The following is a 57671-nucleotide window of genomic DNA, read 5'->3' as shown; positions in this document are numbered from 1 at the left end:
TGTTGAAGGGCACACAGCAGCATTTTTCCCTGTTATAGAGAGCTGATGGTCGGTAGAAATCAGTACAAAGATGGGTGTAAATTACACGCTAGGAGCATCTTTTTTCATAATTTGTGAAAAAAGCCGGTTAAACTGTTACAAGAAATGAGCGGCGGATGTTAGTCTGCAACTAGGGTGGTACCGCGATAAAATTGTCCCTACTGATACATACGGTAGGGGATTTTTTTATTCAGTTATTTATTGGCAGTAGGAAGGCAGAAGAGAAGCCTTGCGTTGAAGAAAGGATAGGTAAAGAAAATTCTTATTTTCAGAAAATTTCAATTTGTGTAAAAAGGAGGAGAAAACATGTCTTCAGAAACGAAGCTGCAGAAGAATTTATTGCCAAGGCATGTTCGTTTAATGGCGTTAGGTGGGGCAATTGGAACAGGTATTTTTAAAGGTACTTCGGAAACTATTTCCGTTGCAGGTCCAGCAGTTATTTTTTCCTATATATTTGCCGGGCTGTTATTACTAGTGGTTATGAGTGCAATCGCCGAAATGGCAATTGCATTACCAGGAATGAATATGAAAGGATTTATCCGAGAAGCCTTTGGAGGCAAGGTTTCTTATGTTATTGGCTGGCTCTATGCGTTAATGTGGCTTATCGTTTGTATAATTGAAGTGATAGCTGCAGGAAGTTTTCTGCAATATTGGTTTCCTTCCATTCCACTCTGGTTGCTAAGTGTAGCTTGTGCTGTTTTTATTATTGGAATTAATACACTCAATGTAAAAAATTACGGCGAGTTCGAGTTTTGGTTTGCAGGGTTAAAGATTGTTATGATTATCGTATTTATCTTTTTAGGTGCAGGTATTTTATTTGGTATTATTCCTAGTCATGAAACTCATTACATGCAAAACTTTACTGCACATCAAGGATTCTTTCCTCATGGATGGTCAGGTATATTTTCAGCACTTATTATTGTTATTTTCTCCTATGGTGGGACGGAGCTTGTAGGTCTTACTGTGACAGAAACAAAGAATGCAGAGCAGGTACTTCCGAAAATAATTAAAGGAGTAATTGGTCGTATCATCTTGTTTTACACATTGCCAATTTTAATTATTTGTGGTTTGATTCCTTGGAATACGATTTCACAGCAGTCGAGCCCATTCGTTCAAGTGTTGGCTACGGCTGGCTTTAATAGCGGGGCCCACGTTATGAATTTTATTTTAATTACTGCTGTTTTATCTGCTGCTAATTCTGGCATTTACGGTTCAACAAGAATGCTGCATTCCTTAGCAACCGAAGGCGAAGCACCGCAAGTGTTCTCCTATGTTTCTAAAAAGGGTGTGCCTGTCTATAGCTTATTGTTTGCTGCTGTAATCCTGATTGGCGGATCGCTCATTGCCTATATCTCTCCGGATCAAATATTTAGTTATCTAATGGCTATTCCAGGATTTACTGTTTCTATATTATGGATTGCAATCTGTTTAGCAGAAATTAAGCTTCGTAAAACGTATGAAAGAAAGCCTAATTTTCTTGTCTGGGGATATCCTTACATTCCGCTGATTACAGCTATTATATTAAGTATAAGCTTTATTGCGTTTATGCTTAGTGCACAAAATCGATTAAGTGCTATTGTTTCAATAGGAATCGTATTCGTACTGACTATTGCTTCTATGTTTCAAAAAAAGCATAGGGAATAGAAATCAATGAGAAAAGCAGAGCTAGATTACAAGCTCTGCTTTTTTGTATTGCAAATTCTTATGTTAAATGAAATACATGCAGTAATCCATACCCGAGTAATGATAGCAGGATGGAACCAATTAACCCAGCTGCAAACGAAGGAAGTCCTAGCTTTCGGAAGGTTCGTAATGAAACATTTAATCCAAGGCCAGCCATTGCCATAGCAAGTAACATATATGCGATGTTTACAAGATCATTTGCAATGGATTGAGGTATAATTCCTAATGAATGGATACAGCTCATGGCTAAGAAACCGATAATAAACCAAGGAATAGGAAATGATTTTAACATCGGGTTGTTGCCATCTTCTGTTTGAGAAGGATTGGTTTTATTCATCCATATACCAATTATAATAGCTACGGGAGTAAGGAGAGCAACTCTCGTTAATTTTACAATAACAGCAATATCTACTGATTGGTTTCCACCAACGGCAGCTGCAGCAATGACGTGAGCAATCTCATGGAGTGTTGATCCTGCAAAAATTCCGTATCCATGCGGTGATAAACCTAGAAAAGGATAGAGAGTAGTATAAAGTAATGTAAAAATAGTTCCGAGAATAGCGACTGTAGCAGCACCTACTGCTGTCTCGTCATCTTTTGCTTGTATTTGCGGTGCAATTGCGACAACAGCTGCTGCCCCGCATATAGCTGTACCGCAGGCTGTTAAGATGGCCAGATTTCTATCTACATGAAATAACCGTGAGAGACTATAAACGACAACAAGTGTAAAAATAAGTTGTATAATGACAAGGAAAAAAACAGCTGAACCAGCATGGTAAATATCGATTAAATTTAGTCTCATCCCAAGTAAAATAATCCCCAAACGCAGAAGCTTTTTACTTGAAAAAGAAGTACCCTCTCTTATTAGAGGAGGAACCTCAACAAACGCGTTAAACAAGATACCTAGAAGAATGGCAATAACAAGTTGCCCCATTATTTTGAAAAAAGGCAGATATGCAATATATTTTGCTGCAATTGCTATGATTAAAGTTAATACCACACCTAGTATAAATTCATAGACTTTTTTATTCCGTTCTATATGCTGCACGATTATCACTCCTATATAAGTTCTATGTTAACTGTAACCGGAAATCAATCATTAATAAAATATATATTTTTTATTGTAGTCATTAAAAAATCGTATAATAAAATATAGAAAAGGAGGGTGTGCAATGAAAGTAGATATTTTAGAAGTATTTGTTACCGTTGTAGAGTTGAAAAACTTTTCTCATGCTGCAGAAAAATTACACGTATCACAGCCAAGTGTTAGTTTAATCATTCGTAATTTAGAAAGTGAATTTGGTACGAAACTTATACATCGTACTCCGAAATACGTGCAAGTCACGGAAGCGGGAAAAATTTTATATCATCATGCAAAACGTATCCTTGACCATTATGAAAATGCAAAGCAAGAAATACATCAGTTGCTGCATGTTGTAACCGGAACATTGCGAATAGGTGTTAGTTTTACAATTGGAGAATATATTCTTCCAAAGGTACTTGCTGATTATGCGAAGCAATACCCTCAGGTAGATATTCAAGTCATTATATCGAATACGAAAGAAGTGATAAAGGGAGTAGAAACAAATCAACATGATATCGGATTAATCGAAGGAAAAACTACTCATACTGATGTCGAAGTAATTCCATTTATGCAAGATGAAATGATAATTGTCGCGCCTATTCATCATCCTTTATCAAACTATCAATCACTACAACCTACTCTATTGCAAGATCAAGTTTGGATTCTAAGAGAAAAAGGATCGGGAACTAGAACATATAGTGATGTATTTATAGAAGAAATGCATCTAAATATGAAGCGTCATTTTATTTTTAGTAGTATTCAAGGAGTAAAAGAAGCTGTAAAGGAAGGCTTAGGAATCGCATTGCTATCAAAATGGACGGTGCGAAAAGAGTTAGAAGCAGGTGAATTACAAGTGTTGTCTCTTCCAAACAAACGGATATATCGGCCGTTTTCATTTGTTCGAAAAAAACAGGATCCACTTACGAAAGCAGCCGAAATATTTATTAAGAAAATGGAACATTTTGCTCTTGCTCATTAGCTTTCGTGTTAAAAAGGAATAAAAGTTGACAAAAAGGATGAAGCATTTTAATATATACCCCATAAGGTATGTAAAAGGTATATGAATAATCACCTATTATGAAAACTCTATAAAGTGAGGTAGAAAAACATGAGTACAAATACAATTATTACTATTGTATTAGTAGTTTTAGCAGTTTGGCTTCTTGCTCAGCGCTTCATACCAGCAAAAGGGATTAAGAACATTACGACAAGTACATTAAAAAATGAGCTTGGAAAACGAGACAAGCAGTATATTGATGTGCGTACACCGGGAGAATTTAAAGGAAATCATATTCATGGGTTTAAGAATATTCCATTAAATCAGCTAGTACAGAAATCGAGTAGCTTAAAAAAAGATCAAGAAGTAATCGTGATTTGTCAAAGCGGCATGAGAAGTAAACAAGCAGCAAAGCTATTAAAAAAACAAGGATTCCAAAATATTACAAATGTTGTTGGTGGTATGAGTGCTTGGAGATAATACATGGAAAAGGGAGTGTATGAAGAATGAAACAAATTTCAGCGAAAGAAGTAGCAACAAAGCTTCAAAATGGAGAGAAATTAAATATTATTGACGTACGTGAAGTATCAGAGGTTGCACAAGGGAAAATTAGCAGCGCAGTTAATATTCCTCTTGGACTATTAGAGTTTCGCTTAAACGAATTAAATAAAAATACAGAATACGTTGTCGTATGTCATTCGGGTGGACGTAGCAGCATGGCAACAAATATGCTTGAAAGCTATGGCTTCAATGCGACAAATATGACAGGCGGTATGCTTGCATGGGAAGGACCTATAGAATAAAGAGAAACTCCCAGTAAGCACTAAGTGAGACAAGACTTATTTTCTATAATAAATAACAAGTCAGGATGCTACTATCTTGGCTTGTTTTGTTATGTAATGAAGGAAACACTTTAAATATTGTTCGATAGGTTTCTTAAGGGAAAATTAAGCCTTTTATTTCATAATGAATCTGTCAAATTTTTTCAAAATTACGACTGGAAAGTAATACTGAATGTAAGTTAAAATGGTTCCAATAGTATCTATTCTATTCTCTACTGTATATGAAAGGAACGATTTGAACAGCGGTTTCAACAGGTTTTTATTCGCTTTCGTACCGTATATACACTTTCACTAGAATTCTTATAAAATAGAGTAAATGTGAAAAAATAAAGATCAGGTTACTAGGTATGTAATAAGAGTTAGTTTCTAATTATGTATATAATTAGAAAGGTGTAATCACTATACTTTTTAACAGGATTATAAGGAGAGAATAGAATGCGTCTATTAGTTGTTGAGGATAATATTGCTTTATTGCAATCGATTGTTGAACTAGTTAGTAACGAATTTGAAACGGATAGTGCATCCAATGGTGAGGATGGATTTTATTTAGCTTGCCAAAATATTTATGACCTCATCTTGTTAGATGTGATGCTGCCAGGTATGAATGGATTTGAAATTATTCAACGTTTACGTAATGAAGATATTCTTACTCCGGTATTGTTTTTAACAGCAAGAGATTCATTAGAGGATCGTGTTAAAGGCTTGGACTTTGGCGCTGACGATTACTTAGTTAAACCATTTCAAGCGCCGGAACTCATGGCACGTATAAGAGCTTTATTAAGACGAAGCGGCAGCCTTACCATGACACAAACTCTTGTTTATAAAGGAATTGAATTATTTAGTAAGGAAAAAAGCGTTGCTGTTAACGGTCAAGAAATTAAATTAACATTTAAACAGTATGAGCTTCTTGAATATTTGATTCAAAACAAAGGAGTCATTTTGACGAAAGAGCAAATATACGATCGTGTATGGGGATTTGACTCGGATACGACGATAGCGATTGTAGAAGTATTTGTCCATCATTTACGAAAAAAATTGGAGCCATTTGGATATCACAATGATATTAAGACGATTCGTGGAGTCGGATATATGTTAAAGGAGTAATCATATGTTTAAACGCACACAAATTAGACTGACTCTTTTAAACTCCCTGATTTTTGTAGTGTTAATTGGAGTATTGGGATTTACGATCTATTCTTACATGCAAAACCGTCTTTATAATGAAGTAGATAATTCTTTACTAATGGTAACAAGTCATCAGAATCAACAACCAACCCACCGTATTGATGAGCATTTGAAGCCAAGTTATCTTGCATTTACACGTGATCCAAGGATAGATATGATGATAAGAGACTCGAATAACCAAATTATTTCTACAAAAGGTGATGTAGGAATTTTAATGCAAAATGAGTCTTCTATCATGCCTAAGCAACTCGATACAATCTATGAAATTAAGGTAGAGAATTATACATTTCGGACACTAGCTGTAAAAGATGACAATACAGGTATTACACTACAGGTGTTTCGCAATGTAGACTCAGAAATTAATTTGTTGAATCGATTATTGCTTATTATGCTGATTGGCTGTGGAGGTGGGGTTCTATTTGCTGTAGCAGCTGGCTACTTTTTGGCAAGACGAGCTCTTGTCCCGATTCAAACAGCTTGGGAAAAGCAGCAGCAATTTGTATCAGATGCCTCGCATGAATTACGGACGCCATTAGCTGTTATTCAATCCAAAACGGATTTATTATTTCGGGCGCCTTCTGCTACCATTCAAGATAAAGCATTTGATATCTCGGTTATTTCAAAAGAGTGTAGACGATTGTCTAAACTTGTATCAAATCTCTTGACACTGGCCCGTTCGGATTCAAACCAAGTTGAAATCGAGCGAAAGGAATTTAATATAAATGAGATGTTAGATGACATTATTCATTCCTATGAAGACCTTGCTTTATATCAAGACAAGAGCTTGCTTTTACAAACGGAGGCAAATATAAAGTTTATAGGAGACAAAGAAAAACTACATCAGCTTCTTGTTATTTTATTGGATAATGCATTGAAATATACGAATCAAGGCGGTACGATTACTCTGTCTTGCTCACAAACTTTGTCTACTATTACACTTCAGGTAAAAGATGATGGAATTGGTATAGCAGAAGAGGATTTATCTAAAATATTCGATCGGTTTTATCAAAGCGATAAAGCAAGAACGTTAGCACAAGGTGCTGGACTTGGACTCTCCATTGCAAAGTGGATTGTCGAAAAGCATCATGGGAAAATAAAAGTACACAGTCAGCTCGGAAAGGGTACAAGCTTTGAAATCATATTGCCAAAAAACAAGAAAAAATAATTAATTTTCGATGATATATGTCAGATTTCTTTTACTTACTTAAATTTCTTGGGAAATATTCGACATTTTTTAGGCTCTTATTAGGTAAACGAAAAACATATGTTTCATGAAATTTGCAAGAACAAGGGTAAATAACTATAGGCACGAACCTATGTATAATAGAAAAAGAAGCTAATCTTTGCTATTTATAGAGGATTAGCTTCTTTTTTGGAATTTTAAAATGACGAAATGATAATTTGATGAATGACTAAAGTAAGAAAATATCATATTATGAATGAGGTATCCGTGTTTAAAATTTTTTTACGTAACGTTCACATACGATTATGGAAAAATTTTAAGTTTCGTTTACAATAGAATAGTCTTACATATTAGCTGATGGAGGAAATCATAAATGCAATTCGATCATCAAACTGTAGTGAAATTTATTGAGGCCATTGTCATAGTAGGTGCACTATTTGCTCTGTGGTCTTCTATTACAAACTTCAGCAGCATTAAACGATTATTAATAGGACGTCCTATGCGTACAGCAGAATTACATGGTCAGCATACGAAATTATACTGGCTTATTGCACTTCCTATTTTGTCTGCTGATTTGTATTCTTCAGTTTCATACGGACCTGAATCAGGTATAACCGAGCTAATTAATTTAGGCCCGGATGCAAGATGGTTTATCATACCGATTACAATAGCTACCGTTGTATTACTTTTTATTTTAATCTTATCTTATATTATGGGGATTTTAGCATACCCAAATGGAGGAGGAGCTTATGCGATAGCGAAAGATAACTTTAAGCATCGATACATATCTTTGATCGCATCAAGTTCCTTACTTATAGATTACATTCTTACGGTAGCCGTATCTGTTTCAGCTGCAGTGGAAGCTGTTGCTTCAGCATATCCTGTTGTTGCTCCTTATGAGACACTAATAGCAGTTGCCTGTGTATTGCTACTAGTAATGGTTAATTTACGTGGAGTTGCTGAATCTGCAAAAGTACTTGCTTGGCCAACATTTGGTTTTATGGCTTGTATGTTTATCCTTATTTTCACCGGATTCTTTAATGAGTTTACACATGGCTTTGTTCAACCACAAACACCATCCTTTGGTACCATACCACAAGGACTAACAACATTGCTTGTTTTGAAAGCATTTAGTGCTGCTTGCTCTGCACTAACAGGAATTGAAACCATTTCTAATGCTGTTCCTATTTTTCGTAAACCTGAGCAGAAAAATGCAATTAAGACATATATCGCTTTAGGTACAGTGACAGGAGTTACATTACTAGGATTTGCTTATCATTTGTATGTACAAGGTATTTCTCCTAATCCGAATAATACGATGCTTTCCCAATTAACAGGCATTTATTTTGGACATGGTTTTCTGTATCAACTTATTATTTGGTCTACATTTATCGTGTTAATATTAGCTGCAAACTCTACGTTTACAGGTTTTTCTCAATTAGCTGCTCTTGTAGCTGCTGATGGATTTCTTCCACGCGGGCTAGCAAATCGTGGCGACCGTCTTGGCTACTCAAATGGTATTATTGCTTTAGCAGCGTTTGCTAGTATTTTAATTATTACATTCCGTGCTAAAACAAATGCCCTTATTCCACTTTATGCAATTGGAGTATTCCTATCATTTACGGTTGCCCAATTTGGATTAATGCGCAGATGGAAGCGAGTGAAGGGTCCAAATTGGCAAATAAAATTAGCAATTAATACATTTGGAGCCTTTATTACCGCGATTGTAGCTGTTATTTTTGCAGTTACAAAATTTACGGGTGGGGCATGGATTGTTCTTGTCGTTCTACCAATTCTCATCTTCTTCTCGTTAGCAATTCGTAATCATTATGATAATATTGCAGAGCAATTGCGGATCGATATAACGAAAACACATCCAACTGCAAATAAGGTAGTTACGCTTGTACTTGTGTCTGGTGTGCATCAGGTTGTGAACAATACGTTATCCTTTGTAAAGGGCTTGGGTGTTGATCCAATAGCCGTGTATGTCGGCTATGATGAAGAATCCACAGAAAAAATGGAGAAAAAATGGAAAGAATGGGACTCTCCTTGTAGGCTAGTCGTCTTACGAAGTAAATATCGTTCTCTTCTTGAACCATTAGTACGTCTTATTCGGGCGCTTGAATCGAACCATGAAGGATCTGTTACCATTCATGTTGTAATTCCGCAATTTATTCCGAGAAAATGGTGGCATAATTTATTGCACAACCAAAGTGCGTTAATGCTTCGACTTTGGCTGATACGTCATAAAGATATCGTGATTACATCCGTTCCATATCATTTACAAAAATAAATGATAGAACCTTTCTTATTTTAAAATAAGATGAGTCAAAAAGGACGCACCTTTCCCTATTGACTCATCTTTTTGTTTTCTTAAGCTAATCTTAAGGAATATTTTGCATATTAGTAGTTGCACGCGTTTACATAATTTTCGGTTTGAAAAATAGTTACTTTATATGAAATCCGAGGAATAAGGCTAAACTAAATATGGATAACTACTGATATGGAACGACATATAAGAACGATATTAAGTGAGTTAAGGAGGAATCGTTTGTGAAGAAAGTTGTGTTGTCTGGGATTTTCGTAACATTGACTGCTGTAACAATAACAAGCATAACGGTTTTAGCTAGTCAAAAAGAAGCGGCACCTAGTGTGAATAATAGGCAAGAAATGAAAATAAATGAAAACTCACAAGAGGTTATAAATAAGGCGAAGGAATTAGGAATTAAAACAGATGGTAAAGATTCGATTTTGCTTGATAAAGAAACGCATAATACAGAAATTACGAATGAAGCCCAAAGTCTAGGTATAGATACGAATGGGAAAACAACGGATGACCTGTATATAGAAATATACGAAACAAAAATGAAAAATGAAGCAAAGAGTCTTGGAATCGCGACTGAAGGTAAAGACGTATCACAATTAATGAAAGAAATAAATGATATCAAAGTTATGCAAGAATCAAAACAGCTGGGTATTGCAACAGATGGTAAAAGTACTTCTACTATCGCAGATGAAATATATGGAACAAAGATGAAAGACGAGGCAAAACAGCTTGGCATTCAAACGGATGGAAAATCATTAGAAGAAATTGTGCAGCTTATAGGTGAGGCAAAGGCAGTTAAAGAGGCGCAAGCACTCGGAATATCTACATATGGAAAAGATATTTTTCAATTAGTATCAGATGTAAGGGATGAAAAGGCGAAACAAGTAGCAAATGAACTTCATATCGACAGCAACGGGAAAAGCACAGATGAACTCGTAAAAGAAATTGCTGCTGTGAATCCAGATAAAGTGAGCACCATTGAGTTTTCACCATGGACATCTACCTCTGAGGAGGAATTGTATTATTATTTGTTACCTGACTAATAGGGTGATGAAAACGACTGGGTTGCGTTAGTATACTGGTCATTATTTGTTGGAAATTAGCATAATCCCACCTAATTGCTCCCTTTGACTGTACGCTTTTCTATATGATAATATAAAGTAATATAGTAAAGTGAGGAGGTGTCTTCATTGGGAACGTGTATCGAATCGGACAGTTGGCTAACCTTACGAAAGTTTCAAAGCGAACCATTGTTTATTATACGAATCTAGTAGCTCGTTCCGATTCCAATTATCGCTATTACGATGAAATAGCACGCAAGAGCTTCAGTTTATTGAACCATGTAAAACGCTTCATATGCCAGTCTTGGAGGCTAAACTGCTGCTTGAACAAAAAACGAAATCCCGTATATGGAGACAGCTCGATCGGGGAAGATAAGGCTTCGTAAGCATATTCATTTATCAAAAAAGTTTATTACCTGCAACTATTCTAGAACGGTTTAGAACATTTTGTCTTGCTATTTAAAGCACTAAATGGCAGGAGAGAAATCAAAGTGGTCAGTAGGGGAATGAAAGGAAATTCTTACTTAAGGGAAGTTTCACTTTATGATAAGAGGAGAAGATATGAATACAGGAGGTGGATACCTTAGTTCATGGAACTAAGGGAATTGTTTGGACATATTTAATTTGGTCATGGTGGCGATTTTAGTCACTTTTACAGGCTTCTTCGTAGCTGCGGAATTTGCAATTGTAAAAGTGCGTAGCAGTCGAATTGATCAACTTGTGGCAGAAGGTAGGCGTAGTGCTAAATCCGCTAAGCAAGTAACATCTAGTTTGGATGAATATTTGTCAGCATGCCAGCTAGGAATTACAGTTACATCACTAGGGATTGGTTGGTTAGGAGAGCCAGCAGTTTATCATTTACTTCAGCCACTCTTGCAACATCTGCAACTTGCTGATGCGGTCGTAAGTACACTTTCGCTTTTTCTTGCATTTTCTTTCATTACATTCTTACATGTAGTAATAGGAGAGCTAGTGCCGAAAACATTTTCAATTCAAAAAGCGGAACAAATAAGCTTACTATTTGCAGGACCTTTAATCCTCTTTTATCGGGTAGCCTATCCTTTTATTTGGCTATTAAATACCTCTGCCCGTGTCGTTACTGGTTTATTTGGATTAAAGCCAGCTTCTGATCATGAGGTTGCTCATTCTGAAGATGAGCTTCGTCTTATCCTTTCTGAAAGCTATGAAAGTGGAGAGATTAACCAAGCAGAATTTAAATATGTAAATAACATATTTGAATTCGATAACCGAATTGCGAAGGAAATAATGGTTCCTCGTACAGAAATAGTTGGGCTATATGTGAATGATCCAGTGGAAGACCATATGGAAATTATTCAAAATGAAAAATATACAAGATATCCTGTATTTGGTGAAGATAAAGATGATACCATCGGTATGGTTAATGTAAAGGATTTTTTTATTTACTATATGAATAAATCTACAGAAGAATTGTCATCAATACGTAACTTTATGCGACCGGTTATAGAAGTTATGGAGACAATTCCAATTCATAATTTATTACTGCAAATGCAAAAGCAACGAATTCCTATAGCTATCCTTTATGATGAATATGGCGGAACCGCTGGACTTGTTACTTTGGAAGATATTTTAGAGGAAATAGTTGGCGAAATACGTGATGAATATGACGAAGATGAAAGTCCACCGATTCAGCATATATCTGATTATCACAAAATAGTTGATGGAAAAGTACTAATTAGCGAAATTAATGATTTATTCGGCCTACACATGGATGAAGAAGTCGTAGATACAATTGGCGGTTGGATTATGATGCAACAGCATGAAATTAAAGAAGGTCAATTTGTAGAAGGCGACGGCTACTTATTTAAAGTGCTAGAGAAAGATTCTCATCAGATCAAACGTGTGGAAATACGTAAAATAGAAATAGAAGAGCAAGCAGCAACCGTTTAAGATTGCTAGCTTGCTCTTTTTTACACGCTTTTAGACATTTCAATAGAAGCTAATTTTGTTTTTCTTTGTTTCTTTGCTTTTCGGAAATGGAAAAGTTCATACATAATTGGTACGATGATGAGTGTTAATAATGTGGAAACAGTTAGCCCTCCAATTACAACAATAGCTAGGTTTTGAGAGACGAGATTTCCGGATTCAGATTGTTTAAAGAGAAGTGGAAGCATGGCCCCGATAGTTGCAACTGCTGTCATTAAAATTGGACGCATTCGCGTAGAAGCAGCCTCTACAATTGCATCACGAATAATCATCGTCTTTTCATTTTGTTTTACTCGGTCAATTAACACGATTGCATTCGTTACGACGATTCCAATTAACATTAATGCTCCGAGTAGAGATGTCACATCGACAGGTATACCACTGATTAATAATCCGAGTACGGCACCAATTGCAGCAAGTGGTAATGAAAATAAAATTGCAATAGGAGCACGCATTGACTTAAATGTGATAACCATGATGAGGAACACGAGACCAATTGAAAGGAGCATCGCATTAAATAGATCTGTAAAGTCATCTGCCTGCTGAGAACTTGCACCACCTACATAAATCTTCATCTTGTCCGGTAATGTAAGTCCCTTTTCTGTCTTGTTACCGAAAATATACGTGTTCAGTTCTTTTGTAATAAGAGAGAGTTTTGCAGGATCTACATCAGCTGTAACTTGAATATAGGTATTTCCGTCCTTATGATAGAGATTTGTCGGCTTTTCTTCCTGTTTTATGTCAGCAATATTTGATACAGTTGTTAAGCCGGTTGGTGTTGCAATTGGAATAGTATTTAAATCTGCTTTTGTTTTTGGATTATTTACAGATTCTAAGACAACGCGAGTATCTTCGTTTCCTACTGGCAGCGTTCCTAATGGTGTTTGGTTTAGCATTACTGCTAATTGACGGCTAATTTGTTGTACACTTGCAAGAGATTGATTAATAACGAAAGAATAGACAGTTTTCTTTTCTTCCTGATTTGTTTCTACCGTTTTTACTCCATCAATTGTTTTGGCCTTGTCCTTAATTTCGTTGGCGGTTTTTTCTAAATCGGCCAATTTATCACCTGTTACATCAATTGTAATAGAGGTAGAACCTCCGCCCATCATTGAAGATGCTTGTACAGATAGTTTAGCATTTGGATAATTGTCTTGTTGGTTTTTGACTGCATTGATAAAAGCATCTTGCTCTTTATCATCTTTCAATATAACTGAGTAGCTAGCTTTGGTAGGTGAAGTTACTTCTCCAAATTTTGCTGCATCAGCTGAGTTTCCTAGTTGCATAATTGACGTCTTTACTTGTTTTTGATCTTGAATAAATGCATCAAGCTTTTCTGCATTCTTTTTCACATCTTCAATTGGTGTATTATTCGGATAGCTTAGTGTTGCCATGATACCATCCGCTTTTGATTTGCTGACCGCTCCTTTTGGCATTGCGATATATGCACCGATTGAACCGACGAATAAAACAAATGCAAGAAGTAAAACAATCCATTTATGATTCAGCGACCATGTTAAGAGCTTAGCGAAACGAAGAGGTGGCTTATGTTCCTTAAGCTTTGAATGTTTTAATAAGGTTGAGCTCAAAAGAGGTACTACTGTCAAGGCAACGAATAGTGATGCAAGCAGCGAATACGTTACCGTTAAAGCGAATGGACGTAAGAAATCTTGAAGACTTCCGCTTACCACAAGCCCAAGTGGTAAGAATACAGCAACTGTCGTTAATGTGGATGAAGTAATTGCACTTCCTACCTCTTTTGTTGCTTCAATAATAAGGGAAGGTGAAAACTTTTCATTCTGCATTTTTCGGTAAATATTTTCAATTACAACAATGCTATCATCTACGAGACGTCCAACTGCAACTGCTACGCCGCCTAGCGTAAGGATATTTAACGTAATACCTGATCTTGATAACAAGAACAACGTAAAGCAAAGTGACATTGGAATCGAAACAATTGTAATGAGTGTAGAGCGAATACTTCGTAAAAATAGCATGATTACGATCGTAGCTAATAATGCTCCAATTAGTACCTCTGTCATCATACTCGTTACAGATTTTTCTACCATGTTACCTGTTGCAATAAAAACGTTTGCTTTTACATTTGAGAATGTATCATTTATCTTCTTTGTTGTGCTTTCCACATCATGACTTACAGTAACAGCATTAGATTGACTATCCTTCATTACGATAAGAAGAAGGCCTTCTTTTCCATCAACACGAGTAATAATATTCTGAGGTGTTTTCATTTCAATGGTAGCAACGTCAGCTAACTTCACATCTGGAGCTACTTGGACTTGTTTGAGGTCTTCGATGTTTTTTACATTTCCGACTACATTTAAATTGCTAGCCTTCCCATCAATTGTCTTCTCACCTAACGCTACGGAAAGATTTTGTCCTTGCAGGGTAGTCATAAGGTTTTCTATGCTAACTTTTTTCTCTTGCATGTTAGTACTATTTAATTGAATGGATATATACTGCTCCGCAGTTCCTATTGTTTGGACATTCGCAACACCTTTAATATCTTTATACATTGGAACAATGTCTTTTTTTGCTTGCTCTAAGTTTGCTGAGTTGATTCCATCATTAAATAGAATAGAAACATCGGCTATTGGAATCATGGATGTGTTCAGCAATACGACATTTGGTTTCATTACATTTTCAGGTAGATTGAGAGAACTTAGTGAATCTTGTACATCTTGCTTTGCATCTTTTAAGTTTGTTTTTGACTGAAAATAGATTTCTACTTTTGTAAACCCATCACCTGTAGTGGAAAAAATGTTTCGTTTTCCTTTTACATTTGTTAATGCTTTCTCAATCGGAGTTGTAACTTGTTTTTCCATTGTGTTAGAGTCAACACCTTGACCAATCACAACGACAGAAACTACTGGTTGATCAGCAGACGGTAAAAACTCCATCGGTAAAGTAGTGTAACTGATAATTCCCATGATCATTATCAACAGTGACATAAGCGTAACAGCTGCTTTGTTACTAAATGACCATTTTGTAAACCAAGACATGTAATCACTCCTTATTTAATGGGAAATTTTTCAATCCCAAGAATTATAACATTCCAATTTAACTGACTACAGATAAAAATTTAAATTTACAAGATTTTAAAAATGTAGAAAGGGAAGCGTATTCTATACATGGTGTTTGTGAATTTTCTACATTTTTTACTATTCTTCATAAATCACCTCCACCTTGTTTATCTTATAAGGTTTTAAATTTTCAAAAAAGTAGAAGATGTCATGATATGAACATGACAATGGTCATGAATTTTTTGATTCCTTTCGCATGATTGACAATGAAATTTCTTTTTTACATACAAAAAACCACAGTACAAATGACTGTGGTAGAACGGGATTAGAATATTATTGAATCTATTTCATATTATTTATTACTTTTTCACGGACGGTTTGAATATGTGCCATTTTATTATCCCAGCAGGCTTGGCTTAAATCTACTGGATATTCTTCAGGATTTAATGTTCGTTTGTATTCATCCCATAGAAGTTTAAGATTTTGAGCTGCGTATGCTTGAATGTCTTGAATACAAGGAAGCTTATATACTACTTTTCCATTTTTAAAAATATCGGTATGTAATTCCTTTGCTTCAAAGTTAGTAACAAATTTACTAATGAACGTATGAACGGGATGAAACATCTTTAATCGTTCCTCTGCCTGTGGATTTTCCATTTCTAAGGCAATATAGTCTCCTTCAGCATGATCATTTTCTTTATTAATAATTCGATATGCCTTTTTTAAACCAGGTGTCGTTATTTTTTCAGGGTTAGACGATATTTTGATCGTATCTACCATTATGCCATGATCATCTTCTATAGAAACCATTTTATAAACAGCCCCAAGAGCTGGTTGGTCAAAGGCAGTAATAAGCTTCGTACCAATTCCCCAAGCATCAATCTTGGCATTCTGTGATTTTAAGTGCATAATTGTATATTCATCTAGGTCACTGGATGCAAAGATTTTCGTATTATGATATCCAGCTTGATCTAACATTTTCCGTGCTTTTTTAGATAAATAAGCCATATCACCGCTATCAAGGCGAATGCCGATAAAATTGATTGCATCACTTAGTTCGTTTGCAATGCGAATAGCGTTAGGGACACCGGATTTTAAGGTATCGTATGTATCAACGAGAAATATGCAATCTTTATGCGTACTTGCGTATTTTTTAAAGGCAGTATATTCATCCCTGTAGGCTTGTATAAATGCATGGGCATGAGTACCAGATACAGGAATGCCAAAAAGCTTACCAGCTCGGACGTTACTTGTTGAGGAAAATCCTCCAATAAAGGCTGCACGTGTTCCCCAAAGCGCAGCATCAAGCTCCTGTGCTCGGCGGGAGCCAAATTCCATTAATATATCATTACCAGCTACATACTTCATACGAGCGGCTTTCGTTGCAATTAATGTTTGATAGTTCACAATGTTTAGCAATGCCGTTTCTATTATTTGTGCTTCTGCAAGTGGTGCTTCTACTCTTATAATTGGCTCATTTCCAAAGACAAGCTCGCCTTCACGCATAGAGCGAATCGTACCCGTAAATTTCATGGTCTTTAAATATGCTACAAATTCTTTAGAATAGCCTAATTCATCTTGTAAATAAATAAGATCTGATTCCGAAAATCGAAAATTCTTAATGTATTCGATTACTTTTTCTAGTCCGGCAAATAGGGCATATCCATTGCCAAACGGCAGTTTACGAAAGTATATTTCAAACACTGCGCGGCGTTCATGAATACCGTCCTCCCAATACGCTTGTGCCATGTTAATTTGATACAAATCCGTATGTAATGCTAGGCTGTCGTCTTCAAATCGTTTCTTCATATGTTCATCCTCCGTTACATCTTTATCCCCTAATAAGTATGTGCTATATGTAACCATACATTCCAGATAGAGTATCTATTTTCCTGTTTAACTTTGAAAAACAGCATGAAAAATTACACCTCCTGGATTCATTATCTGTCTTTTTAAGTTTTTCTTTTTTTTGTATACTACCAATATAGAGGTGATGGCATGAAATACCTTCGTTTTTTATGGATTATGATGCTCATTATGTTTCTGTTTTGTGGTTGTTCGCAGCCATTACAACAGCAGAACTCCTATACAAGTAATCCTAAAAGTACAGAATCCATTTTAGATGAAATGGAAGGCCCTCCTAATAATGGGCATACGTTAGAACGGCATGTTGGTAAAACGGATGAACAGTTGAAACAACGATTGCAACAGGAAAACGTAACGGCAGCTAGTACATATTATGATAAAGCAACTGCTGTGAAGGCGGTAAATGATGTACTAATAAAACATGATAAGGAAATCCAGCAATGGCTGAAGGACGGTAAGCAGGATCGTCTCGTATTAGCCACTCATCATTCCTTTTCGGTTGGTAAGTCAGTACTACGAAAAGATATGAAAGTTTATAATCAAGTTTTTGATACCATTACGGTTCTCGCCAAAAATTCAGCAAATTCGCGAGGTTACAGCATATTAACTTCGTATCCAAACTTATAATAAGGGGGGGTTCTTTGTATCCGCAATTCATGTATTTTTTACGAGCGTATTGCACGCTAACCTTGTATGAAGAGGAAATGTGGAATGTGATTCGAGAATTTAAACAGCATGAGAGTGATGAGATAAAACAGCAGCTATTTTCAGAATTGCAAGCTATTAAAAATGAAGAATCATGGGATAGAGTAGTAGAGTGGATTCGAGAATATGGAAATAGGGAGTTTTCAATTCAAAATGCTAAGGGCTGGATTTCATTTCTTATAAGCGAATTGCAAAAAGAAAAGGCGTGAGGGTTCACGCCTTTTTGTATGTGCTTTTTGAAATACGGCCGTTAGAAATAACTACGCCATTTTGTGTAACGGTTTTATAGGTGTCCACGTTGATCGCATTACTCGTCTCACTTGTAACTTGAGAAGAAACTTGAACATTTTTTCCTGTTGGTGTTCCAAAAATACGAACAGTAGTAGCATTGCTTGCAACCATAGCTTGAATATAGATATAATGTCCAGTATTGTTTTTAAATTTAAAGTCTGGACCATAATCGGCAACCGTGGCATCTTGACCAAGCGGCACATAATGAACAGGTAAGGAATGGTTGCTACGTTCTACTATAGATAAATCTGCTCGTAACACTGCTCCATATAGCGTGCTGCTTACTTGGCAAACGCCGCCGCCAGCACTTTGCTCCACTTTTCCATTTACATAGATAGGTGCAGATAGATAGCCATGAGCAGCATCGGTAATACCAACACGGTCGTTAAAACTAAATTCTTGATCTGGTGCAATGAGTGCGCCTGATAGGGATCCAGAAGCACGTTGTTCATTAAATACTTGAGTTGAATCTCTACCGTTCATTGGTGTTTGAAATTCAGCAATTACTGATTGAATCCCCATGTTTTGGACGTCTTCGGTAGTATGTTCAGGTTTTACAGCAACAACAGGTACTGCAATGTTAGCTGCTTTGTCCGTAATCGCCTTAGCTGTCAATGTTTTCAATTGGTCTTTATCAACCTTCGATCCGTCCTTACTAGAAGAAATGGAAATGTTCGTTCCGTTAATCGACAAATTTGCGTTTACAGGCTCACTTAGTAGATCATTGTATTTATCCTTGATAAATGCATCATATTTTGGAGTATCTAAATACGGCTCCACGTTATATTGTCTGTGTAAGCCAATACTTTGCGCTTTTTTTCGTAATTGATAGCGGTCAAGAATAGAACCTTGTTGTTCTTTAAATATTTGATCCACAATTTCTGTTCCATTGTATTGGACACCTAAGTCCTTCCAGCTGTAAGTGTTACTTTGATCATTTAAGGTGTATGTAATCTTTTGTTGGTTTAATTGTTCTACTTTTTGTGTAATGATGTTTTGTACTTCGTTTTTTGTTTTGCCATCTAGAGAGATACCTTCAAACGAAGTGTGTGGCAAAACGTAGGTATCTAGTTCCTTGTTTAGAGCGGAAGCATAACTGTATCCAAACACAGTGAGACCAACGCCACCAGCAACTATGGCTCCTATAATATAGTTGCGAAGCTTCATTTCTTTCCCCCCATACTATAGCCCTTGTAGAGAAGCTAATAGCTAGTTTCTTTTTTTACCTAGTATACTATGTCTTAATGAAATTGTGTAATAAAAATATAAAGAATGTTACATTTATGTAACAATGAGAGTGTTTCATTCTCCTATATTTCTATTATATATGAAAAAAATTCGAAATGTTATATATTTAGTTATTTTTGTAAATTAATGTAACGTATTATTGCTGGTAAAGTGGAATTTTGAGGATTTTCTAGGTTAATAAGGATAGGTATTCCATCCCTTAAAGATAAATAAGAGGCAGATACATTTGTATATCTGCCTTTAATAAATTATGGAGTTGTTTGCTCCAAAGATGCATTCGCAATATTTAAATGGGATTGCAATACATGGATTGTTTTCTTTAGTTCTGCATCATCAGGTACATAATAATAAATGTCATGTATATATTGATCTTCGCCCTGTATTTGAATTCTATCCATATTAAATGGCTTACCTATCATATTTCTTGCTATTTTTATACTATCATCAAGAGTTAAATTTGTTTTCATGTCTGTTCCAATTGCTTCCATAATTGTACCTAACTTAGCTATTGTTTCTACAGATAGTGCTTTTTTAGCAATTGCTTCGAATACAATTTGCTGCCTACGGCCTCTCATGTAATCACTGTCGATGTGCCGTGTCCTTGCAAGGGCCAATGCTTGTTCCCCATTTAAATGATTTTGTCCCTGTTGTAGCTTAATGACATTTGCTTGATCATGGCTGTCCTGTTCCATAGTAGTGATGGGGACATTTACGTCAATGCCGCCAAGTGCATCGACAATTTTTATAAAGGATTGAAAGTTGAATTTTACATAATAGTCTACGGGAACATGTAAGAACTGTTCCACCGTTTGAATTGTACTATCAACTCCTCCAAACACATGTGCATGAGCAATTTTATCTTTTTTTCCACGTGAGGGTATATTTACATAACTATCTCTTGGTATGCTGAGAAGTTTTACAGATCTGTCATCCTTATTAATAGTTGCAAGCAATAGGGCATCCGTTCGAATAGCGTTTCCATATTCTTTTTGTCGTCCGTTGCTTTCATCGACTCCCATAATTAAAAGAGAGATGTGATCGGTAAGAGGTTCTACTGCTTTTTCGCGTTCAGTAGATACATTTCCTCGCTCTAGTTCTTTATAGGAGTGATTAGCAGTTGCCTTTACCTTCATATATAAATAGGAACAGTAGCCACCAGCAAATAAAAAAGGAAGGATGAATAATAGGATAAAAAGCTTGTTTCTTCGGCTTTTTCTAGTTCGATTTTGAGTTTCTATTACAGTGTCCTCCCTTTTCAAAAAACATTTTCTAAAATCTATTCAAAAAATAATGGATTTCTATTACAGAAAAAAGGTCTAGTCGCTGTATAATATAATGTAGAACTAAGAATTCTGAAGTAGAATACAGTGTTTTTTTATAGGATAAACAGTTAAAATAAAGATATTCGCGAGAGGAAGAAAATAAGTTGAAGCTTTGTAATATTCATCATATGGCAATTATTTGCTCAGACTATGAAGTGTCCAAGCATTTTTATGTGGACATATTAGGACTTTCGGTTTTAAACGAAGTATATCGGTCTGAGCAGCAGTCATATAAGCTTGATTTAGCCCTACATGAAGAATATGTAATTGAGTTATTTTCGTTTTTGCATCCACCAAAACGTCTTAGTTATCCAGAAGCAACTGGATTACGGCATCTCGCATTTGCAGTAGAAAATATCGAAGAAGCTGTTAAGGAGCTAAATGAAAAAGGAATTGAAACAGAAGAAATACGTATTGATTCGATTACGGAAAAGAAATTTGTGTTTTTTCATGATCCCGATGAGTTGCCTTTAGAGTTGTATGAAGTATAATATTCTGTTAATTGGTGGAAATTATCATGTGTTTGTTTTTGCTCAATGAGGAACAATGAAAGTACTTAATTTTGTTGAAATACAGGAGGTGACACCTTAGTTTTCGGACTGAGGGTCTTTGTTGGATGGATGGAATTTAATTATTATATTTATAATCATTGCAATTGCTGGCTTTTTTGTTGCGGCAGAGTTTGCAATCGTAAAGGTCAGATCGAGCAGGATTGATCAACTTGTAACTGAAAAAAAGAAAGGCGCATTAGCTGCAAAAAAGATTATTTCAAATTTAGACGAGTATTTATCAGCAACACAGCTTGGAATCACGATTACTTCGCTCGGTCTTGGTTGGCTTGGAGAACCGACTATCTATAAATTTCTTGAGCCGTTGCTGGAAGCTATCCATATAGCGCCTGCCATATCAAATACAATAGCGTTTGTTGTTGGTTTTTCGCTTATTACATTTTTGCATGTTGTTGTAGGTGAGTTAGCTCCTAAGACATTAGCTATTCAAAAGGCAGAACAAGTTGTATTACTATGTTCTAAACCACTAATATATTTTTATAAAATTACGTTTCCGTTTATATGGTTGTTAAATTCTTCAGCTCGCTTTATTGCTGGTCTGTTTGGGTTAAAACCAGCCTCGGATAACGAAGTCGCTCACTCTGAAGAAGAATTGCGTCTTATTCTATCTGAAAGCTATGAGAGTGGAGAAATTAATCAAACTGAGTTTAAATATGTAAATAATATTTTTGAATTTGATAACAGGATTGCCAAAGAAATCATGGTTCCTCGTACGGAAATTGTTGGACTTTATGTAGAAGAACCGATGGAAGAGCATATTAATACAATTCGCCATGAGAAATATACGAGATATCCTGTGTTTGGAGAGGACAAGGATGAAGTTCTCGGAATGGTCAATGTGAAAGACTTTTTTGCCCATTATATTAATGAAGAGGATCAAGGATTTGAATCTATTACATCGATTATGCGCCCTGTTATAGAAGTTATGGAGACTGTGCCTATTCATGATTTACTTATTCAGATGCAAAAGAAACGGATTCCATTAGCTATTTTGTACGATGAATACGGTGGAACAGCAGGAATTGTTACCCTAGAAGATATTCTAGAAGAAATCGTCGGAGAAATTCGTGATGAATACGATGGTGATGAAAAGCCGCCAATTCAGCATGTAAATGAAGATTATAAAATATTTGATGGGAAAGTATTAGTAACTGAAGTGAATGACCTATTAGGGGTAAATATTGAAGAAGAAGATGTAGATACGATTGGTGGATGGATTTTAACCCAAGATTCAACAGTTATCCAAGGTCAAACGTTTAAAATAGATGACTGGGTGTTGAAGGTTATTGAAATGGACTCACATCAAATTAAGCGTGTAGAAGCAAAGCTTATGCATAAAGAAGTTCCAGTAGACGTTCCAATAGTTTAGTGTAAGCAGGCAAATGCCTGCTTATTTTGTACAGGAATTGCTTTTTAGAATAGGAGGTGGAAGATTGGAATTATTTGTTAAAACAGAAAAGCAACGTCATATGATACAACAACTTGAACAATTACGTCCCAGGTTTGCAGAGCGTGAGTATATGCTTGATGAAATAGGTTCATTTCCATTTCAAAACATAGAAGATCTAAAGAATATAGGCTATACTATGATGCCCCTACCTAAAGAAATGGGTGGTGAAGGCATTTCCCTGTATGATTTTCTCTTATATCAAGAGAAAATAGCTCAAGGGGATGGTGCAACTGCCTTGTCGATAGGCTGGCATATGGGGATTGTAATGCAGTTGTCTGCAACACGTCCCTGGAGTGAGGAAATGTTCTCTTGGATGTGTGAGCAAGTAAAGAAAGGAGCGCTCTTTAATCGAGCGGCCTCCGAGCGCGCTACAGGAAGTCCTGCACGAGGCGGCAAACCTACAACAATCGCATATAAAGAAGACAATGCCTGGATTATTACGGGCCGTAAGACGTTTACCTCTATGGCACCAGTATTAGACTATTTCCTTGTAACAGCGAGGATTGCTAATAGCGATGAAGTAGGTGAATTTCTTATTCCACGTGGTACGAACGGATTTTCCATTGAAGAAACATGGGATAGTGTAGGAATGAGAGGAACCGCAAGTCATGATATTGTGCTGGATAAGGTAAATATTCCTCTTTCCTATTTAGTAGAAACAAAAGGAAACAGTAAGATAAACGGAACAATTCTTCATATACCAGCTTGCTATTTAGGTATTGCTATAGCTGCACGAAATTATGCTGTGTCCTATGCAAGAACACATCAAAATAATAGTATACAAGAGCCGATTGCTACCCTTCCGAATGTTGTAAGATTAATAGGTGAGATGGAAGTAGAAATTATGAATGCACGTCATTTTATGTATAGTATTGCTGAAAAATATGACCTTGGCTATCGGAAGGAGATAAAAGGGGAGCTAGCAGCAGTCAAATATGTTGTAACAAATGCAGCAATTGCAGTTGTAGATAAAGCCATGCGAATTGTCGGCGCTAGAAGTTTATCAGCTAAAAACCCATTGCATCGCTATTATGTAAATGTCAGAGCCGGATTACACAATCCACCAATGGATGATATCACAATCTCTTTACTTGCAAAATTAGCTATAGAAGATTGAAAAGTCAGAGTAGCATGCTATGTCTACTCGGGCTTTTTGTTTTTTAGTCTCGTTCCCTAAGGATGGAAGTTTCACTTTAGCAAATAATTGTAGTATTCAAGACTTTACTTTATACCCACAAGGGTATATGATGAACTTGTTAAGGATGATTGTACCTGCAAAAGGGGGACCTATTATGAAAATTGTAATTGTTGGAGGCGTGGCTGGAGGAGCGACTGCTGCTACTCGTCTGCGTCGATTAAATGAGAAAGATGAAATTGTTTTATTTGAACGCGGAGAATACATTTCGTTTGCAAATTGCGGATTGCCATATTACATCGGAGAAGTAATTCAAGAACGTAAGAAGTTGCTTGTTCAAACTGTCGCAGGTTTATCTACAAGATATAAGCTAGATATTCGTGTGAATAGTGAAGTAACGGCTATTAATCGTGATCGAAAAACAGTCTCCGTCACAAATAAAGAAAACGGAGAAGGCTATGAGGAGAGCTTTGATATTCTCATCCTTTCACCAGGATCAAAACCAATTGTTCCGCCTATTCCAGGAATAGAAGAAACGAAAGCATTATTTACATTGCGCAGTATTCCTGATACAGATCGTATTAAGGAATATGTAGATGAACAAAAACCGAAACGTGCTGTGGTAATTGGTGGAGGGTTTATTGGTATTGAGATGGCTGAAAATTTAAGAAAACGAAATGTAGCCGTAACAATAGTTGAAAGAAATAATCAGGTTATGGGTCCGGTTGATTTTGAAATGGCTGCAATCGTTCATAAAGAATTAGAAAAGAACGGTGTAAGCCTCGTTTTAGAGGATGGGGTGGAATCATTCCAAAATGAAGGTACGATTGTTAAGCTTGCGAGTGGTAAAGAAATCAAGACGGATATGATTATACTTGCAATTGGTGTTGTACCTGAAAATACACTAGCAAAGGAAGCAGGTTTAGAATTAGGACTTCGCGGCGCTATTGCGGTAACAGAAAACTTGCAAACATCAGATCCATCTATATATGCAATTGGAGATGCCATCCAAGTTCGTGACTATGTAAATGGGCATGAAACTTATGTCCCGTTAGCTTGGCCAGCAAATAGACAAGGACGACTTATAGCAGATTATATAAATGGAAAAAATGTGAAATATAATGGTACAATGGGAACATCAATCGTTCAAGTATTTGATCTAACGGTCGCAGCAACAGGAAATAATGAGAAAACATTACAACGCCTAGATATTCCGTATGAGGTAGTACATATACATCCTGCTAACCATGCTACGTATTATCCAGGGGCTGCGGCACTTTCATTAAAGCTGATTTTCAATAAGGAAACAGGAGCAATCTACGGTGCTCAAGTAGTTGGCAAAAGCGGGGCGGATAAACGAATCGATGTGATTGCAACTGCAATGAAAGGAAATCTAACTGTATTTGATTTAGCTGACTTAGAAATTGCCTATGCACCTCCATTTGCATCTGCAAAAGACCCTGTTAATGTGGCAGGATATGTTGCTTCAAATGTCGTAAATGGTGAAGTAAAAACGGTTCAATGGAATGAAATCGATCAGCTTATTGAGCAAGGTAATGTTCTAATCGATGTTCGAAATCCGGATGAAGTTGCAAAGGGAAGTATTAAAGGCTCTGTGAATATACCACTTGATGAACTTCGGGATCGAATGGATGAACTTGATAAAACAAAGACTATTTATCTAAGCTGTCAAATTGGTTTACGGGGATACATCGCTAGTCGTTTGTTAGAACAATATGGATTTGATGTGAAAAATTTAGATGGTGGATATAGAACGTATTCAGATGTATTTTGTTAATAAAATGAAGATATACGATATATAGAATACATGAAGTAATTTAATATTTTGAGTTTTGAAATATGCTATAGTAGAATGTTCACTATAAAAGTACAGCGATTTGATAGGAATCTTATAGAAAATGATTGGAGGAAGAAAAAATGGCGATTGTACATGCTACAGATGAAACGTTTAGTAAAGTGATAGAAAAAGGATTAGTATTTGTAGATTTTTGGGCACCATGGTGTGGACCTTGTCGTATGGTCGGTCCTGTATTGGAAGAAATTGATAGTGAAATGAGCGATAAAGTACAAATTGTTAAAGTGAATGTAGATGAAAATCAAGGAACAGCAGGACGCTTTGGTGTAATGAGCATTCCAACATTAATTCTATTTAAAGATGGAAATCCATTAGGTCAAGTTGTGGGCTATCAACCAAAAGAATCCCTAGTTGAGATTTTAAATGAATATATATAAGATATAAGTAGTTCATTCTTTTAGATTTTCAGGTGAAACGAAAACGATAGAGTGGATTAAATAGAGATAGAAATTGAGGGGAAACACATGTGTCAAAATAAATTTAATTACAAAATTTCTGAAGACGACGTTCAAATGCTTCGTGCTCTTGCTCATCCTTTGCGATTACGTCTTGTTCAAGAGCTGATAAACAGAGGAACATGTAATGTATCTACATTACAAGAAATTTTAGAAATTCCGCAGTCAACTGTTTCACAGCATTTAACGAAGCTAAAGCAAACAAAGGTTGTACAATACGAACGCAAAGGACTAGAAGTGTACTATAAAGTACATGATGAAAAGATTAATGATGTAATGAATACTTTATTTTCTTAATTCTATGAGAGTATGTATGTTCACGCTATTTGCTTGTACCTCCTAGCTCCTTTACATTTATAATACGCTGTAATAAGATACCTCTAAAGGTATTGAAAAGGAGAAATTACAATGGAATACACGCAAGAGATGAAGAATCGTTTAAAACGTATTGAAGGACAGATTCGTGGTATACTTCGAATGCTAGAAGAAGAACAAGAATGTAAGCAAGTTGTTACACAGCTAAGTGCTGCTCGCTCTGCTATAGATCGTTCCATTGGTGTTATTGTAGGTTCAAATTTGGAACAATGTTTACGTGACCAAATGGAAAATGGCGAATACGAAAATCGTAATTTAGTGAAGGAAGCAGTGGAGCTCTTAGTGAAAAGTCGCTAATCGTATGCAGAAGGAGAATGCTCATGAAAACTATAATGCCTCAAGACGTTGAAATGCAGTTGAAGCAAGGGAAATCCTTGAACATTATTGATGTGAGAGAGGATGAAGAAGTTGCTCAAGGAATCATTCCAGGAGCAAAACATTATCGTCTAGGTGATTTACCGATTACCTATACAGAATTAGATCAAAGTAAAGAATATATCATTGTTTGTCGCTCAGGACGTCGTAGTGCGCAAGCATGTGCATTTTTAGAAGAAATGGGATTCTCCGTTGCGAATCTAGAGGGCGGAATGCTGGATTGGACTGGAGAAGTAGAATAAGCCAGGGATATCGATATCTTAGGTAGAAATAGGAAGTACCACGGTTATCAGACTGTGGTACTTTTTCTTTGTCTGAATTTGAAAAATGTAAGAATATGTGTTCATAATAGGGAAATCCTAACAGAAGGTATAGGAAAGGAGGGATCACGCTTTGCATGTAAAGAGAGTGAAACAAATTCTGTCATCACCTGCCACTGTTAACGTAGAATATCATGGAGTACCAATTTGGATTACTAACTGTAATGAGCAAAACGAAACAGCAGAAATTCATGATATCGACAATCCTAATGAACAAGTAGAAGTTCCAATACAAGAATTACAAGAAAAATAAAGAAGAGGATGTCCTTTCAGGCCGATGAATGCTTCTTTACCTCAACCAGCATTGAAGTTATGCCAATGATTCATATAAGACGGCAAACAAATTGGGGCAAACATCCCAGGACCAATCACAAAACAGTTGCAAGCGGCGTTTGAAGCGAGTATCTCGGAATAAGTAGGGAAGCTTGAGTGTGGGGCGAAACGTGTCGGATTTTGCGAATAATCGATAAATCGAGGAAATTCGTTTATAAAAGCCTTCTTTTCGTCGATAAACGATGCTTTTTCGTTATAAATATATCGATTTCGTCGATAAAACCTCCGCGGTCCATTCAGAACTTCTTAATATAATAAAATAATCGTGTAAAGAAAAAGCTGACTCTAAAAAGTCGTATTTAACGACCTATTGAGTCAGCTTCTTTTTATTTGTGTTTTTAGAATTAATCCATCATCTTCGATATTTTCTTTGAAAGTAAGAGCAGGACAATACCAAGAACGGCTGTTACACAACCAATTGAAGTGAATACTTCTAAATACCCTAAAGATTCTGTAAAGGAAGCTAAAATCCCAGCTAGTAAGTTTGCAAAACCACTACCTGCTAGCCATACTCCCATTAAAAGAGAAACATATCTTACTGGGGCATAAGAGCTTACCATTGATAAGCCAACTGGAGAAAGGAACAGCTCACCAAATGTATGAAGCATATACGTTACAATGATAAATAAAAGGTTTGCTTGCTTAACAATATGCGCTTCATCGCTACCTGTTTGCATAATCGCAGGCAATAGAACTAAAAATCCTAGTCCAAGAAGAATCATACCTAATCCCATTTTTGTCGGAATCTTCAAATCGCCTCGTTTTGATCTTGATAGCTTCATCCAAATTGCTGACACAACGGGTGCGAAAAGTATAATAAATAATGGGTTAACAGATTGGAACCAAGCAGTCGGAATTTCCCACCCGAAAATGGTACGGTCAATAAATTTATTCGTATATAAAGTTAATGAACTTCCTGCTTGTTCAAAACCTGCCCAGAAAAATACGACAAAGCAAGTAAGGATAATAATAGCTAGGGTTCTTTGTTTTTCTTTTTTTGTTAAAGGAGCTTTAGCACCAGTAGCAGCAGTAGTTTTATTAACTGGCTTATTTACTACTTTCGTTCCAATGTCGCCAAGATATTTCGGAGCAAATATGTTAAAAATAACTTGACCAAGAATCATACCGATACAAGAAGCTAAAAATCCGTATTTAAATCCAAAATGATCGACACCATTCACAGTTGTTTTAAAATAAGTTTCTGCTAAAAATCCAACAACTAATGGCGCAAATAATGCCCCTGTATTGATTCCCATGTAAAAGATAGTAAATGCACTGTCTCGGCGAGGATCGTTTTCTTTGTACAAATCTCCCACAAGTGTAGAAATATTTGGTTTAAAAAATCCGTTACCAATAATTAATAATGCTAATCCAATCCAAAATCCTGTTCGGTTATCCCAAGCAAATAAAGTAAAGTTTCCAAGCGCCATTATGACACCGCCAATGGTAATGGCTATCCGTCGTGGAATATATTTATCAGTGAGATATCCACCAAGAATTGGAGTAAAGTATACGAACATAGTGAATAGTCCGTAAATTTGCACAGCAAAGCTTTCATTAAATCCAAGACCACCGCTAACAAACGCAGTTGTTAAATATAACACGAGTATTGCTCTCATTCCATAATAGCTAAATCGTTCCCATGCTTCTGTTAAAAATAGAAAGTACAATCCAGGTGGATGTCCTTTTTTCCTTGGTTGTTGTGGCTTGTTTGTATCTATAGCTGCCTCCATTATGTTTCCCCCTATATTCGATTCGTTCATAAGAACGGTTGCTGAGTAGTTACTATCATCTTAATATACGCAAGGAAGATAGTTTTATCAGAATAAAAATAATGATATTTTATATTCTAATAATATAGACAATTATAAGTCAATAGAATTATATGGAAATATCATAAATTTGTTGATATATATGAGTTAATTTGTAAAAAATTTATTAATATGCTATATTTTCTGAGTTTTCTATGTATAAAATAAATTGGGAATAATGAATATATTGTTAATGTCACCAAATTAAATTTTATTAAAATAATAACACAATCTTGGGTTAAAAATTATTTTAAGATACAAAATACATTTTAAGTATTTGTAAAAAAGAATAGGCATATTCATTAATAAGAACTTTGATATCGGGCATACTAGTAAGGGAGGTGCATCTGCATAATGGAAACATTTGATTTTTCATCTGAAAGAAGACCAGCTTATTTAGTTGGCGACGAGAATGACATGATATTGTTATCGCAAGAGGAATATATAAGCAAATGGAATGGAAGCGTGCCTAAGCATGTATATAAGGGGCATTTTTATAGTACGTATGATCTTGGATTAAATAACGGATTGTTTTTTGAAGAGACAGCTAGTATGATTGCTGAAATCCGGAATGGACAAGTATGTAAAACGAGAATGAACGGTACTTTTCCTTTTGCAAGTGAGGGGTAAAATGTATGATGTAAGAAGCAGTAAAAAAACGTGTTTTTTACTGCTTCTATTTTTGTAAGGGGGATATGATCTGTAAAGCTATTGGAAAGTTTCTCTATTGAATCGTTCGTAATAGTAATTTTGTTAATAATGGTTTGACTTTTTTACGCAAATCTTCTGCATGGTTGGCTATAAGATAATGATGATTATAAATATTTTGCATTAGTTCTTTTGTTTCATCCTTCACTTCTCCATCTTCAATAAAAATCCCAATGACATCGATTCCTAGTTTTCGTGCTAGTTTAACTGCTTCATGAGTATCAAGTATCCCTTCTTGATGATAATCAAATGCTGACGGTTCACCATCAGTAAAAACGAGTAAAAATTTATGCTTTTCAGGGCGCTTTGCAAGTTGCTCCGCCATGACTCTTATAATATACCCATCACGATTGTCCTCTTCTTCACTAATCTGCATAATTTCAGGACCTTGTCCATGAAGAGAATTTTCAAACGAAATGACTTCGTGTATAACATTTGGCTTATAATCCTTCTTTGCATTCGAGGAATCTTCCCAAAATCCGCTAATGTTATGGGGAATACGTAAGGACTGCAAAGCTTCATGAAACAGAACGACACTTTTCTTCGTTTCTTCCATTTTATTGTACATGCTGCCAGAGCAATCGATAAGCAGACTAAATACAACATCTAGTTCTTTTGATTCATTTCCCTTTTTATAAAACAGACGAGGCTGCTTTTCTGTATAAATGCGAAGAAACTTTTTGTGTAGACGTCCATAATGCGTATCTCTACTTGCATTTTGTTTATTTTCGATGGTTTTTTCAATCGTTTTTTTTAGCTCTCTTACATCTTTTTTTACCATGGTATGAATCATGTTATATTTGATTTTTTCATCAGATGAAGGCTTTCGAGCTTGCTTTACGGTATGAACGACCCCTGTATTAAATTTTCCGTACTGATACATGGTTAATGTAGGAGGCTTTGAGATAGCTTTTGGGTTATCTTGTCCAAAGGAAGATTGGCTGCTCTTCTGTGAATTTCCTTTCACTGAACCGAGTGCTTGATCCTGATCCTCGGATTCACGAGCAGTTCCTGACGTTATATTTGTTTTTGTTCCACGTTCTAATTCAAAATGTAAAAAATTTTCATGTTCCTGATTTTTATTCTCACGATGCCAAGTGGATAATGTTTCATCCATTGTGTCCTTGTTATCCATATCTGTTACTTGCTGCAGATCACAATTTTCTAGTTTTTTACGGGATTCATCAGTTTCTTGTAATTTGGATGCTTGCAAGGGAGCCAGTCCAAAATAAATATTAATCATATCATCAGATAGAAAGTCTTCGAGACGATAGCTTATGCTTTTAATAATGCGTATCGTATCCTCTGTTGTTTGGCTTTGAAAGATTTCGTATAACATAGGATGAATGGCTTCCCAGTAGGGATTCGGAAAGCTTACATACGTATCGCTAGTTAATGTCATATAACATAGGCAAAACAGCATATCAGCTTGGAAATCTCGGATGCGATTGATTTCATACTGCGATTCAAAATAGTTTTGATACATCTCTTTTCGTCGTTTAAACAGAATCTTCGTCCCTGAACGATTCTGAATTATTTTTTCTTCTACGCGCAAGTCCTCCAGCAAAACAAACAATTGGGTTAGAAAGCTGCTTAAAGAAGAATACTGGAGCTCTAATGCAAACTCTCGTATTACTTCCATATTGCTATTGTACTTGTATCCGAGTGCTTTTAAATATACTTCGCTTCTCAGTCCTGTTACACGATCGGAAGCTTGACGTGAATCCCAAAAGTGACTGATAACAACCTTGGCTTCTCGGTCATCATAGTAGGCCTGAAAACCATATTCTAACGAAGCATCGGGTTCTTTCATAAGTGCAATAGTAAGATTTTCTAGTTGTAAGAAGAGGGAAGCATCAATTTTTTTATTATCAAATACTTGTCTCATCTTTATTCCTCTGCAAAGTAGCTTCGTGCAAGTTCACGAAGAGTTTCTTGTTCGGTTTCATCGCTCATTTTACTTACGATGCTACGTTCAATTGCACGAAGAACAGGAATGAATGTACTTAAATCGCATGCATCAATAATACCGCGAATGCTTGCCGCTTCCTCGCTAATGCGACCATCTTTCACAAGCGGAAGAAGATCGCTTGCGAATTGGGTAAATTTCTCTAACACCTTGCTGTTCGTTTGTTTAGATTCTGTAGAAAGCAATTCTTGTAATGTTTCTCCTTGTATATACGGTACCTCAATAACCACAAACCGATTTTTTAATGCCTCATTCAGTTCACTCGTACCTACATATCCTTCATTAATAGCAGCAATAACCCGGAAATCTAAATCAGCATTTATAACCTCCTGCGTGAAAGGGTTTGTAATACGTTTACGATAATCTAACGCTCCGTGCAAAAGGGGTAACGTTTCTGGTTTGGCCATATTGATTTCATCGATGTATAAAAAATGACCGTATTTCATTGCCTTCATGAGAGGACCATCTACAAACACTACCTCAGATGAACCTTCGTTTGTTTTCAGTGTGTTATAGCCTACTATACCTTCTATGTCTAAATCTACGGAGCAGTTAATGCTGTGCATTGGTTTTTGAAATAAATAGGATAATGTCTCCGCTAATACTGTCTTCCCGCTTCCGGTAGGACCTTTGAGTAATATATTTTTTCCAAGCAGTATTGCCGTGATAGCATCTTCGAGAATGGTTGGATCTTGAGCTTTATATATTTTAGTTCCTATGAGCATACGATTTTCTCTTTTTGATTTATTTTGCTCATGTATGGTAATGAGTTGTTTTCGCAAGGGTTCATGTATGTTAAAGGATTCTATCATTCTACTCCCACCAATCTATTTATTAACATTGCATATGTTATAATACCTTGATTTTATTTGGAGTGTAAAGAATGTAGACGTTAGGCTATCTAAAGCTATTAAACATCCTAGTATTAACATGCTTTAATATGACAAAAGTATTCTCTTTTTAGGAACATTCTTTTTTCTTATTTTACTTTTCAATTTGGAATTTATTTTGTAGGATAGTAAACGTACGATTTTTCTATGGGAGAGTTAGCATAGAGGAGAGGAGGATTCTACATGAAATTTTCAGTTCGAAAAGATTTACAGTTTGGGATTATTACCCTTAGTATTATACTGGTTGGAGTATTGCTATGGATAATAGGTATAATCGCAACTGGATTTCTTTCATTTGTGACAATACTATTCGGACTAGCTTGTTTACTAACAGGTGGGCTTTTTACGTGGGCATGGTTTCACTCCTATATTGAGCTTACAGATGAGTATGTAATAAGTCACTTCGGTCCACTGGAGACCAGGGTTACTCTAGATCGTATTCGAGAAGTACGCTTTACGAAGGATTCATTCCCAATACTAAGCACGTCCTCCGTTCGAATGCAGCTTTGGTTATATCCTCAAGAAGTGGTAACCATCATAGGTGTGCAGGAAGAACAGGAATTTTTTGAAGTAATCCAACAAAAACTGCCGACAGTTATTATAGTAGATAGCAAAGCCAGCATATAGAAAGAGCCTGTTTTAGGCTCTTTTTTTTTATCCTACTTGATCAAAGATGTTAGTATATTCAAATTGTATGGTATGCTAGAAAAAGAATATAGAATAATCAGATAATACAATTTGAAGGGAGAAGTAGGATTGATGAAACAAATTCCCGTTTATATATTAAGTGGCTTTTTAGGTAGTGGGAAAACAACTGTATTGCTCCATCTACTAGAGTATTACCGCAAGCAAAATGAAAGACCAGCAATTATTCTAAATGAATTAGGAAAAGTAAATGTAGAACGTCATTTGTTTTCTGAGGAGCGTGTAAACGAATTACTAGATGGCTGTATTTGCTGCAGCATGCAAAGCAACTTTCGCGGTGTATTGAATCAACTAGCTGACAATTGTGATCAGATCGATGTCCTAATCATTGAGGGAACGGGTGTTGCCAATCCGATTGAATTAGTAGAAGTATTAACAGCTAGTCCATACCGTGATTTCTTTTCACTACAATCTATCATTGGTATCGTTGATGCTGCACGGTTTCTTGAATATATCAATTTGTTCTTAAGCTCTTCATCGATGCGAGCATTGTTTAAGGATCAAATCAAGTGTTCTTCATTTCTTGTATTAAATAAGATAGATGCAGTATCTGAGAAAAAATTACAGACGATAGAATTAAAATTACAGTCATTTATAGGTGAGAGTGTTCCGGTATACAAAACATCATACGGCCAAGTAGAAGCGGAGGAATTGTTACAAAAACGAATGATTACTTCTGTAACATTAGAGGAAAAGCATCACCATCATCATGGAACCATTCAAGCTATTCGTTTAGAAGCCATTCCGCCTCTTGATAGAAAGAAGCTGAAGGAATGGTTCCATTCTATATCTGAGTATGTATACCGAGCAAAAGGAGTACTGCGTATTGCGGAAAAACCAGAATTGTATGAGCTTCAATATGCTTCCGGAAGTTTAAAAATCAATGCCATGTACATCGATGATGGTACCGTTTCTTCTAATTTAATCTTGATTGGAGAAGAGGATGCTGCAAAAAACGCGGCACAAAGTTTTAAACAGCAATTTCTGTCATAGTAAAGTACATTTGCGAAAAGGCCTAACCTTATAACTACATGGACTTACTCAAACTGGGATGGTTTTATCCCTTTCAAGTAAGTTCATGCCATTATTTCCTATCTAATAAAGTGAATATAAGTGTTTCATAATTACATTTCCTTCTTCAATCCACAAATGTTAGAATTGCATCTATTCTCCATGCTAAATAAAGAAACATAAGATGCATAAATTCCCATCCTTTCATCACACACCAACCCACGTAGAACTTTTCAAATTTCAATAATAAGATGGATATGATAACTTTTGTAAGGGCATTAAGTTTATCCCGCTTTAACGGGCAGTAAGACCCCCACTTCAAGGCTTAGAGAGATCGGAGAAGGCTAAGTGGGGGACAACTGCCCGTAAAAGTCCGTATTCGTCGGGCTAACCCTCGGTGGGGGATGAGAGAAAACCCCCACCGAGGGAAGTTTCACTTTATTAGAATTTAAGTAATGCTACTATTAAAATAAGTGATAGAAGCTTTTCAAAAAGGAGAACGGTAACATGGCTAATATTAAAGAAATCGCAAAACGGGCAGGAGTTTCTGTTACAACCGTTTCTCGTGTATTAAATGGTTATCCATATGTAAGTGAAGCAAAACGTAAGGCCGTTTTGGATGTCGTGGCAAAACTTAATTACACGCCAAACTATAATGCTGTTTATCTTGCAAAAGGAAAGACCAATTCAATTGGTATTGTAGTACCGTTCGTAAACCATCCTTATTTTTCAGCTATTTCACAAGGAATTGCCAATGCGGCATTGCATTATAATTATCGTCTTGTAACATGTCAAACGAATTATGATCCAGAGGAAGAGATGAAAGCATTACAATTGTTACAAATGAGACAATTAGATGGATTGATTATTTGTAGTAAAACACTCGATTGGACTCAAATCGAACCATTTACTACATATGCTCCCATTGTCGCATGTGAGGATACTGGACATCATTCTATACCGTGTGTACATATTAACCATTATCAAGGCTTTACTCTAGGTATGCAGCATCTAACCCAGCAAGGGCACCGCCATATTGGATATTGCATTGCCAGACGTAATAGCTTTAATAGCATACAGCGAAAGCAAGCCTATTATGATGCTTTAACACAAATACAAGAACCTATCCATTCGGAATGGGTATTTGAAGGGTGTATAGAGATTCGAGATGGAGTACGAGTCGTCCGAGAATGGTTGATGATGAAGGAAAGACCGACAGCTCTGCTTGTATCATCCGATCAAGTAGCAGCTGGTATTGTAATAGAAGCAAGAAAGCAAGGAGTAGGTGTTCCTGAGGATTTGGCTGTTGTTGGATTTGATAATCATCCTATTTCTGAAATCATGGACATTACGACGATTGAGCATCCTAGTGTAGCATTAGGAACAAATGCATTTGAATTGCTCTTTAAGCAAATTAAAGGTGAAAAACCCCTGTCGCAAAGTATCGAACTTCCTATACGGCTTATTAAACGTTACACAACTTAGTGAAATATTACAAATATAATACTTTTCATTACAATATGTTGCTTTACATTCGAATCTGTAAATAGGATTTAAAGAGACTGTAAAATAAGACCTCTCAAAATATGTTATAACTATATAAGAGAGGAGTCGAGACATGAAATTTAAGAAAATAGCGGTAAACTCTGTATCAGCCCTTTTATTACTATTTATGGGCACAGTGAGCACTCATGCCGAAACGAATCAATCTAATGCTCAACAGCAATTACAACAAAGTGATACTAACATACAAGCGAAAGAGCAAGAAAAAAATCGTTTGCAACAACAAGTTCAATCTATGCAGCAAGATTTATCAAATGTGAATAGTTCGATTGCCAAAACAAAAGGTGATTTAGAAAAAACACAGAAGGATATCGATCAAACGAATCAGCTAATTGAACAAAAGAAGGAAGAAATCGTTCATTTGGAAGATAAAGTAGCTGCTCGTAAAGATGTTATGAAACAGCGTATGGTTTCCGTACAAAACAACGATAGTACGAACGTAATTATTGATATTTTAGTAAACTCGAATAATCTTGGGGATATAATTGATAAGATGGGAGCAGTTGCTACAATATTAGATTCAGATAAGGAAATATTAAAGCTTCAACAGGATGATCTTGCAAAAATCGAAAAAGATAAGCAAGATATTAAACAAAAAGAAACAGCGCTTGAGGCTGATCGTGCGAAGCTTGCGAAAAGCCAAGCAGATTTAGAATCTGATATGCAAAAGAAACAGCAAGCTCTTCAAGATGTGCAGAAGCAATACTCTGACGTTTCAAGTCAGTTAAACTTGGCTGTTCAAGAAAAGCAAAGTATTGAAGATAGTATAAAAAGCATGCAGAATACAATTACATCAGACCAAGCAGCAGTGAATGCTTCTAAGGTGTCTAATAATACACCTTCTTCTCCTGCTCCTTCTGGAGGTCGTGAATTGTATGTGAAAGCAACTGCATATAGTGTTGAAAAAAGTATGAAAATTGGTGAAGGCGTATCGAGCATTGGAATCAGCCTAAAGGGATGTCCGAAGGTAATCGCAGTTGATCCAAGCATTATTCCACTCGGTAAGCATGTATGGGTAGACGGATACGGAGAGTTTATTGCAGGAGATACAGGTGGAGATATTAAAAATAACCGGATTGACGTTTTGGTTCCTACCGAAGCAGATGCAAGTAATTTTGGAGTTAAATACGTAAAGGTTATTGTTTTAGATTAATAAAATTATGTATAAAATAGTCTGATTGTTAAATCAGACTATTTTTTTATTGTTATAAGGCTTTAATTTTTCACTATTTTCAATATTATCTTACTAGTGCAACAATCAGATAAAGTATTGACTCTATTTTTTATTCATTGCTATGATTAAGTATTCGTTGAAAAATGGGTTAATGGAAAATTTCTATAAAGTAAGAAATCTTATTGATTGTAATGCCGAATCAAGTACAGACATTTCCATTTTTTTGTGATGAGATTACAGCTATAGAAAGGACATCATTTATGTTTCATCTTTCAGAAAATAATACTTCTATTAAGCAAGAATTCCTAGCAGGTGTTACTACGTTTATTACATTTGCATATATTTTAGTTATCAATCCTAAAGTATTATCAGATGCAGGTGTACCGTTTGATCAAGCATTTACAGCTACGATTTTAGCTACTATCGCAGGTACAATTGCTATGGCACTTCTTGCGAATTATCCAATCGTTATTGCTCCCGCAATGGGAATGAATGCTTATTTTGCTTATTCGGTTGTTCAACAGGGAGCAGGAATTACGTATGGTGTAGCATTTTCTGCTGTTTTCGTAACGGGAATTATTTTTCTCTTGTTATCGCTAACCTCTTTCCGGCAAAAATTAATTGAAATGATACCTGAAAGTTTAAAGCATGGTATTGCAGCAGGTATTGGACTTTTCATTGCCTTCATTGGCCTGCGTTTATCAGGAATCATCGTTGCCCATCCTACTAATTTAGTTACAATCGGTAATTTTCACTCTTCGTCCGTAGTTCTTACACTTATAGGACTTACCATTGCAGCAGTTCTAATGACTTTACAAGTAAATGGAGCACTCTTTATTAGTATGAGTATTACCGCAATTCTTTCGTATTTTACGGGGGACTTAAAGTTTAATGGATCTGTTATGCAGATGCCTCATTTACCGATGGGGATGATTGTAAGTAATCCATTTCATGCTATTCAAGATGTTATTCATTTTGGTATGTATGGCATTGTTTTTTCCCTTTTACTTGTATTATTATTCGATACAACAGGAGCCTTACTTGGGCTTGTAAAGCAAGCTGGATTACGAACAGATCATGAAGAGAAGAGATTTGGTAAGGCGTTTGTAGCAGATGCCATTGGTGGAACGACAGGGGCTATCTTTGGTACAAGTCCAACGGCTGCTACTATAGAATCTTCTGCGGGTATTGCTGCAGGAGGAAAAACAGGTTTAACTGGAATTGTAGTTGTCTTGCTTACGGCTATTACGGCATTTTTTAGTCCTGTGATTTCTTCCCTATCGAGTGTAGCAGCAATCACTGCTCCGTCCCTTATTATCGTAGGAAGTTTAATGGCAAAAAACATTCGTGATATTGATTGGAATCAGTTTGAAGAAGCACTTCCAGCATTTCTTACAGTTATTTGCATACCGTTAACATCTAGTATTGCAAATGGTATTGCGGTAGGATTTCTACTTTATCCAATCTTAAAAATTGCTAAGGGCAAAGCGAAGGAAGTTCCGTTTCTTATGTATGTATTTGCAATTTTATTTGGTTGTCACTTGTTCCTATAGTATAAAAACTCTTTATATGTATAGAACCCCATCGGTACGAACCGGTGGGGTTAATTATATTAATATGTTTTTTGTTCCTAACGTAAGCAAAGACAGGGGAGGATCTCCCAATAGGTATATTCTTACTAGATTAGGATAAAAAAAGGTTCCGCATTAGCGGAACCTTTTTTTATTTATTATTTATTGCCCCATAGTGAAGAAGATCCAAACGGTAAGAACTACTGTAGCAAGAGCCACGAAGAAAGAGAACAAGATTGTTATTTTCTGTGTGATACCTTCTCCTTCAGATATGTGCATAAACATTACTAACTGTATTAGAGCCTGAACTATTGCCAAAGAAATAATTACAGTTAATATTGTAGCTAATGGAAGAGATGTATATAACGCAACGTACATAGCTCCAAAAGTTAATACAAGTGAAAAGATAAATCCTAAAACGTGGCTCCAAGGAAACCCAGTATGGTTTTGATGAGTATTTTGTTCCATCGTTACGCCACCATCCCATTCAAGTAAACTAATGTGTAGATGAAGATCCAAACGACGTCAAGAAAGTGCCAGTACAAGCTTATAATGAACACTTTTCTTGCTGTAACAGGAGTTAAACCTCTTTTAAGAATCTGTATAATAACTCCGGTTGCCCAGAAAATACCTACTGTAACGTGGAGCCCGTGTGTTCCAAGAAGAGCAAAGAAGCCAGATAAGAAAGCACTTCTTTGCATTGTTGCGCCTAGATGTACATAGTGAATAAATTCATTAATTTCCATGTACAAGAAGCCGCCGCCTAAAAGCAATGTAATGACTAACCATGTTAACATGCCTTTTAGGCTGCGCTTGCGCATTTCATGAATTGCAATACCACAAGTGAAACTACTCGTTAAAAGAAGGAGTGTTTCAATAACAACAGGTTGTAATTCAAAAAGTTTCATTGGCGTAGGGCCGTTATCTACACGGCCAGCCAGTACTAGGTAGGTAGCGAAAAGTGTCGCAAATAGCACGATTTCCGCTCCTAGGAAGATCCAGAACCCAAGAATATTCAAGCGACCTTGGTGGTCTTGATATTCTAACGGGGCATTTTTATATTCTTCACTAATTGCTGCCATTCTGCTTCACCTCTCATGCTATATTTTCTGTTTTATTAATTTCATCAACACTTACGTGATATCCGTCATCATAAGTAAATGAGCGAATAAACATACAAATAAAGACTCCAATTATACCAACAATAGCTAGTGGGATCCATTCCCATACCATTGCAAATCCAGTAATACCCAAGATAACTGCCATAATAAATGGTAGACCAGTGTTACTAGGCATATGAATTGGTTTGATATTCTTTACATCAACCGGAGATTCTCCTCTTTTCTTCATATACCAAAATGCATCTAATTCTTTAATTTCTGGTAGTGCTGCAAAGTTATAATGTTGCGGAGGTGATTGCGTAGCCCACTCAAGTGTTCTACCGTCCCATGGATCTCCTGTAAGATCGCGTTCGCCGTAGCGTGCGCTCCAATAGATGTTATATGCTAAAACAGCAAATCCGGCTGCCATCATAAATGCACCAACAGTTGAAAGTTGGTTTAATCCAGTCCAGCCAAGGCTAGATGAATATGTGTACATACGACGAGTCATTCCGTCTAAGCCTAAGAAATACTGAGGGAAGAAACAAACGTTAAATCCAATAACCCATAACCAAAATGTCCATTTACCAAGACGTTCATTAAGCATATGACCGAACATTTTTGGATACCAATAAATAAGACCACCAAACATTCCAAACACTGTACCACCAATTAAAGTGTAGTGGAAGTGAGCAATAAGGAAGTAACTGTTATGGTATTGATAGTCCGCTGCTGCCATTGCAAGCATAACCCCTGTTATCCCACCGATAACGAAGTTCGGAATAAATGCCAATGCCCAAAGCATTGGAGTTGTAAAGCGAATTCGTCCTTTATACATGGTAAGCAACCAGTTAAATATTTTAACCCCTGTAGGAATCGAGATTGCCATTGTTGTAATAGAGAAAAATGAGTTAACTGCTGCACTATTACCCATTGTAAAGAAGTGGTGAAGCCATACTACTCCACTTAAAACGGAAATTGCAAGCATGGAATAGACCATTGCTGTATAACCAAATAGACGTTTGCGTGAAAATGTACTAATAATTTCTGAGAATATACCGAAAGCAGGAAGAATTACGATATATACTTCAGGGTGACCCCATACCCAGAATAAGTTTGCCCACATCATTGGCATACCTTGATGTGCCATCGTATAGAAGGCGGTACCGAAAGTACGGTCAATTGTCATAAGAGCAAGAGCTACTGTAAATACAGGGAATGCAAAAATCATAATGATACATGTAATCAAAATAGACCATGTGAACATCGGCATTTTAAATAGAGTCATGCCTGGTGTTCTCATTTTTAGAATCGTAACAAGGAAGTTAATTCCTGTCAGTAACGACCCTATACCGGAAAGCTGTACCGCTATGGCATAGTAGTTATCTCCAATGCCTGGACTGAATTCTGGACCAGCTAGTGGCATATATGAAGTCCAGCCATTTTCAGGAGAGCCACCAATAACGAATGCAATATTATATAGCATTGCTCCTACAAAGAATAACCAGAAGCTCATTGCATTTAAAAACGGATAAGCAACATCACGCGCCCCTATTTGAAGAGGTACGGCAATGTTCATCATACCAAAAACAAATGGCATTGCCATGAAGATAATCATAACTGTACCATGAGTCGAGAAAATTCCATCATAGTGCGACTCAGTTAAGTATGGATGGTCAGGAAATGTTAATTGCAGACGCATCATCATACCGTCCATACCACCACGGAAAAACATGATTATAGCTGAAAGAATGTACATAATACCGATTTTTTTATGGTCAACAGTTGTTAACCATTCGGTCCATAGCCATTTCCATTTTTTATACTTTGTCAGTACAAAAATGATCCCTAAGCTTACGAGAGCGATAGAAACATCGGCACCGTAAATAAGCGGGTCACCGGTGACAAAAAAATGATCAAGCTTCACTGTCTTCACTCCAATCTGAAGTTAATATTACTTTTTGTTTTTGTAATAGTTGTAATCACAATATTCAAGAGATTTAGGATCAACATATTTTAAGTGATTGCTAGAGAATGTCATACGACCTACTACACCTGGTTCAATAATATTGTTGTATTTATCTTCCGATAATTTAGGTGCTGTTTGTTGTACTTCTTTTACCCATTTGTCGAAATCATTTTGCGATTGAGAAACAACCTGGAATTCCATTTCTGTAAAGTTCTTACCAGAGAAAGCAGCACTTCGGCCTAAATATTCGCCTGGTTTATCAGCTTGTAAATATAAATCCATAACCATACCATTCATTGTGTACTTCATACCGCCAAGTTCAGGAACCCAGAAAGCATTCATTGGTCCTATAGAAGTAAGCTTGAATTGAATTGGTACACCAGCTGGTATATTCACATAGTTAACGGTTTCAATATTTTGATCGGGATAACTAAAAATCCATTTCCAGTTAGCAGATGTTACATAAATTTCAACTGGCTTTACATTTTGTTGTGTACTGCTTACTGGAGGCTTATCGTTGGCATATGTTGTAGTTACTGTAGGAATAGCTAATGCAATGACGATTAAGATAGGAACAGCAGTCCAAATAACCTCAAGAAGTTTATTTCCTTCTATTTCTGGTGGTTCATAATCCTTGTTATCTGGTCGCTCACGGTACTTAATTATAACAATCGTAAATAAAGTGAAAACAACGACGACAATAATTGCCATTAATAGAAGCGACCAAATAATCAAATCGGCTTGACTTTTTGCGACTGGACCTTGTGGATTTAAAACTGCCAATTGTTGACATCCCCCAAGGAACGACACAATGAGTGATAGTGGAAGCAGCGCAGCAAACTTCCAAAACGCTTTTTTTGGTTGCACTAATAAAACTCCTTTCTTTTTTAAGTTACACTTACCTAATAAAGTAATATAATCTTATGCTAGCAATATTAGCAATAGATTGACGTATATTGTTGAAAATTAGACACAAATACATCTTATTTACGTTAAAAAAGCATTTCAACGTAATTACATTGTAAACTATTTTAGAAGAATATCGCTAGTTTTTTGCATATTTTTTTCTGTAACATTTTGTCATTACAATAATATCTAAATAATTATAGAAAAATGGATTAAATGCTTGATATATCAAGAATGAAAATGCTTTCTATAAATAGAGATATCAAGCGGGATTTCTGGAGGGTTCAAACGAGCATTCGCATAATTTAGCAAATAAATTAAGAATACTGTAATCGTTATTGTGTATATTTATACATTTTCTACAGACATATACCCGACATATTAGTCCTCTACAATAGGGGTGTAATTACAAGAAATAAGGAGGATTTTTCATGAATAAAAAAATGATTGTACTTTCACTAACAGGACTTTTGTTTACGGGAGGTATATTTGGAGCTAGTAATGCCTTTGCGGCTGAGGCAAATACTCCAGGTACTGGTACTCATGTGATATCAAAACAATTAAAGCAAACCGCTGCTCATTTTGGAATTAACATTGATGGCAAATCGAAACAAGAAGTACAGAAAGAAATTCGCAAAGCAAAAAAAGATAAACAAAGTCAAAAACTCATGAAATTAGCAAAAAAAGTAGGGGTACAGGCTTCAGGAAAAGATGTAAAGGAAATTCGTAAAGAAGTGAAAGAAGCAATCCAAAAGAAACATATCGATCAATTATATAATGTAGCGAAACGTCTAGGTGTTTCAACAGATGGAAAATCTGTTGACCAAATAAAAAAAGAGGTTAAAGATGCAAGAGTAGCAAAGAAACAGCAAAATCAACAAGTAAGACCGCAAGTTTAATTTCTTCAGTAGCTTTTCATAAGAAGATATAATAGGAAGGGGAGATATATTCTCTCCTTCCTATTTATATAGATTCAATTTTGACTGTTATATTTATACGAAAGACATGTATGATAATGGGATAATAGTAAGTAACTCTTACCTAATTAAGGTGTGATTGATATGAAAAAGATTTTAATAGTAGAAGATGAGCAGGCGATTGCGAAAGTACTAAGTGCGTATTTAAAACAAGCTGGATTTGAAGTGATTACTTTGATAGATGGTAATCAAGCAATGAAAATATTTGAAGAAAGTAAGCCTTCCTTAGTAATTCTTGATGTCATGCTACCGGGGCGTAATGGCTGGGAAATTCTTGAGAATATACGTATAAAGAGCTCGTGTCCAGTTATTATGCTTACGGCTTTAGGGCAAACAAAAGATAAATTAAAAGGGTTTTCAACAGGAGCAGATGATTATATTGCAAAACCATTTGCACCGGAGGAAGTGGTTGCCCGTGTGACTGCTATCCTTCGACGTTCATCTTTGTTTGTGGAGGAAGGGAAGGTCGTACTTTTTGGCGGGCTAAAAATAGATTTTAGTGGAAGTTCGGTTTATGTAAATGGAGACATAGTAGAGTTAGCTCCAAGAGATTTATCTTTGCTCTTTTATTTAGCAGAACATCCAAACCAAACATTTACACGCGACCAACTTCTCGATCATGTTTGGGGAATGGATTATGAGGGAAGTGACAGGGCAGTTGATTTGTCCATTAAACGATTACGTCAAGTATTAAGAGAATGGAGCGAGGAAGAAGGAGAAATTAAAACGCTTAGAGGAGTGGGGTATCAGCTCTGTGTTTATCAATAACAAAGTGCCTATATTACAATATTGGACAAGACGCTATGTTCTTATTTTATTTACAAGCCTACTAGTTGTAGGATGTATATCTGGTATTTGGATTCGAGTGTCAACGAAGGAAAATCGATTGCGAATTCTAGAAGTCTACTCACAAAGCTTAGCAGAAAAGATAGCTCCATTCATGAACGAACAAAATACAGCAAATAGTTTGAAACAGATTCGACTAAGAGAAAAGAATTTTTTTGAAAAGAAAACAATTGTGAAAAGTACGGACATACACTTTCGTGTTGTCGATAATTCTGGTGCCATATTTTTTGAACATAACCCTTTTTTAGACTATGTTCCACCTGTAAGTACTTCAATGGAGCAGCATACAGAAAAGTGGCGAGATAATAACGGAAAAGTATGGAATGAAATTACATCTCCAATTATACAGGATGATAAAGTGTTAGGAATGCTTTATGTTATTGTCCCAGACCAAGCCCTCTTTGTAAAAGCTGATATTACAAAGTATTGGTACTTGCTCGTATTCTTGCTTACATTAGGGTTTGCAGGTTGGTTTGTCGTTTACTTGCTTTCAAAAAAGCTAAGTACACCCATTCAAAGGCTTGCAAATGCAGCGGAACAAATTAGTATGGGAAACTATGCTGTACAAATAGATGAAGGATTGGCGGAAAAAGAGCTGTATGAACTCAATACATCATTTCACTCGATGGCAGAGCGATTGAAGGAGTTAGAGGAATTGCGAACAGTTCTTCTAGCAGGTGTAACACATGAGTTAAAAACCCCGGTTACTTCTATTAGTGGTCTCATTCAAGCGGTTAGAGATAAGGTTGTTACGGGTGATGAAGCGGATGAATTTCTTGAAATGTCCCTTTCACAAGCACACCGATTGCAGCATATGGTTCATGAACTTCTAGATTTTAATGCATTTGCTTCTGGTGTGATTCAAATAGAGGCTACTGTTTTCTCCTTACAATCTATGTTACGGCAGGTTGTGCAACAATGGAAAGCAGGGGAGGAGAACGCAAAGGTTTCACTTGAATTCATTACGCCAGAAAAAGATTTATTCATTGTGGCCGATCAAAATAGAACGCAGCAGATTCTATTAAATCTGCTAAATAACGCTCGCGATGCAGGTGGCGAACGGTTATGGATACAATTATCGGCAAAAGATGAGAACGAACAGCTTTGTGCTGTACGAGTAACGGATTGTGGCGTTGGGATACAAGAAGATGAACAGAAGCATATCTTTGAACGTTTTTATCGAGGTGAAAATAAAAAATATCAAAAGAGAGGCCTTGGCTTAGGATTATCTATGAGTAAAATGCTGGCGGAGGCAATGGGCGGATCACTAGCGCTGGAACGGAGCATCCCTAATACGGAAACAACGTTTGTATTACTGCTTCCGAAATCGAACGCATGATAAATTTCTTGCAGACCCATCTATATCCTGTACAATAAGGATATAAGGCGAACTTCCATAAGTAGGATATTTTTTCTACTGAATGGTAGTAAATGCCGAATATTGTATGTAAGAGCAGGTATCCCCCATTTAGGCTTTATTAAAATAGCGGGGATAAAAGATGTAGGAGTAGGAAACATGATAAAAACGAGTAAAGTATTTGTTCCTCTTTTGTTAATTATTTTGGTTGGATCTGGCTGTAGCAATGAAGTCTTTGATTCTGTTAATCAAGGGAAAAATAAAATTGTGCAGACAGTACAGCAATGGAGATTCGACCTTGCCGGACCAGCAAAAAAACAAGCGATGATTGACAATGTGCCATTCATTCAACAATTACCAGAATTACGAAGAGGGTGTGAAGTAACAAGTCTTACTATGCTATTACAGTATGGTGGAGCAGAAACAGATAAAATGAAGCTAGCGAAGGAAATTGAACGTGTACCTTTTAGGCAGAATAATATCCACGGTAATCCTAATGATGGCTTTGTAGGCGATATTTACTCTGGATCCAACCCAGGGTATGGCGTTTATCATAAGCCTATTTTCCGATTAGCCCAAAGCTATTTACCGAATAAAGTAATGGATTTAACGGGGCATGGCATTGAAGATATTTATAAAGCAGTTAGTATGGGCTCTCCTGTTTGGGTAATTATTAACTCAACATTCGAGCCATTACCAGACTCCGAGTTTGAAACGTGGAATACAGCTGAGGGTGAAGTTAAAATCACCTATAATGAACATAGTGTAGTTATTATAGGATATGATGCAAATAATGTATATATCCAAGATCCTCTTGCTGATGGACCAAAATCATCAGTACCACGTGCTGATTTCGAAAAAGCATGGGAACAAATGGGGAAACAAGCTATTACTTTAGTTCCAAAATATTAAATTCATTATAAAGGAGAAATTATTTATGTATATTGTAACTAACCGTATCAAAGTAAAAAAAGGTTTAGCAGACAAAATGGCACCTAACTTTACACGCCCTGGTGTACTTGAAACATTTGAAGGTTTTGTAAAAGTCGAAGTTGCAGTTGCTAAAGATTTTGAGGAATATGATGAAATGAGTGTAAATATGTATTGGGATACACTTGACCATTATAAAGGATGGCGTGATAGTGATGCCTTCAAATCAGCTCATAGTCGTCCAGCAAAAGATGGAAACAGTAACTCAGAGGGAGCATCCTCACCACTGCTTGGTAATCAAGTCGTTATTGCGGAGGTTGTTTCTACACTCGAAGGGAATAAAAAGTAAAAATTGACCAAAAAGAAAGAGCATGTTTTACATGCTCTTTCTTTTTGTACTTATATACAGTTGTACTTTATGTTAATTAATTCGAATGAAAGTAATTTGTTAAGGGAATACCAAGATAAATTATTGTGTAGCAGGAGGTGCAGCCTAAATCAATCGTTTTTAGAAGAAAATCATGTATGTAATGGTTGTGAGGAATTGAATTTGATTTACGTAAAATTTACAATGTTTACTTTCGTTTAATGAAATAAGTATGGTAACTAGTATTTATGTGAATGGTACATGCATCTATTCAGAATTGGAGAGGGTTATAGCCTATAAATATAAGTGATCATGAAAGAATATCGGTATTTACTTAAAATTAAAATTTGATTAATACTTGCGTAATATTATTGCTCTAAAATTAAATTGTTCCTGAGGACAAGTAATACGAATCGTCAATAGGAAACCTAAAATTGTATGGGGGTACAGAAATGATTAAGAAGAGTTTAAAACTTACATTTGCTGCATTACTAGTTACTGGTGCACTTGCAGCATGTGGCCAAACTACTGACAACAAGAATACAGCTACTCAAACGCCTAAACAAGAGATTTCTGGTACAATTACAGCTGCTGGATCTACTGCATTACAACCTCTTGCTGAAGAAGCTGCTACAGCATTTATGGCTACTAATCCTAAAGTTTCTATCACAATTCAAGGCGGAGGTAGCGGAACTGGTATTAACCAAGTAGCTTCTGGTGCAGTTCAAATTGGTAACTCTGATATTCCTTCTGCTTCTAAATTAGATCCTGACAAAGCTAAAGAACTTACTGATACGAAAGTTGCTGGTATCGCATTTGCAATGGTTGTTAACAAAGACGTTGATGTAACAAACTTAACAAAACAACAAATTCAAGATATCTTCTCTGGAAAAATTACAAACTGGAAAGATGTTGGCGGTAAAGATGCTAAAATCAACGTAATCAATCGTCCTGCTTCTTCTGGTACACGTGCTACTTTTGAAAAGACTGTATTAAATGGTACTAAAGCTAATGACGGCATCGGTACTTCTCAAGATGCTAACGGTTCTGTAGAAACTGCCGTTAACTCTACTTCTGGATCAATCAGCTACCTTGCAATGTCTTACCTAGTTGGAGATAAAAAAGGTGCTCTTAAAACTTTAAATATTGACGGCGTAGCACCTACTACTGAAAACATCGCTGCTGATAAATATCCGTTCTGGTCTTATGAATACATGATTACAAAAGGCGCACCTACTGACGCTAACAAAGCATTTATTGATTACATCGCAGGAAAAGATTTTGAAAAGAAAGTTGAAGACATGGGTTATATCCCAATGACTAAGCTTAAAAAATAATTGAATTGAATCGAAGTATTACATAAACAGGCTGGCTTATAAGTGCTAGTCTGTTTATGCAATTTATTAAGTAAGGTGGATTGCTTGATGAAGGGGAAGAAAAAAATTAACTACGTTAAGAACGAGTACATAGGAAGAGCACTCGTTACATTTTGTGGATTTTTAATTGTATTGACAACGTTGGCGATTATTATCTTTATATGTCAAAAAGGAATACAATCGTTTTTACAAAATGGAATACCTGTTTCACAAATGCTAACAAGTTTAGATTGGGCGCCTAATGCATCTGATCCAAAGTATGGAGCACTCATCTTTATATTAGGTTCAACAGCTGTTTCCATTGGAGCAACACTTATTGCTGCGCCAATCGGAATTGCATTAGCTGTATTTATGAACTATATTTCACCTAAATTTGGTAAAAAAGTATTACAGCCAGTTCTTGAATTATTAGTTGGGATTCCTTCTGTTGTATATGGACTACTAGGGGTAACGATTCTTATTCCGATGCTACGTCAAATATATGGTGGAGTTGGTTTTAGCCTGATAGCAGGTATCATTGTTCTAAGTATTATGATCCTACCGACTATTGCCAGTATCGCTTCTGACGCAGTTAAAGTAGTACCTTTTGAATATTTAGAAGCATCTTACGGACTTGGCTCCACAAAGTGGCAGGCTATAAGCAGAGTTATTGTGCCAGCTGCAAAAACTGGGATTTTAACAGGCATTGTTTTAGGTTTAGCTCGTGCTTTTGGTGAAGCATTAGCTGTTCAGATGGTAATTGGTAATACAATTAAGCTTCCTAGCGGCTTGTATAGTCCTACCTCAACGCTTACTGGAATATTAACCATGGATATGGCTAACACGTTAAATGGTACAGCTTGGAATAATGCTTTATGGTCATTAGCGATGATTCTATTAATTATTTCATTTATATTTATTTTAATTGTGAGAGCTATAGGGCAAAGAGGTGGACAAAAACAATGAACGCAAGAACTGTAAATAAAATTTGGACAGTTATACTTTATGCAATTGCAATATTAGTTACTTCACTACTAGTGTTTCTAATGGTAGAAATTATTTCGAACGGTTGGGGATTTTGGGATCCAAAATTTCTTTTCGGTAATCCTAGTAATATTCGCTCAGGCGGAGGAATAGGACCTGAATTATTTAACTCCTTTTATATGTTGTTTATTACCTTACTTATTTCTGTACCTCTAGGTTTAGGAGCAGGTATCTATTTAGCTGAGTATGCAAAACGAGGAAGAATTTTAAATTTTATTCGCTTATGTATTGAAACGATGGCTTCTTTACCTTCTATCGTTGTTGGATTATTTGGTTTACTAGTGTTTGTTACGATGACTGGTTGGGGATATACATTAATCGGCGGTGCACTAGCGCTTACTATTCTAAATCTTCCGGGATTGACGCGTGTATGTGAAAATGCAATCGTAGATATTCCTGGAAGTATAAAAGAAGCGAGTTTAGGAATAGGTGCAACAAAGTGGCAAACAGTAGTAAAGATTAGTATTCCTTCTGCGCTTCCACAGATTATTACTGGTGTAATATTAGCTGCGGGAAGAATATTTGGGGAAGCAGCTGCTCTTATTTATTCAGCAGGATTGACGACTCCTATGTTGAATTCAGCTGCTGATCTATCTAGCCCAAGTAATCCATTTAATCCATTCCGTCCTGCTGAAACGTTAGCGGTTCACATCTGGAAATTAAACTCAGAAGGAATTGTTCCTGATGCCAGATTAATTGCAACGAAGTCAGCGGCTATCCTTATTATAATGGTATTACTATTCAATATTTTAGCTCGTTTATTTGCAAATGTACTGCATAAATACTTGTCTGGGGCAAAAATAAGACGTAAGAAAACGAAGTCAGCGGCTTAAACAAAAGTAACAAGGAGACAGCTTCAAAGGGAAACATTCCCTTTGAAGCTGTTTTTTTATTGCAGGTGGTGGGAGATGTTTTCCATCTCGATTGTCCGAATGTTCGAGGGGCTTAAGTGATGGGTAGTTCAAATAATTGACGGATAATATAATCCTATAGTAGCATACCCATGTGGGTAAAATATTGAGATTGTAGAACTGTAAACTAGCTTTCCATTTTACGATCCCATCATATAAGGTGGTACTTGATGTATATTTTTTTGTTGCTAATTTTTTTAATTTGTTATGAATTATTTGAGCGTTATGTTCCTGTCTATGGTGTAAATAAGATTGCAAATGAAATATGCAAAGACAAGAGAAAAAATGTAGTCTGTTTAGATGTACGAGATTATCAAGATTCTTTTAACAATCCCATTGAAGGTAGTAAAAACCTCCCATATGGATATTTAAAACGAAATTTAAAAGAGATTGAAGATCGGGATATTGTTATTATTGCGTCAGATTCTCTTCTAAAAAATTTGAGTATTCGTTTATTACGTAGAAGAGGATTTCGTATTCTAGGATACTATATAGTAGATGAATATATACAATTACGAAAATCTACTTGTCAAGCAGGAGTCTGAAATGAACCTGCCTGTTCTCTATAAACAGTTAGTTTTCCACCTTAAGAAAAACTATCAATCAGGGGGCGGTGAAAAAGGCGCTTGCTTTGAGATAGTAACAGAAAATAAAAAGAAAATAACCATGATCTGACCCCAATAAGTTGGACATATTATTATGCTACTTGCTCGGTGGAATAAAGCCTGTATTGTACAGGGCTTGTTCCACCGAGTTTTTCTTTCATTCGATCATTGTTGTAGTAGTTAATCCAATCTTCTACAGCTTTAGCGATGTCATCATAAGTTTTGTAATCGTACAAATAGACTGTTTCACATTTCAGGATGTGGAAGAAGCTTTCCATTGCAGTGTTATCCAGATAAGTTGCTTTCCTCGACATTCTTTGAAAGACATCCTGGTTCTTTAGTTCTTTCACCCAGCGCTGATGTTGGTATTGAAATCCCTGATTGGAATGAACAGTTGTCCGATCAGGTAATTTAGTAAGAGCTTCTAATACTTCGTGTAACGGTTTTTCCTAAGTATGACTATGATGGTAACTTTAAGCTAGAGGTATTAAAATGGATGAGGTCATTAACCTTCCTAAAAACGTGTATTTCTATTATCAAAATCATAAAGACATGAAAAACAGCGATTTAGAATTGATTGAAGAAATAAAGGCGATTTGAAAACAACATCCAGCTTACGGTTATCGCCGTATTACACTGGAGTTACATCATCGTGGATGCAAAGTCAATCACAAAAGAGTACTACGTATATCGAAGGCACTTCCTCCGTATTTCTTATATCGGTTCATCCAATTAAGAATGGTTTGAGGGCTGCCAATGCCATATTTTTTTACGGGTTTTGATAAGCAGCCTTTTCCTACTAGATACTTTAAAACAACTTCTTCTCTACATTTACTTGAAAACTTAGTCACATAAAAACCCCCTAAGTTGGTTTTTCTAGTCCAACTTAGGGGGTTCACTTCAGATGATGATCTTCTTTTTTTATGGATTATTTTAGTGCTTCCATCGATGAACGTTCACTTTAGTAAACATCGAACCTATTAAATGAATTGCATTTCCTTTGTTTGTTCATATAATGTTCCATCTTTAATCATAACGATACGGTCACATAAATCTAAAACACGATTGTCATGGGTAACCATTACAGCTGCTTTTCCTTTTGTTTTTACTTCATGTACAAGCATTTCGGCAACCTCTCTACCGCGTTTAGAATCTAGACTAGCTGTAGGCTCGTCTGCAAGAATTACTTCTGGTTCATTCATGAAAGCACGTGCAATGGCAACACGTTGTCGTTCTCCGCCAGAAAGCTTATCCTGATAATGATACATTCGGTGTCCTAGGTCTAGATGCTCTAGTAATTCTTTCGCTCTCGCTTCGGCTTGCTTGCTTGATTTTCCAGCTAGTCTTGGTACGAGTAACAATTGGTCTAAGACATTCAAATATGGTACGAGGTTAGAGGATTGAAATACAAACCCAATATTATTAATACGTACATCGTTCAATTCTTTTGTTGAAAGATTTGAAATGTCGTGGTTATTAATTGAAATTTTCCCGTTTGTAGGAGTAAGTAATGCACCCGCGATAGATAAGAACGTACTTTTTCCGGAACCAGATGGACCTACAACCGCTACAAACTCTCCCTCTTTGACACGTAAGGATGCATGATGCAATGCTGTAACTGCTGTTTCTCCAGATCCATAAACTTTGTTAATATTTTCAAGTACTAATTTATCAGTCATTATTCAGCCCTCCCAATTGCTGTAACCGCGTCTATTTTTGCAATTTGTTGTAAAGATAAAAGTGCTCCAATTACTGCAACAACAATTAATAACGCAGAATATTTCAACATTACATCTATTCCTAAATCAAATGGCATTCCTGCTGGAAATAATGCACTAACGCCAAATGTGAGTGCTATACTAATTCCAACAGCTGTAATTGCTAAGATTAGTACTTGACTAATTAAGTTTTTCGCTAAATAAGAGGTTTTTGCACCAATAGCTTTTAATACACCAAATTGATTTGTTTTTTGTAATGTAATGACGTAGAAGAATACTGCTTGCACAAATGCTGCAATTACAATTAAGAATGTAATCATCATTGTAAGTGAACCTTGTTCTTCTTTATATCCAGGAATACCTTGCACAGCTTGATCTTTTGTTAAAACTGATATATGAGAAACATTTTTTTCTAATGAGGTTTGTGCATCTTTCGTTCCTTTTACAACGATTGCATTGTAGGATGGTTTTTGTTGTCTTCCTGTTGATTTCATTATATTGTTCAAGCTATCTGTATCAGTGTACAACACTGGCATATGACTAAACGTTTGTCCTTTTGCAAATCCAACAACCGTAACACTTACACCTGTATCTTTATTTTCTAAAGTATCACCTATTGCAATTCCATTTTTTTCTTTCAGAGATTCATCAACAACTACTTCGTTTTTACCTAAGTTTGCTATGCCCCTACCTTCTGAAATGTTTGGCATAATCATACTTTTTGGATCTATGCCAAAGATTGTAACATCGACTTTTTTATCTTTTCCGGTTTGAGTGAAAGACGTAGTAGTTTGAGCTAATGGTGTAGCCTCCTTCACTCCATCCTGTTTACTAATTTCATCTAATGTATCTGTAGGGATTGAAGAACGAGCTAGTTTTTGGTCTGCATTGTCTTGTAGGACGAAGTAATCACCATTCATATTTTTCAAAGCAGATGCATTATCTAATGCAAGTCCATTTGCTAATCCTGAAACAATAAATGTTAGCCATGCGACAAGAAGCATAATAAATCCAATTAACAAGTAACGAAACTTGGCGTGTTTAAGTTCACGTAATGCAAGAAACATTTTGTCATCTCCATTCTTTATCTTCCTTCTTAATGAGAAGCAACCACTTCTTTTGTTCACAAATAAAGCATAAAGAAAGAAAATGAACAGAATGTGAACAAATCGTTACGCTTTAAAATGAAACATTTAATGAATTTACATCAGCTTTTATTGAAAATATATAAAAAAGCAAAATAAGATGGCGATTCGCCATCTTATTTTGCAATGTTTTAAAGTTGAGGAAGAATAACTTCAAAGCGTGTTCCTTTTCCTATAGTACTATGTACCGTAATGGTTCCTTTATGAAGGTCAATAATTTTCTTGACAATGGAAAGCCCGAGCCCACTCCCGCTTTCTTCTCGTTTTCGAGATTTATCACCTTTATAATATCTATCAAATACGTAAGGCAAATCTTCTTCGGGAATCCCTTTTCCTGTATCTTCGACAATAACATGAATTGCTCCGCAATTATCCATTTGCGCTGAGACAAAAATCGTTCCCCCTTTTTCGGTGAACTTAATACTGTTATAAATTAAATTCATCCATACTTGATGTAACAATCGTTTGTCACCACTAATCGATAGAGAGGGAAGATCTATGTCAATTGCTAATTCTTTTTCTTGCCAATACCATCTAGTTGTAAGGAAAATTTGTTTGATTTGTTCTGATACATCAAATGTAGTTAACTCCAATATATTGTGCTCTTTATCTAATGAAGCCAGTGTTAATAGCTGCTTGCTCATTGCAGATAATCTTCTGCTTTCTTCTTCAATAATAGATAAATATTGTTGACGCTGCTCTTCACTTACTTGCTCTGTACGTAACGCTTGTGAAAACCCTTGAATTGATGTAAGCGGAGACTGAATTTCATGCGAAACATTGGAAACAAACTCCTGTCTCATCTCTTCTAAACGCTTTAAGCTTGCAGTCATACGCGTGAACGACTGTGCTAGTGTTCCAATTTCATCTTTACGATTGACTTCAAGTTGTATGTTATATTGTCCTTCTGCAATCTTCTTCGTAGCCATCGTCAATTTGCGAATCGGCTTTACGATATATCGTGTACTAATAAAAACTAATAAAACCGTTAAACCAACACCAAATAATAATAATTGTGCAAAGAAAATTCTCATTTCCCCAAACTGTAATTCAATATCGGGACGTAGAAACAATGCATATCGTTTCCCGTCAGACTGAAAAGGAATTCCAACCGTATTCCTCAATTCATTATCAAAGAAGCCAGTAATGAATAGTTTTTTTGGGAAATTAGCAATCCCGTGATAGACCTGTCCATTTAATACAGAGGACACAACATTATTATCGATATTTTGTTTTCTAAAGGAACTGCCAAAGTATGTTTTTCCACCCTGATCATCAACTAGATATATTTGATAGCCCATTTTTGCTATGGTATCCATATATTTAGGAATATCCTTATTCGGCATGGATGCAGCAAATCCAACCGTATCCTCGCCCATTTTTGTCATCTTTTGATCATTGATTGGTTTTAAATGGATTTGATAATACGAATTTGCTATAAAAAAAGCAAGCAGACTACTTATCATAATAATGACAGTAGTCGTCATAACATAATGTACGTATAATGTTTTCATGCCTCGTTCACCTCAAGCTTATAACCGACACCACGAACTGTTGAAATGATAAAATCATCTGTTCGCTTGGAAAAACGCTCACGTAATCTTTTAATATGAACATCAACGGTTCTAATATCTCCATCAAAATCAATTCCCCAAATAAGCTCGATTAACTGCTCGCGTGTAAACGTACGCCCCGGATAGCTTGCGAGTTGCACCAAAAGCTCAAATTCCTTTAGAGGAAGCATAATCGTACTTCCGTTGCTTTTCACTTCATAGCTCTTTCGGTCAATTATGGTATTTTTTAGCACAATATTATCTGAGCTAACAATTTGATAACGGCGTAGAAGTGCTTTTACCCGAAACAACAGTTCTTTCGGCTCGAATGGTTTTATTAAATAATCATCAGTCCCAGCTGAAAAGCCCTGTTCCTTATCATTAAGTTGATCCTTTGCTGACAGAATAATAACGGGTATATCATAATATTTTCGAATTTCTTCGCATAATTCATAGCCATTTTTATTCGGCATCATAATATCGACAATTGCCAAATCAATACGTTCTTCTTCTAAAATGAGCGATGCCTTCTCGCCATCTTCTCCTTCAAATATTAAATATCCTTCTTGCTGTAAATAATGACGAAGCAGTTTGCGGATATGATCATCATCGTCTGCTACTAGTATATTTATCATCAGATGTCCTCCTTTAAAAAAGGTTTCGTTAATAAGTATGATTTATAGATCGCTTTGAACGTATGTAAACCTTATAACTATCATAGCAGAAACAGATAAGAAAAAAATTCTATAATATGAAAAGCTATATGGCTGTTGCTAATTACTATGATAGGTTAATTAAGCAGCAAGCCTCCCGCCTCAAGATTCTGAAAAAACAATAGGTGAAGATAGCTGATGACATATGGTCTGATTGGACGAGTTATGATCGTGTAAGGGAAGAGGGAAGCTTCACTCCATTTACGTGATATTTTACTCATTCAAGCTTTCTGTTATTTTTTAATAAAGACTTTGTTAAACTTGCCTGTTGATTTTCGCTCTAGGCGCTCGCTTTCCGCTGCGGTTTGGGATCCTCCGCTCCAATCAACGTTGTGGCAATATCAACAATGAGCTTTAACATGGCCTTTATATAAGAAGTAATAAATAAGAAGTATTCGTTCCTTTTAATTTTATTTAATAATGCCTTGCAAAGGATATATTATTGTGATAAGATATTTCTTGTCGATTCGGAAGGTTATTAAAACTGAATCAAAAAAACATTTGACATCATTTCTTTGAAATGATATATTGTAAAAGTCGCCACAAGGCGATGAGAGTTCTTTGAAAACTAAACAAAACATGAAACGTCAGTTTTTTAATAAGCTTAGACAAACTTAACTTTTATGGAGAGTTTGATCCTGGCTCAGGATGAACGCTGGCGGCGTGCCTANGAGTTCTTTGAAAACTAAACAAAACATGAAACGTCAGTTTTTTAATAAGCTTAGACAAACTTAACTTTTATGGAGAGTTTGATCCTGGCTCAGGATGAACGCTGGCGGCGTGCCTAATACATGCAAGTCGAGCGAGTCCTTCGGGGCTAGCGGCGGACGGGTGAGTAACACGTGGGTAACCTGCCTATAAGACTGGGATAACTTCGGGAAACCGTAGCTAATACCGGATAGGTTTTCAGTTCGCATGAACTGAAATGGAAAGATGGCTTTTGCTATCACTTATAGATGGACCCGCGGCGCATTAGCTAGTTGGTGAGGTAACGGCTCACCAAGGCGACGATGCGTAGCCGACCTGAGAGGGTGATCGGCCACACTG

General features: G+C 36.1%; 54 protein-coding genes, 1 rRNA gene, 1 pseudogene and 1 other annotated feature (1 of these 57 running past the window's edge). Of the genes and pseudogenes, 38 read left to right on the top strand and 18 right to left on the bottom strand.

Translation table 11 applies throughout. The features are described 5' to 3' along the window. Positions 1–202 (top strand) — a binding site (T-box leader); it begins 7 nt to the left of the window's first position. A gap of 143 nt (positions 203–345) precedes the next feature. Further along, positions 346–1683, top strand: a complete 1338-nt coding sequence (locus ACM5BR_RS16470) for an amino acid permease (RefSeq protein WP_416829120.1) — start codon at positions 346–348, stop codon at positions 1681–1683. Between the two features lie 58 nt (positions 1684–1741). Here ACM5BR_RS16470 and ACM5BR_RS16465 read toward each other — a convergent pair whose 3' ends face one another. Continuing rightward, positions 1742–2770, bottom strand: a complete 1029-nt coding sequence (locus ACM5BR_RS16465) for a YeiH family protein (RefSeq protein WP_416829119.1) — start codon at positions 2768–2770, stop codon at positions 1742–1744. A 124-nt stretch (positions 2771–2894) separates the two neighbouring features. Here ACM5BR_RS16465 and ACM5BR_RS16460 point away from each other — a divergent pair, with 124 nt between their 5' ends. The 9 genes and pseudogenes from ACM5BR_RS16460 (at position 2895) to ACM5BR_RS16420 (ending at position 12329) form a co-directional block, all read left to right on the top strand. Next, a complete protein-coding gene (locus ACM5BR_RS16460; protein WP_416829118.1) occupies positions 2895–3785 on the top strand; it encodes a LysR family transcriptional regulator in 891 nt (296 codons plus the stop codon). A gap of 129 nt (positions 3786–3914) precedes the next feature. Continuing rightward, positions 3915–4283: a rhodanese-like domain-containing protein gene (locus tag ACM5BR_RS16455; RefSeq protein WP_416829117.1), complete on the top strand. Its 369-nt coding sequence runs from the start codon at positions 3915–3917 to the stop codon at positions 4281–4283. A gap of 26 nt (positions 4284–4309) precedes the next feature. After that, positions 4310–4606, top strand: coding sequence for a rhodanese-like domain-containing protein (locus ACM5BR_RS16450; protein ID WP_416829116.1), 297 nt, complete (start codon positions 4310–4312; stop codon positions 4604–4606). 474 nt (positions 4607–5080) lie between these two features. Continuing rightward, a complete protein-coding gene (locus ACM5BR_RS16445; protein ID WP_416829115.1) occupies positions 5081–5749 on the top strand; it encodes a response regulator transcription factor in 669 nt (222 codons plus the stop codon). A gap of 4 nt (positions 5750–5753) precedes the next feature. Beyond that, positions 5754–6995 (top strand): sensor histidine kinase, encoded by a 1242-nt coding sequence (locus tag ACM5BR_RS16440; RefSeq protein ID WP_416829114.1) that lies wholly within the window; start codon positions 5754–5756, stop codon positions 6993–6995. A gap of 391 nt (positions 6996–7386) precedes the next feature. Then, the gene (locus ACM5BR_RS16435; RefSeq protein ID WP_416829113.1) at positions 7387–9306 is read left to right on the top strand and encodes an APC family permease; all 1920 of its coding nucleotides are present in this window, start codon (positions 7387–7389) and stop codon (positions 9304–9306) included. Between the two features lie 260 nt (positions 9307–9566). Next, positions 9567–10382 carry a transporter gene (locus tag ACM5BR_RS16430; RefSeq protein ID WP_416829112.1) on the top strand — a complete coding sequence of 272 codons (816 nt, stop codon included), beginning with the start codon at positions 9567–9569 and terminating at the stop codon, positions 10380–10382. 155 nt (positions 10383–10537) lie between these two features. Next, a pseudogene (locus ACM5BR_RS16425) lies at positions 10538–10740 on the top strand (MerR family transcriptional regulator); the annotation flags it as partial. A gap of 269 nt (positions 10741–11009) precedes the next feature. Then, positions 11010–12329 (top strand): hemolysin family protein, encoded by a 1320-nt coding sequence (locus ACM5BR_RS16420; protein WP_416829111.1) that lies wholly within the window; start codon positions 11010–11012, stop codon positions 12327–12329. A gap of 20 nt (positions 12330–12349) precedes the next feature. Here ACM5BR_RS16420 and ACM5BR_RS16415 read toward each other — a convergent pair whose 3' ends face one another. Beyond that, on the bottom strand, positions 12350–15385 hold the full coding sequence (locus ACM5BR_RS16415; RefSeq protein ID WP_416829110.1) for an efflux RND transporter permease subunit: 3036 nt from the start codon (positions 15383–15385) through the stop codon (positions 12350–12352). A 363-nt stretch (positions 15386–15748) separates the two neighbouring features. Further along, positions 15749–17215, bottom strand: coding sequence for a nicotinate phosphoribosyltransferase (locus tag ACM5BR_RS16410; protein WP_416829109.1), 1467 nt, complete (start codon positions 17213–17215; stop codon positions 15749–15751). Between the two features lie 189 nt (positions 17216–17404). Here ACM5BR_RS16410 and ACM5BR_RS16405 point away from each other — a divergent pair, with 189 nt between their 5' ends. Continuing rightward, complete coding sequence (locus ACM5BR_RS16405) at positions 17405–17899, top strand: RNase A-like domain-containing lipoprotein (protein WP_416829108.1); 495 nt, start codon at positions 17405–17407, stop codon at positions 17897–17899. 14 nt (positions 17900–17913) lie between these two features. Further along, a complete protein-coding gene (locus tag ACM5BR_RS16400) occupies positions 17914–18186 on the top strand; it encodes a hypothetical protein (RefSeq protein WP_416829107.1) in 273 nt (90 codons plus the stop codon). Positions 18187–18190: 4 nt separating this feature from the next. Here the strand turns inward: ACM5BR_RS16400 and ACM5BR_RS16395 are convergent, their stop codons facing one another. Next, positions 18191–19435: a VanW family protein gene (locus ACM5BR_RS16395; RefSeq protein ID WP_416829106.1), complete on the bottom strand. Its 1245-nt coding sequence runs from the start codon at positions 19433–19435 to the stop codon at positions 18191–18193. Between the two features lie 329 nt (positions 19436–19764). Next, complete coding sequence (locus tag ACM5BR_RS16390) at positions 19765–20775, bottom strand: LCP family protein (RefSeq protein ID WP_416829105.1); 1011 nt, start codon at positions 20773–20775, stop codon at positions 19765–19767. Positions 20776–20942: 167 nt separating this feature from the next. Here ACM5BR_RS16390 and gloA2 point away from each other — a divergent pair, with 167 nt between their 5' ends. The 9 genes from gloA2 (at position 20943) to ACM5BR_RS16345 (ending at position 27646) form a co-directional block, all read left to right on the top strand. Beyond that, positions 20943–21329, top strand: coding sequence for an SMU1112c/YaeR family gloxylase I-like metalloprotein (gene gloA2, locus ACM5BR_RS16385; protein ID WP_416829104.1), 387 nt, complete (start codon positions 20943–20945; stop codon positions 21327–21329). Positions 21330–21450: 121 nt separating this feature from the next. Continuing rightward, positions 21451–22776 carry a hemolysin family protein gene (locus ACM5BR_RS16380; protein ID WP_416829103.1) on the top strand — a complete coding sequence of 442 codons (1326 nt, stop codon included), beginning with the start codon at positions 21451–21453 and terminating at the stop codon, positions 22774–22776. A 100-nt stretch (positions 22777–22876) separates the two neighbouring features. Next, positions 22877–23974 (top strand): acyl-CoA dehydrogenase family protein, encoded by a 1098-nt coding sequence (locus ACM5BR_RS16375; RefSeq protein ID WP_416829195.1) that lies wholly within the window; start codon positions 22877–22879, stop codon positions 23972–23974. A gap of 172 nt (positions 23975–24146) precedes the next feature. Then, positions 24147–25790, top strand: coding sequence for a CoA-disulfide reductase (locus ACM5BR_RS16370; protein ID WP_416829194.1), 1644 nt, complete (start codon positions 24147–24149; stop codon positions 25788–25790). 140 nt (positions 25791–25930) lie between these two features. Continuing rightward, positions 25931–26245 (top strand): thioredoxin, encoded by a 315-nt coding sequence (gene trxA, locus ACM5BR_RS16365; RefSeq protein WP_416829102.1) that lies wholly within the window; start codon positions 25931–25933, stop codon positions 26243–26245. Positions 26246–26332: 87 nt separating this feature from the next. Continuing rightward, positions 26333–26620, top strand: coding sequence for an ArsR/SmtB family transcription factor (locus ACM5BR_RS16360; protein ID WP_416829101.1), 288 nt, complete (start codon positions 26333–26335; stop codon positions 26618–26620). 111 nt (positions 26621–26731) lie between these two features. After that, positions 26732–26995: a metal-sensitive transcriptional regulator gene (locus tag ACM5BR_RS16355; protein ID WP_416829100.1), complete on the top strand. Its 264-nt coding sequence runs from the start codon at positions 26732–26734 to the stop codon at positions 26993–26995. Positions 26996–27018: 23 nt separating this feature from the next. Beyond that, the gene (locus ACM5BR_RS16350) at positions 27019–27315 is read left to right on the top strand and encodes a rhodanese-like domain-containing protein (RefSeq protein ID WP_416829099.1); all 297 of its coding nucleotides are present in this window, start codon (positions 27019–27021) and stop codon (positions 27313–27315) included. Between the two features lie 151 nt (positions 27316–27466). Further along, a complete protein-coding gene (locus ACM5BR_RS16345) occupies positions 27467–27646 on the top strand; it encodes an H-type small acid-soluble spore protein (RefSeq protein WP_416829098.1) in 180 nt (59 codons plus the stop codon). A 424-nt stretch (positions 27647–28070) separates the two neighbouring features. Here the strand turns inward: ACM5BR_RS16345 and ACM5BR_RS16340 are convergent, their stop codons facing one another. Next, on the bottom strand, positions 28071–29459 hold the full coding sequence (locus ACM5BR_RS16340; RefSeq protein WP_416829097.1) for a peptide MFS transporter: 1389 nt from the start codon (positions 29457–29459) through the stop codon (positions 28071–28073). A gap of 432 nt (positions 29460–29891) precedes the next feature. Here ACM5BR_RS16340 and ACM5BR_RS16335 point away from each other — a divergent pair, with 432 nt between their 5' ends. Continuing rightward, positions 29892–30167, top strand: coding sequence for a hypothetical protein (locus ACM5BR_RS16335; protein WP_416829096.1), 276 nt, complete (start codon positions 29892–29894; stop codon positions 30165–30167). Positions 30168–30261: 94 nt separating this feature from the next. On the opposite strand, the gene ACM5BR_RS16330 is transcribed toward ACM5BR_RS16335, so the two are convergent. Together ACM5BR_RS16330 and ACM5BR_RS16325 are read right to left on the bottom strand one after the other, a co-directional pair. Continuing rightward, positions 30262–32133 carry a vWA domain-containing protein gene (locus ACM5BR_RS16330; RefSeq protein ID WP_416829095.1) on the bottom strand — a complete coding sequence of 624 codons (1872 nt, stop codon included), beginning with the start codon at positions 32131–32133 and terminating at the stop codon, positions 30262–30264. Between the two features lie 2 nt (positions 32134–32135). Beyond that, positions 32136–33026, bottom strand: a complete 891-nt coding sequence (locus ACM5BR_RS16325) for an ATP-binding protein (protein ID WP_416829094.1) — start codon at positions 33024–33026, stop codon at positions 32136–32138. 261 nt (positions 33027–33287) lie between these two features. Between ACM5BR_RS16325 and ACM5BR_RS16320 the strand changes: the two genes are divergently transcribed. The 5 genes from ACM5BR_RS16320 to ACM5BR_RS16300 all read left to right on the top strand — a co-directional run bounded on the left by ACM5BR_RS16320 (position 33288) and on the right by ACM5BR_RS16300 (position 39110). Further along, entirely contained in the window at positions 33288–33731 is a 444-nt protein-coding gene (locus tag ACM5BR_RS16320) for a hypothetical protein (RefSeq protein ID WP_416829093.1), read from the top strand. A gap of 132 nt (positions 33732–33863) precedes the next feature. After that, the gene (locus ACM5BR_RS16315) at positions 33864–34802 is read left to right on the top strand and encodes a CobW family GTP-binding protein (protein WP_416829192.1); all 939 of its coding nucleotides are present in this window, start codon (positions 33864–33866) and stop codon (positions 34800–34802) included. 525 nt (positions 34803–35327) lie between these two features. Continuing rightward, positions 35328–36305, top strand: a complete 978-nt coding sequence (locus ACM5BR_RS16310) for a LacI family DNA-binding transcriptional regulator (protein ID WP_416829092.1) — start codon at positions 35328–35330, stop codon at positions 36303–36305. A 133-nt stretch (positions 36306–36438) separates the two neighbouring features. After that, positions 36439–37536: a PcsB-like coiled-coil domain-containing protein gene (locus ACM5BR_RS16305; RefSeq protein ID WP_416829091.1), complete on the top strand. Its 1098-nt coding sequence runs from the start codon at positions 36439–36441 to the stop codon at positions 37534–37536. 281 nt (positions 37537–37817) lie between these two features. Continuing rightward, on the top strand, positions 37818–39110 hold the full coding sequence (locus ACM5BR_RS16300) for an NCS2 family permease (protein ID WP_416829090.1): 1293 nt from the start codon (positions 37818–37820) through the stop codon (positions 39108–39110). 180 nt (positions 39111–39290) lie between these two features. Here ACM5BR_RS16300 and qoxD read toward each other — a convergent pair whose 3' ends face one another. The 4 genes from qoxD to qoxA are packed head-to-tail and all read right to left on the bottom strand — an operon-like array spanning position 39291 to position 43064. After that, complete coding sequence (gene qoxD, locus ACM5BR_RS16295) at positions 39291–39596, bottom strand: cytochrome aa3 quinol oxidase subunit IV (protein WP_416829089.1); 306 nt, start codon at positions 39594–39596, stop codon at positions 39291–39293. 2 nt (positions 39597–39598) lie between these two features. Continuing rightward, positions 39599–40210, bottom strand: a complete 612-nt coding sequence (gene qoxC, locus ACM5BR_RS16290; RefSeq protein ID WP_416829088.1) for a cytochrome aa3 quinol oxidase subunit III — start codon at positions 40208–40210, stop codon at positions 39599–39601. A 13-nt stretch (positions 40211–40223) separates the two neighbouring features. Continuing rightward, complete coding sequence (gene qoxB / locus ACM5BR_RS16285; RefSeq protein ID WP_416829087.1) at positions 40224–42155, bottom strand: cytochrome aa3 quinol oxidase subunit I; 1932 nt, start codon at positions 42153–42155, stop codon at positions 40224–40226. Between the two features lie 27 nt (positions 42156–42182). Beyond that, positions 42183–43064 carry a cytochrome aa3 quinol oxidase subunit II gene (gene qoxA, locus ACM5BR_RS16280; protein ID WP_416829086.1) on the bottom strand — a complete coding sequence of 294 codons (882 nt, stop codon included), beginning with the start codon at positions 43062–43064 and terminating at the stop codon, positions 42183–42185. Positions 43065–43534: 470 nt separating this feature from the next. Here qoxA and ACM5BR_RS16275 point away from each other — a divergent pair, with 470 nt between their 5' ends. From ACM5BR_RS16275 to ACM5BR_RS16230, 10 genes are all read left to right on the top strand, one after another. Continuing rightward, positions 43535–44002, top strand: a complete 468-nt coding sequence (locus tag ACM5BR_RS16275; protein ID WP_416829085.1) for a hypothetical protein — start codon at positions 43535–43537, stop codon at positions 44000–44002. Between the two features lie 162 nt (positions 44003–44164). Further along, positions 44165–44848 carry a response regulator transcription factor gene (locus tag ACM5BR_RS16270; protein WP_416829084.1) on the top strand — a complete coding sequence of 228 codons (684 nt, stop codon included), beginning with the start codon at positions 44165–44167 and terminating at the stop codon, positions 44846–44848. Beyond that, entirely contained in the window at positions 44835–46265 is a 1431-nt protein-coding gene (locus tag ACM5BR_RS16265; RefSeq protein ID WP_416829083.1) for a HAMP domain-containing sensor histidine kinase, read from the top strand. Before ACM5BR_RS16270 ends, ACM5BR_RS16265 begins: the two co-directional genes overlap by 14 nt. A gap of 177 nt (positions 46266–46442) precedes the next feature. After that, complete coding sequence (locus tag ACM5BR_RS16260) at positions 46443–47195, top strand: C39 family peptidase (RefSeq protein ID WP_416829082.1); 753 nt, start codon at positions 46443–46445, stop codon at positions 47193–47195. A 25-nt stretch (positions 47196–47220) separates the two neighbouring features. Then, a complete protein-coding gene (locus tag ACM5BR_RS16255) occupies positions 47221–47562 on the top strand; it encodes a heme oxygenase (RefSeq protein WP_416829081.1) in 342 nt (113 codons plus the stop codon). Between the two features lie 470 nt (positions 47563–48032). Next, positions 48033–48917, top strand: a complete 885-nt coding sequence (locus ACM5BR_RS16250; protein WP_416829080.1) for a phosphate ABC transporter substrate-binding protein PstS family protein — start codon at positions 48033–48035, stop codon at positions 48915–48917. A gap of 87 nt (positions 48918–49004) precedes the next feature. Continuing rightward, the gene (pstC, locus tag ACM5BR_RS16245; protein ID WP_416829079.1) at positions 49005–49901 is read left to right on the top strand and encodes a phosphate ABC transporter permease subunit PstC; all 897 of its coding nucleotides are present in this window, start codon (positions 49005–49007) and stop codon (positions 49899–49901) included. After that, entirely contained in the window at positions 49898–50812 is a 915-nt protein-coding gene (pstA, locus tag ACM5BR_RS16240; protein ID WP_416829078.1) for a phosphate ABC transporter permease PstA, read from the top strand. The genes pstC and pstA overlap by 4 nt, the downstream gene beginning before the upstream one ends. Positions 50813–51060: 248 nt before the next feature. Continuing rightward, positions 51061–51435, top strand: a complete 375-nt coding sequence (locus ACM5BR_RS16235) for a hypothetical protein (RefSeq protein ID WP_416829077.1) — start codon at positions 51061–51063, stop codon at positions 51433–51435. 1 nt (position 51436) lies between these two features. Next, positions 51437–51565 carry a hypothetical protein gene (locus ACM5BR_RS16230; protein ID WP_416829076.1) on the top strand — a complete coding sequence of 43 codons (129 nt, stop codon included), beginning with the start codon at positions 51437–51439 and terminating at the stop codon, positions 51563–51565. Positions 51566–51587: 22 nt separating this feature from the next. Here ACM5BR_RS16230 and ACM5BR_RS16225 read toward each other — a convergent pair whose 3' ends face one another. The 6 genes from ACM5BR_RS16225 to ACM5BR_RS16200 form a co-directional block, all read right to left on the bottom strand. Next, the gene (locus ACM5BR_RS16225) at positions 51588–51809 is read right to left on the bottom strand and encodes an IS3 family transposase (protein WP_416829075.1); all 222 of its coding nucleotides are present in this window, start codon (positions 51807–51809) and stop codon (positions 51588–51590) included. A 354-nt stretch (positions 51810–52163) separates the two neighbouring features. After that, positions 52164–52346 (bottom strand): hypothetical protein, encoded by a 183-nt coding sequence (locus ACM5BR_RS16220; protein WP_416829074.1) that lies wholly within the window; start codon positions 52344–52346, stop codon positions 52164–52166. 129 nt (positions 52347–52475) lie between these two features. Next, a complete protein-coding gene (locus ACM5BR_RS16215) occupies positions 52476–53174 on the bottom strand; it encodes an ABC transporter ATP-binding protein (RefSeq protein WP_416829073.1) in 699 nt (232 codons plus the stop codon). Further along, positions 53174–54280: an ABC transporter permease gene (locus ACM5BR_RS16210; protein WP_416829072.1), complete on the bottom strand. Its 1107-nt coding sequence runs from the start codon at positions 54278–54280 to the stop codon at positions 53174–53176. Before ACM5BR_RS16210 ends, ACM5BR_RS16215 begins: the two co-directional genes overlap by 1 nt. 209 nt (positions 54281–54489) lie before the next feature. Beyond that, a complete protein-coding gene (locus tag ACM5BR_RS16205) occupies positions 54490–55872 on the bottom strand; it encodes a sensor histidine kinase (protein WP_416829071.1) in 1383 nt (460 codons plus the stop codon). Next, on the bottom strand, positions 55869–56546 hold the full coding sequence (locus ACM5BR_RS16200; RefSeq protein WP_416829070.1) for a response regulator transcription factor: 678 nt from the start codon (positions 56544–56546) through the stop codon (positions 55869–55871). Before ACM5BR_RS16200 ends, ACM5BR_RS16205 begins: the two co-directional genes overlap by 4 nt. Positions 56547–57361: 815 nt before the next feature. Between ACM5BR_RS16200 and ACM5BR_RS16195 the strand changes: the two genes are divergently transcribed. Beyond that, positions 57362–57671, top strand: a 16S ribosomal RNA gene (locus ACM5BR_RS16195); the annotation flags it as partial.

The organism is Ectobacillus polymachus (assembly GCF_048159605.1).
Classification (GTDB): domain Bacteria; phylum Bacillota; class Bacilli; order Bacillales; family Bacillaceae_G; genus Ectobacillus; species Ectobacillus polymachus.
The sequence above is the reverse complement of the archived record's forward strand: the minus strand, read 5'-3'. Positions and strand labels throughout refer to the sequence as shown.

Bases quoted from the DNA above. Each gene is read 5' to 3' on its own strand.
- pstC (WP_416829079.1), top strand. From the start codon at position 49,005: ATGAAGGGGAAGAAAAAAATTAACTACGTTAAGAACGAGTACATAGGA.
- ACM5BR_RS16305 (WP_416829091.1), top strand. From the start codon at position 36,439: ATGAAATTTAAGAAAATAGCGGTAAACTCTGTATCAGCCCTTTTATTA.
- ACM5BR_RS16275 (WP_416829085.1), top strand. From the start codon at position 43,535: ATGAATAAAAAAATGATTGTACTTTCACTAACAGGACTTTTGTTTACG.
- ACM5BR_RS16375 (WP_416829195.1), top strand. From the start codon at position 22,877: ATGATACAACAACTTGAACAATTACGTCCCAGGTTTGCAGAGCGTGAG.
- ACM5BR_RS16360 (WP_416829101.1), top strand. From the start codon at position 26,333: ATGTGTCAAAATAAATTTAATTACAAAATTTCTGAAGACGACGTTCAA.
- ACM5BR_RS16255 (WP_416829081.1), top strand. From the start codon at position 47,221: ATGTATATTGTAACTAACCGTATCAAAGTAAAAAAAGGTTTAGCAGAC.
- trxA (WP_416829102.1), top strand. From the start codon at position 25,931: ATGGCGATTGTACATGCTACAGATGAAACGTTTAGTAAAGTGATAGAA.
- ACM5BR_RS16215 (WP_416829073.1), bottom strand. From the start codon at position 53,174: ATGACTGATAAATTAGTACTTGAAAATATTAACAAAGTTTATGGATCT.
- ACM5BR_RS16460 (WP_416829118.1), top strand. From the start codon at position 2,895: ATGAAAGTAGATATTTTAGAAGTATTTGTTACCGTTGTAGAGTTGAAA.
- qoxC (WP_416829088.1), bottom strand. From the start codon at position 40,210: ATGGCAGCAATTAGTGAAGAATATAAAAATGCCCCGTTAGAATATCAA.
- ACM5BR_RS16410 (WP_416829109.1), bottom strand. From the start codon at position 17,215: ATGAAGAAACGATTTGAAGACGACAGCCTAGCATTACATACGGATTTG.
- ACM5BR_RS16300 (WP_416829090.1), top strand. From the start codon at position 37,818: ATGTTTCATCTTTCAGAAAATAATACTTCTATTAAGCAAGAATTCCTA.
- ACM5BR_RS16440 (WP_416829114.1), top strand. From the start codon at position 5,754: ATGTTTAAACGCACACAAATTAGACTGACTCTTTTAAACTCCCTGATT.
- ACM5BR_RS16450 (WP_416829116.1), top strand. From the start codon at position 4,310: ATGAAACAAATTTCAGCGAAAGAAGTAGCAACAAAGCTTCAAAATGGA.
- ACM5BR_RS16470 (WP_416829120.1), top strand. From the start codon at position 346: ATGTCTTCAGAAACGAAGCTGCAGAAGAATTTATTGCCAAGGCATGTT.
- ACM5BR_RS16315 (WP_416829192.1), top strand. From the start codon at position 33,864: ATGAAACAAATTCCCGTTTATATATTAAGTGGCTTTTTAGGTAGTGGG.
- ACM5BR_RS16310 (WP_416829092.1), top strand. From the start codon at position 35,328: ATGGCTAATATTAAAGAAATCGCAAAACGGGCAGGAGTTTCTGTTACA.
- ACM5BR_RS16270 (WP_416829084.1), top strand. From the start codon at position 44,165: ATGAAAAAGATTTTAATAGTAGAAGATGAGCAGGCGATTGCGAAAGTA.
- ACM5BR_RS16340 (WP_416829097.1), bottom strand. From the start codon at position 29,459: ATGGAGGCAGCTATAGATACAAACAAGCCACAACAACCAAGGAAAAAA.
- ACM5BR_RS16235 (WP_416829077.1), top strand. From the start codon at position 51,061: ATGTATATTTTTTTGTTGCTAATTTTTTTAATTTGTTATGAATTATTT.
- ACM5BR_RS16205 (WP_416829071.1), bottom strand. From the start codon at position 55,872: ATGAAAACATTATACGTACATTATGTTATGACGACTACTGTCATTATT.
- ACM5BR_RS16200 (WP_416829070.1), bottom strand. From the start codon at position 56,546: ATGATAAATATACTAGTAGCAGACGATGATGATCATATCCGCAAACTG.
- ACM5BR_RS16395 (WP_416829106.1), bottom strand. From the start codon at position 19,435: ATGAAGCTTCGCAACTATATTATAGGAGCCATAGTTGCTGGTGGCGTT.
- ACM5BR_RS16210 (WP_416829072.1), bottom strand. From the start codon at position 54,280: ATGTTTCTTGCATTACGTGAACTTAAACACGCCAAGTTTCGTTACTTG.
- ACM5BR_RS16350 (WP_416829099.1), top strand. From the start codon at position 27,019: ATGAAAACTATAATGCCTCAAGACGTTGAAATGCAGTTGAAGCAAGGG.
- pstA (WP_416829078.1), top strand. From the start codon at position 49,898: ATGAACGCAAGAACTGTAAATAAAATTTGGACAGTTATACTTTATGCA.
- ACM5BR_RS16445 (WP_416829115.1), top strand. From the start codon at position 5,081: ATGCGTCTATTAGTTGTTGAGGATAATATTGCTTTATTGCAATCGATT.
- ACM5BR_RS16355 (WP_416829100.1), top strand. From the start codon at position 26,732: ATGGAATACACGCAAGAGATGAAGAATCGTTTAAAACGTATTGAAGGA.
- ACM5BR_RS16320 (WP_416829093.1), top strand. From the start codon at position 33,288: ATGAAATTTTCAGTTCGAAAAGATTTACAGTTTGGGATTATTACCCTT.
- ACM5BR_RS16455 (WP_416829117.1), top strand. From the start codon at position 3,915: ATGAGTACAAATACAATTATTACTATTGTATTAGTAGTTTTAGCAGTT.
- ACM5BR_RS16325 (WP_416829094.1), bottom strand. From the start codon at position 33,026: ATGATAGAATCCTTTAACATACATGAACCCTTGCGAAAACAACTCATT.
- ACM5BR_RS16335 (WP_416829096.1), top strand. From the start codon at position 29,892: ATGGAAACATTTGATTTTTCATCTGAAAGAAGACCAGCTTATTTAGTT.
- ACM5BR_RS16230 (WP_416829076.1), top strand. From the start codon at position 51,437: ATGAACCTGCCTGTTCTCTATAAACAGTTAGTTTTCCACCTTAAGAAA.
- ACM5BR_RS16260 (WP_416829082.1), top strand. From the start codon at position 46,443: ATGATAAAAACGAGTAAAGTATTTGTTCCTCTTTTGTTAATTATTTTG.
- ACM5BR_RS16250 (WP_416829080.1), top strand. From the start codon at position 48,033: ATGATTAAGAAGAGTTTAAAACTTACATTTGCTGCATTACTAGTTACT.
- ACM5BR_RS16330 (WP_416829095.1), bottom strand. From the start codon at position 32,133: ATGAGACAAGTATTTGATAATAAAAAAATTGATGCTTCCCTCTTCTTA.
- ACM5BR_RS16405 (WP_416829108.1), top strand. From the start codon at position 17,405: ATGAAATACCTTCGTTTTTTATGGATTATGATGCTCATTATGTTTCTG.
- ACM5BR_RS16415 (WP_416829110.1), bottom strand. From the start codon at position 15,385: ATGTCTTGGTTTACAAAATGGTCATTTAGTAACAAAGCAGCTGTTACG.
- qoxD (WP_416829089.1), bottom strand. From the start codon at position 39,596: ATGGAACAAAATACTCATCAAAACCATACTGGGTTTCCTTGGAGCCAC.
- ACM5BR_RS16435 (WP_416829113.1), top strand. From the start codon at position 7,387: ATGCAATTCGATCATCAAACTGTAGTGAAATTTATTGAGGCCATTGTC.
- ACM5BR_RS16225 (WP_416829075.1), bottom strand. From the start codon at position 51,809: ATGTCGAGGAAAGCAACTTATCTGGATAACACTGCAATGGAAAGCTTC.